Raw genomic sequence first — 57671 nt, 5'->3', positions numbered from 1 at the left:
CCACATTTCCGTTGATATTTGTAGGGTGTAGAATGTTTCTAAACCCTTGCCATGCTATAGCTCCAATAGCAAAAGCTAACAATATTGAATTGAGAAAAGAAGCCACAACAGAGCCTTTTTTTAGTCCGTACGTAAATACAGCATTGGGTTTAAATCGTAATAATCGAAAAGCTAAAAAAGCCAATAATAAGCCCGAAATATCACCAATATTATGAACAGCATCAGAAAGTAAAGCTGTAGAACCTATTTTATAACCATAACCTAATTCTATAATAACATACACCACATTTAAACCGATACCAATTAAAAAAGAACGGTTAATATCTTTAGAACTTAAGGAAGGTGGAGTATGATTGTGTGAATGAGCCATATTAATTCTTATAAAATCATATTAAATAAATAACCAGAAATGATGATGCAAAGCGTAACCACGCCAAAAAAGATTCCGATCAGTTTTAAAGTCATTACTTTCTTTAAAAGCATTGCTTCTGGTAGAGACAAGCCAACAACCCCCATCATAAAAGCAATTGCGGTTCCTAAAGGAATACCTTTTGCCACTAAAACTTGCGCTACTGGTAATATTCCGGATGCGTTAGAATACATGGGTACTGCTAAAATGGTAGCAATTGGTACTGCAAATAGATTGTCTTTTGCCATGTATTGTTCAAAAAAACCTTCGGGAATATAACCATGCATTAATCCGCCAATGGCGATACCCACAATTACATAAGGAATAACACCTTTTAAAATAGTTAGAACTTCATTCCAGATTATAGGTAACCGTTGTTTTAAAGATTTTTTCTCTGCAATAAAGATGTCTTGTTCTCTTTGTGCTTTTGCTAAAACTTCTTTTACCCATGGTGTTAAATAAGTTTCTAGTTTTAATTTTTGAAGAATTACTCCAGAAATAGTCCCTAATAAAATACCACTAACTACATAAATTAGGGTAGTTTTAACACCGAATAAACCGATAAAAAGTCCGATTGCAACTTCGTTAACTAGGGGAGAAGTAATTAAAAATGCAAACGTTACACCTAACGGAATTCCTCCTCGTACAAAACCAATAAATAAAGGAACTGATGAACAAGAACAAAAAGGAGTGACCACCCCAAAAAGACTTGCCATTAAGTATTCTAATCCATATAATTTATTTCTAGAAAGATAATTTTTAACTTTATCTATTGGAAAATAACTGTTTACAATTCCCATTAAAAAGATAATAACAAAGAGTAATATTAAAATTTTTATGGTGTCGAATATAAAGAAATTGAGCGCTTCTGCAATGTGTTGTTCTTTGCTCAAGTTCAAAACATAATAGACAAACCAATCTGCTAAATTTTGAACCCAATCAAACATTTTCAATTGTTTTTAGTGTACCAGAAATACTACAAGCCAATTTTATGGTATTGTAAATAGTTCCAAATTTTTCTATGTTTTTTTTAAGTAAATCTGTATTTAGTTTTTTGTCGTTGCTGTAGATGGTTAAATTATACATAATATTGTCCATCCTTGACGGATTTTCAAGTCGGGTGGCACTTACTTTAAGCGTAGCTTTAGAATACGTAAATTTCATCATTCTCGAAAAACGTTCTACCTTTTTTAACATGCAAGCAGCAAATGAACCTAAGAATAGTTCTGCTGGATTAGGTAAAGTTTCGGCAGTTTTAGAAGTTGTACCAAAATCAATATTCGATTCTTTTATATGAATAACAGCATCTGCATTTGAAAGGGAAGAGGCTTTAATTTGATAATTCATAATGTGAGATTTAATTAGTTTAAGAGTGCCAATACTTCTTCTTTAGAGGGGATTCTTCCTTTAATGGTAACTACATCATCAATTACCAAAGCAGGTGTACTCATTACATTAAACTCCATAATTTTCATGATACCTTCCACTTTTTCAATAGTGGCGTCTATGTTGTTTTCTGAAACTACTTCTTGTACAACCGCTGTCATAGATTTACATTTCAGACAACCTGTACCTAAAACTTTAATTATTGTACTCATACTATTTATACTTGTTTATCGCCAATAGGCGATGTGGTTATTAAAAAAATATCACTCAAAAAATTGTTGAAACAATGATTTTGCAATGCTCCAATTCTCTTTGTTGATACAATATTTTATTTTCGGTGGTTTTAATTCACCTTGAATTAAACCTGCATTTTTTAACTCTTTTAAATGTTGAGAAATTGTAGATTGAGCCAAAGGAAAAACTTCCACTAAATCCCCCGTAAAACAACAAGATTGATTTTCGAGATGTTTTATTATAGCTATGCGTGTTGGATGCGCCAAAGCTTTAGCAAACTTAGCTAAGGCTTCCGTGTTTTCTTTATAGTCGATGGGGTCTAAATTTTTTTTCATATTCTCTATCGTAAATTTACGATGAGTTTTTGAGTTAAAACGTGACATTTATCACGGTTTAATATTTCTTAGCAAGTTGTAGTAAACAAAAAAATCCCACTGATTTCTCAATGGGATTCTAAATTTATTTATAAATAAATAATTATTTTTTAATATAGTTTTCTGGTATTGCAAAGTCTTTTCTAAAACCTTCCACAAAGTGGATGTTGGTAATTTTTGCACTACCTATTTTATCAGATAAACCTGTTTCTATGTTCCAACCGTAGTATCCCCAGTTTGTAGCAAAAGGAATATTATCAACCATTTTATAATCTTCATATTTAATAGCATGAGGATCTGCTTCTGCAGCTTCTTTTGTTTTACCAGCAGTAACTATGTAGGCAACATCTTCTAAAAGGTGTGTCTTTTTATCGGTATATACAATGTACCAATCATCTGGAGCGTCACCAATATTTGCTTCAAAACTTAATTTTGCTACATCAAAATTGTTGGTAGTTTCTTTTGTTTTAAAGTTGTTATCCCATTTAGTTCCTTCATCATTTAATTTATAAGGAAACAAGAAAAAGTAACTCCAAGTATATGCATGAAAACGAACCCCAGGATTTTCGGATAAACTAGGTGAAACAAAAACATTTTCTTTGTTTACATAAATTTCATCACCATTTTTATAGGTAATTTTAGCAATGTCTGAAGTTGTTGAAACAGTAATTGTAGCGTTAAAAATTTCATTTCCTCCAAATTCAATGGTAGCATCAAACTGAACAGCTTCTTTTGTTAAAAAAGCCTCTTTTTTATGAGCTACTTCTATTTTCTGAGAAAAAGTTTTTTCTACAACAGGTTGTGGTTTTTCTTCTATTTGTTTTGTTGCTTCTGGTGCTTTTTTACAACTTACAATAAGTAGTAAACTTGCAAATAATGTAATAATTGTTTTTTTCATTTGATGTTTTAAATTGATTCAATTTAGTTTTTGATAATTAATAGTCTGTTAAAAATAGAAACCTTACATTTTTTTAAATAAAAATAAAATCTTTTTTTAAGCTCTAAAATATTATTCTTTCGCACCATTGCTCTTTGCTGTTTCTACCCAAAGTTCTGCAATTCCTTTGGTATCTGCGCCCAAACCTCTAGATAAATGTAAAGCAACACCCATAAGTAAAACAGCAGCTTTATGTACTTCGTTAAGTGTTTGTAAATTACCAAATTCTTCTTGTGCTTTTAATAGCAATAAATCACTATGTTTTTTAGCAAAATCAACAGGGTTATCAATAACATCCGTTATTTCTGGAATCATTAAAGAATCTATCCAATCTGCACCTATTCTTTCTGCCAATAATTCGGGAAGTTCATTGCCCATTTCTCTCCACAAAGTTAATGTTTTTGTATCGCCAGAGGCGGATAAACCACTATCTAATAACAATTCAAAAGCAATATCGGCAATGTTTTGCATTACATCTAAATATGCATCTTGTGCTTTTTCAAAAGGTGCTGCACCTTGTCCTTTTAGATAATTACCAACACTCATTTTTGGTAAATCTAAAACTTCTGCACAATCTGTTAAACACGGAAATTGTGGTCCTTCAAAAATATAATGTGCTTTTTCAAATTGAATTTGACGACCTAATGGATATAAACGACATGCCAACGGACGACCTTGGTGCACGCTACAACCATGATTATCTATATATTGACTACACGCGTTTTGTCCCTTTTTATCGGGTTTTCCGTTAAAAGTTAATCGAATACCTCCAAAATCTGTATATAAATCTCTAAAAACGCTCTGACTTACTTTTTTCTCTTTACTAAAACTATACAACTCCCAAGGGTTTAACATTACAGCTTTACCAAAACAGCAGGTTCCAGATCGTGAGCAGGTGAGTGGTAATATACTTTCTTTGCTTAGTTTTGTAGTTTGCATTATTTGGAAATCGTTTATAATAATTGAGTTATTTGCAGATGTAATTACGCTAAAAATATAAGCGTAATTGCGTTGTAAAGATATTGTATTTTTTTATCCTAAAGAAAAATTACAAGGTTTGACGGATGATTGTTTCTAAAGTTTTATTAACGTTTAATATTCCATTAAAGCATTAAACTTACTATTTAAACTGTAGATATTTAAATTATCATCAAAGGCAACCTGAACCGCCAAAAGTTTAGTTTCTAATTCAGCTATTTTATTGTTAATTTTATTTTTGTCTCCAATTACTTTACTTTTTTCTAAAACTTGCTTTAAAGCAGATTGATAGGTTGTAAAAATAGAGATATATTCTTTACTCAAAGACTCTACTTCATCTCGTATAAATTTTGCTTGGTTTAAAGCATAAGTAGGGTACATTAAGTTTCTGTTTGTTAAGTGATTGTTGTAATCTAATGGTTTTGAACTAATTATTTTATCGACACTTTGTTGTATAATACCCTTGGTGTAGTGTTTGTTAATTACCTTTGTTAAGGTTAATTTTTTATCTTGTTCAGAGATAGAATTAGGGTTTAGTGTATTAGAGCGTTCTGTTGTGTATTGTGTTAGCAATAAAACCAAACCTTCTTTTCTAATGTCTAAATTACCAAGGTTTTGTTCAAATTCTGTTTGTGATTTCGCCAAACCTTCATAATGTACCAAATATGAACTTAAAGATTTTTTTAAATCAATAACATCATCTATAGAAACATCATTTCCTCTAAGTGCATTTCCCATCACCAATTCTACTACAGATTTTATAGAACTAACCACAGGTATCGCACTTGAAATTTCTTGAGTTAATGGCGATTTAATAATATTATCTACAAAAAGTAAGAATTTAGATTTTTTAACTCCATTTATCTTTTTATTTCCTTTTATGATTTTATTTTCTAAAATTTCTGCAATTTCTTCGGATAATGAAAACCCTAAATCTGAATTATCTGGATTGTTAAGGCTAGAAATTTGGGTAAGATAATCACTAGTTGCATCTAATTGTTTTATAGCATTTAAACTAGCGTTTGAGGCAAAAACAAATTCTGTAGTATTTATTATTTTCTTTCTTCGTTGTTCTAATTGTTTCTTTAAACCAAAAAGTTCTGCATCAGAAAGTTCTTTAATAATTTGGTTATTAGACTTCATTAATTCTTCAAAGTTATTAACTTTAAGAACTATGGTATCTAATTTTTCTTTTGTTTTTAAAAGTTCAAAGTAGTTTTTATAAATTACGTTTAAAGAGTCTTTATTGTTTTGTCCGCTTACAATTGATGTTGAAATAAGGATAATAATTGTCAGTAATTTTCTCATAAGATAGTTTGTTCTTGGTTTCAAATTTCTTAAAATATTAATTCTGATACAAATCAATATTCATGCCTTTAATCTGAAGTATGCTAAATTAGCTTTTTTGAGTTAAAATTTCAAATTGAAAAAATACTGAGTTTAATTCCCTTTAATTCTTTCCCACAATTCAGAAATCAATTTTTTAGCATCATTTTTTTCTTTGGGTTCTTCAATAAAAAAGGGTACTCCATTGGCATCAACTTCAATTTTATATTTAAAAACGAAATTTTCAGCATTTGGTTTTATACTTAATGTGCCAAAACGTAAATCATTAAAATACAGGGTGTCATCTTTTTTATTAATGGTATACCAACCTTTAGAGATAGCAATCATACGTTGTACTTTTGGCTGCTGTATTAAATTGCCTAATAATTCATGATTTTTAGGATAGTGATAAAACTGAATCGGATTTTTATCAAAAAAAGAAGAATGCCCAATTAAATATTCATTCTCTTTCTCCACATTTGCAGTCCATAAAATGCTGTTTAAAGGTGAAGGTTTTGTTTCAATTTCTTTGTATTGAATGTTCTGAGTAGCCAATTCTTTGGTAAAAGTTTGATAAGAAATTCCTTTTAAAACCATGGTAAGTACTAAATAAGAACTACTAATAATAAGCCCTAAATTATTATAATAACGTCTTTTTTGGGTATCCTTTTTTTGAAGCATAGACAAAACTAAAAGCACCAAAAACGGAATTGTATATAAAGGATCAATTACAAAAACATTTTTAAAAGCTAAGCGAATATCTAAGGGCCAAAAAAGTTGCGTTCCCCAGGTAGTTTGCGCATCTAAAATAGGGTGTGTTATAAAAGCCCAAAAGAAAAGCCAAGACCAACTTTTAAGATTTTTAAATTTTTCATACCTGGTAACAATAAATGCAAAAATAGGAGCGAATACAACCGAAAATAAAATAGAATGTGTAAAACCTCTATGCATTTCTAAGGCAGTAACGGAATCTGTAAAGAATGCAGAAAGTACATCTAAATCTGGAATTGTACCTGCAATTGCACCGTACAACATGGCTTTGTTACCAATTTTTTTTCCTAAAACAGCTTCTCCAACGGCTGCACCTAAAATTATTTGTGTTAATGAATCCAATGTTTTAAAATGTTTTTAGTGTAAATTAATAACTCTTTCTAAACTTTTTTTCAACAGAAAAATTAATCAAGTTCATAAAATTTTCATGAACACCTAATGTGTTTTCTAATTTTAATTGCTGAATGAGTTTTAAAATTTGATCAGTTTTAAACTGTAAATCTGGGATAGAAATATAGTTTTCAAAAATATCGCCAATGGTTTTGTAATACAGCGTTTCAAAAGTATTTAAGTTCTCTGGCTTTTCGGTTACATATTCATAAGAATTAACATCAAAAGACTCTAAAACATCGCCTACATACTCTTTATGTAGAATCTGTGTTGGGTTTACAATATTTAATTCTTTAATCTGCGGATTTAAAAAAGCGTATAAAATAGCTTTAGAAACAAAATCTACAGGCACAATATTTAAACCACTTTTTGTGTCAATCCAAATTCTAAAAGCATCTTTAGATTTGGTGGCATACTTTGCTAAAAAGATGGCCCAAGAATAGAAAACATCATATTTTGGTGTTTCGTAAAAAGGTTTATCAATTAAACGACCACAAATAATACTAGGCCTTAAAATCTGAGAAGCTATGTTTTTTTGCTTACATGTTTCTTTTACAAATCGTTCACTTTCATATTTAGATTGCTCATACGGATTTCTAAAATTGCTAACCGTATAGTTTTCAATAGCATCATTTACTTTTTCATCTTGTATGCCAAAAGAATAGGCTGTACTAATGTATAAAAAACGAGTTACACGTTCTGGTAACTGCTCTAAAAGTTGTTTGGTTACCAAATAGTTTTGAGAGTGTACGGTTTTCTTAGAATCACTTGTGCTAGATAAGTTTGTAGAACCGGCACAATGGATTACGGTATCAAAATTATATTTTTCTAAAATTTCTTTGCTAATGCTTCCTAAATCATGCGAGATTATTGTAATTTTTTCTAGACAAGATTCAATAGTGAAATTATTTAAAAAACTTGGACGAGAGGCATCTTGTAAAACAGCTAATAATCTTTGTTCAGCAGATTTTTCATTCGCTCTTATCACCACAAAAAGATGATTTACAGTTTTTTCAACGATAGCTTTGTGCAACCATTCAAAAATAATATGACTTCCAACAATTCCGGTTCCTCCAGTTAATAAACAATTCATATTTTTTTGATGAAATTTCAAAAGGTGATTTAATAAAAAAATAGTTGTCTTATAAAAGACAACTATTTTTCTGCTTGAGTGCAATTGAATTTTTTATTGATTATAAAGTTATCAACGGCACTCAAACGGACATATTATTTTATGTTATCCTTTGTAAAAAGGCAATTTTACAATCGTTGCAGGAATCGCTTTTTTACGAACCTGAATATGAATTTGTGTACCTGCTTTCGATAAAATTCTTGGTACATACCCCATTCCAATTCCTTTTTGTAAACAAGGGCTCATTGTACCAGAAGTAACTTCTCCAATTACGTTTCCGCTACCATCTACAATGTCATACCCATGTCTTGGTATTCCTCTTTCGTCCAATTCAAAAGCAACCAATCTTCTCTCTGGTTTGTGTTCTTTTTCTTTTGCTAAAGCTTCTGCATTTACAAAATCTTTAGTAAATTTAGTAATCCAGCTTAATCCAGCTTCAATTGGCGATGTTGTGTCATTAATATCATTTCCGTATAAACAATATCCCATTTCTAAACGCAAAGTATCTCTTGCCGCTAAACCAATAGGTTTAATTCCAAAATCTGCTCCAGCTTCAAAAACTTTGTTCCAAATTTGAGTTGCCTCTTCATTTTTACAGTAAATTTCAAATCCGCCAGAACCAGTATACCCAGTTGCAGAAATAATTACATTGTCAATTCCCGCAAAATCACCAATTTTAAATTTATAAAAAGGAATGCTTGCTAAATCTACAGAAGTTATAGATTGCATTGCTTCAATAGCTTTAGGACCTTGTATCGCTAATAATGAATAACCTTCAGATAAATCTTTTAAATCAGCATTAAATTCTTCATTGTATTTAGAAATCCAGTTCCAATCTTTTTCAATATTAGAAGCATTTACTACTAATAAATACGTGTTTTCTTTAATTTTATAGCAAATTAAATCATCTACAATTCCGTTGTCTTCATTAGGGAAACAGCTGTATTGTGCATCTCCAATTTCTAGTTTAGAAGCGTCGTTAGACGTAACTTTCTGTATTAAAGACAATGCATTTTCTCCTTCAACCAAAAATTCTCCCATGTGGCTTACATCAAAAACACCAACAGCGTTTCTAACGGTTAAATGTTCTGCGGTAACTCCTTCATATTGTACAGGCATGTTGTAGCCCGCAAAAGGAACCATTTTAGCACCTAAAGCAACGTGAATATTATTTAATGCAATATTTTTCATGTATAGATTTCTTAAAATTTCAGCTAATTTATTGAAAAAAATGGAATTATCAATCACTAATAGTTTGTTAATATTTTTAACTAGAAAATAATAAATGTTACTTTTGAAATTCTCTATAAAAATCTACTTTTATGAAAGTTTTTAACTTTTTAGTTGTCACTTTTTTACTATTTACTTTAAATAGTATGGCACAAATTCCTACAGATTATTTACCAAAAGAATTTCATAAAGAAAGGCGTGCTATTTTGCGTTCTAAAATGCCAGAAAACTCTGTAACTGTTGTGTTTGCAAACCCTATAAGAAACAGAGCGAATGATGTAGATTATGTATTTCATCAAGATCCAAATTTTTATTATTTAACAGGTTATAGAGAACCAAATGCGGTTTTAGTATTGTTTTCAGAAAAACAAACAGATATAAAAGGAGCATCTTACAGCGAAATTTTATACGTTCAGAAAAAAGATCCTAAAGCAGAAATGTGGTACGGAAAACGTTTAGGTGCAGAAAAAGCAGCAACAGAATTAGGTTTTAATACCGTATTAAATGCAGAAGATTTTATAAAAACAGAAATCGATTTTAAGAAATTTAAGAAGGTTTACATAGAAGGCTTTAAGGATGATTACAGAAATTCAGCTAGAAATAAAGCAGAAATTTACGATTTAGTGGCTAGTTTTAAAGAAAAATCTGGTTTTAATGATATTCAATTTTCATCTAAAAATGTAGAGAATGCATATCATAAGATTGCAAATGTGCCTGATAAAAACATGATTGAACTTTCTAAAAAAATCAATCAAGATCTTACACAATTTCCAGAATTGCAAGAAGATAAATTAATAATGGATTTTGCAAGTGCAAAAAACAATAATGAGTTAAAAGATTTTAAACAAAAAATCAGTTTAAATCTAAAAGCAAAAAAGAAAAACAATTTCGATTTTTCTTTCTTACCAAATAATTTAGCGACGCTAAGAGAAGTTAAAACTGCCGAAGAAGTAAAACTATTAACCAAAGCAGTACGTATTTCTGCAATAGGTCAAATAGAAGTAATGAAGGCTATGAAACCGCACATGTCGGAAACAGAACTACAAGGAATTCATGAATTTGTGTACAAAAAATACGGAGCAGAATACGAAGGATATCCATCTATTGTAGGTGCCGGAAATAATGGTTGTATTTTACATTATATAGAAAACAATAAAACAAAAATTGGAAACGACTTGGTTTTAATGGATTTAGGTGCAGAATATAGAGGTTACACTGCAGATGTAACACGTACAATTCCTGCCAGCGGAAAATTCACCAAAGAACAAGAAGAAATTTACAATATCGTTTATAAAGCCCAAGAAGCAGGTATTGCTTTATATACCGTTGGCGGTAAAATGAGTGCGCCAAACAAAGCAGCAGTAAAAATAGTAAATGAAGGCTTGTTTAAATTAGGTATAATAAAATATGTAGATGAAAAACACTCTTATTTACCACACGGAACCATACATCATATTGGTTTAGACGTGCACGATCCAGGAAATTATAATAACTTTGAAGAAAATATGATTGCCACCATGGAACCCGGAATTTACATTCCAGAAGGTAGTAATTGCGATAAAAAATATTGGGGAATTGGTATACGTATAGAAGATGATATTTTAGTGACCAAAAGCGGTCCCGTAAACCTTTCTGAAGCAGCACCAAGAACCGTAAAAGAAATAGAAAAAATGATGGCAAAAAAATCTGTTTTAGACGATTTTGTTTTACCAAATTTAGATAATTAATGAGCAACGAACAACCAAATAATCCGTTACACGGTATAAAATTAGCCACCATGTTAGAACAATTGTTTAAAGAATATGGATGGGAAGAATTAGGAGATAGTTTAAATATTAACGCATTTAAAAACAACCCAACGTATAAATCTTCTTTAAAGTTTTTAAGAACAACACCTTGGGCAAGAGAAAAAGTAGAGCAGTTTTACTTAAAAAACATGATTGATTAATTTTTATTAGAAGCTATTTCCTGATTGGAATTTGTCTTGAGCGTAGTTGAAAGACACTCGCTTTTTTTATTCCGAAAAAGAATAAAAAAGAGCTCAAACAATTGATACAATCAGGGCTAACCTTGTTTGCAGACTATTTTTAATTAACATGTTCTATGTCATTACGAATGAGGTACGAAGAGGAATCTAGAAGTATTATGAGATTTCTCAATCGCAAAAAAGCTCATTTCGAAATGACAGTCGTTAGAAAATAAAGTATAGATATTTAATGGATAAACGTATCCTAAAAACTAAATTTAGTTATCATTTTTGACCTTTTGTGAGAAATCGCATAACGATGCTCCATTTTTTAGTTTCACTGTTATGAGATTTCTCATTAGTTTATCTTGAGCGAAGTCGAAAGGCAGAAAAGCTCATTTCGAAATGACAGGTGATAAAAAAGAATGAACGGGCTAATTTAACCTTTCAACAACTCCATCAGTTTTTCGGTTCCGGTAGTCGCAACTTCTTCAATAATTGTCAAATTATTAAAACGACCTTTAGAGACTGCAGGTTTAGGATCTATGAAATAAATTGGAGTATTCGGTTTTATATAATCGACTAAACCAGCCGCTGGATACACTTGCATTGAAGTACCAATAATGACCAAAATATCTGCATTTTTAGTAATTTCTATCGCTTTATCTAACATCGGTACCATTTCGCCAAACCAAACAATGTGAGGTCTTAATTGGCTTTTTTTAGTACATAAATCCCCTAAAATTATATCTTTTTTCCAATCGAGTACATTTTGTTCATCAACAGAACTTCTAACTTTTAAAAGTTCGCCATGTAAATGAGTAACGTTTTTACTACCTGCTCGTTCGTGTAAATCATCTACATTTTGGGTAATAATTTCTACATTATAATCCTTTTCTAACGCAACTAAATTAATATGACCTTTATTTGGCGAAACTTCTAGCAATTGTTTTCTGCGTTCGTTGTAAAAGTTTAAAACTAATGTAGGGTTTGCTGCAAAACCTTCTGGAGAAGCAACGTCCATAACATTATGTCCTTCCCACAATCCATCTGCATCTCTAAAGGTTTGTATCCCGCTTTCTGCGGAAATTCCTGCTCCAGTTAAAACAACTAATCTTTTCATTAGAAAATTGGTTTTTGTATTTTTATAAAATCTTTAATGAAGATAGAAATAATAATTCTAAGTTTGTAATTATGATTGATGAAAAACTATTAAACTACTTCGAAACCTATTTAACAGATAAAAGAAAGAATCTTTTTAAGAAAGTTTTAGAAGATAGAACCAGACATTTTGCGGTGGTTTTAGAAGATATTTTTCAACCTCATAATGCAAGTGCAGTTGTTAGAACTGCAGATATTTTTGGCGTACAAGACGTACATGCAATAGAAAACAAATACACCAATAAAGTTTCTAGACATGTGGCTAAAGGCTCTCAAAAATGGGTGACTTCTAAACGTTATAAAAAAGACGGAGACAATACCAAAGTTTGTTTAGATCATTTACGTGAGCAAGGGTATCAAATTATTGCAACGACGCCGCACAACGATTCTTGTTTATTACAAGATTTTGATGTTACTAAAAAATCTGCTTTTGTATTTGGAGTAGAAGCAGAGGGCGTTTCAGAAACTGTAAAAGAACAAGCAGACGGGTTTTTAAAAATACCTATGGTTGGGTTTACAGAGAGCTTAAACATATCTGTTGCTGCAGCTATTATTTTGCAAGACGTAACTACTAAGTTAAGAAACTCTTCTGTAGATTGGCAATTAACCAAAGAAGAAAAAGAGATTTTATATTTTGATTGGGTAAAGAAAACAATTAAAAATGTAGATAAGATTGAGAAATATTATCATGAAAATTTAAAAACTGAATAAAAAAAAAGTCCTTTCTATTTTAATAGAAAGGACTTTTTTTTAAGATATATATACTGTAATTGTCAATTTATAGATAATTACAAAACAATACTATTTTACAATAATTTTTTCGATAGTAGAAGTAGTTTCACAACGTTTAACTAACAAGCTAATTTTTTCTAATTCTTTAGTACCTGTAATATAATATTCAGGGCAAGGTTCTTGTCTAGGTTTGCTATTTCCAAAATCAACATCACCAGTATATAAAATAGTGTTAATTTTTAAAGAATCAATATCATATTTATGCATCGCATTTTTAGCGTCATCAGAAAATAAGCGTTCTTTAATTCTAATAGATTTTAGGGTTCTGGCATCCATTCCGTAATCGAAAGTAGCTTGTTTCTTTTGCCAGAAAAAATATACAGCAATAGAGCCTAATGATAAACCTACTAAATAATATCCTATTCGTTTAATGAGCATTGTATAATTTTGAACTGCAAATTTAAGTCTTTTAATCAGTTTTAAAGAATATTACTTATTTTCTTATTAAAGAAAAATGAGATCTAAAAATTGCAGGGTTTCCATCTTCGTCAGTATATTTTAATACATACCAATAATCTGTACTTGGCATTCTATTTCCGTTGCTACTTAAACCTTTCCAACCAGGACCACTCGGTTTTATAGTTTTTATAAATATACCAAATCTATCAAAAATATCTATGGTTGCTGTTGGATCATCTTTTAAGTCTGTAATATTCCATTCATCTTTATTAGGATCAAAATAAATTGGGTTATTTAATGCGGTAAACTCAAGTTTTATATCATTACAAATACTTGTAAGGTCTTCAACTAAAATTGTATAATTACCTGGTTTAATATTATCAAATATATTAGAAGTTTGAAAACTTTTACCATCTAAAGAATATCTATAGTTACCAATACCTTCCGTAATTGTAATAATTTCTATAGCATATAAGTTAGAAAAATTATCACTTAATACATTAATTTCAAATTCAGGATTAGAACTTACTATAACTACTTCTGTTGGATTGTAATCGCAATCATTATTATTAATAGGGTCTATTCTAGTAGCTTCTATTCTGTAAGTTCCTGCTTTTGTTGCGTTCCAATTAGCAACAGAGGTTATATTTATCTGATCACCGTCTAAATACCATTTTATATCATAAACACTGGCATCTAACTTTGATTCTATTAAAAAAGGATTAATAGTTTGGTTAGTTAGTGGATCAACGCAAATAGCCCCTCCTTGTACATTAAAATCTAATAAAGGATGTACTGTTATTGAAAACATATCATCTACAGAACAAGATGGGTTTTCTTCTTGATATGCGTGTACATAAATATCTTTCAATCCAGATTCTGTAATAGTATATTCAGTTGGGTCTATTAAATCGGTTTTAGCTTTATCTCTATAGTATTCTACTATAATGTTTGGTAATGTAATTGTAGGCAATGTGACAGAACCACATAGTTCTATGTTTTTTAATGTTCCTAAATTTGGTTCAGTAAAAATTCTTACATCAAAAGAGCTTATATTTTGACAATCAGTAAATCTTATATTATTACCAATAATATAGATTGTTTGATCTGTTGTAATTACATCACCCGCATTTAAAGGTCCTGTTTTATCAGTATTTTTATAATAGCCTCCTGGTTTTGTTAACTTTGGTAGTATAAATGATTCACAAGCTTTTATATCATCAAGAACGTCCACTTGTATTTCTAAAAGAGTTACTTTAAAAATAGCTTCATTATCACAAGTAGCCAATTCTGGGGCTTGATAATAGACGTATATGTCTTTAGTTTCTGTAATTAGGTCACCTGGTTTCAATTCTATACCTTTTCCATTGGTTTCTGTAAAATATTTTCCACCAGAACTTAAAGCAGGTAATTTATATGGTTCACACACAGGTTTATCAAAGAAAACCGGTATTGTAGGAACAGGTATAATTGTTACTAAAAAACTTGTTTCATTAGGACAATTGGTAATTAAATCTTTATTATAAATGTAAATTGTTTGTGAGGTACTTATTTCATCTCCTTCTAAGAGTTCATCACCTAATCCCTCAGGTTCTGTGTAATATTTTCCATTTGTTAATTTAGGTAGTTTTGGTAAGTCATTTTCACAATTTATAAAATCGCTTAGTGAGTCTACTTCTGGAAGTTGATTAATTTTAATTTCTATATCATAACCGGTACAATTAGGAGTAGTTGTTATTTCATCTGCATAATAAAAGACCGTTTGTGTTAAGGTTATTGTAGTCCCTGGAATTATTTCATTCAATTTGGTGCTGTCTGTGTAATATTTTCCAATTGTATCAGGTATTGTATAACTTTCACATTCTTCAATGTCTTCTTTTTTTATAATTGTTATATCTAACATACTTTCGTTTTCACACCCTGTAATTAAGTCTTTATTATAGATATAAACAAGTTGTGTTTCTGATATTATGTCACCTACATTTAATTGTTCACCAGTACCATCTGGACCAGTATAATAGTTTCCATTAGTTAAACTCTCTAAAGTTACAGAATCACAAGTTATTATTGGGTCTAAAACATCTACTGGAGGTGATGGAAGTATCGTTATATTGAATTCTATATCTTTACAAAATGCTCCATTTAACTCAGAATAAAGGTAAATAGTTGTGTCTTTTGTAATTTTCTGATTTGTTTTCAATGGATCTCCAACACCATTTTTTTTACTATAAAATCTTCCAAAAGGTGTACTCGGTATTGTGAAAAATTCACATTTTACTAATTCTGATTCTAATTTTCTTACATAATCATCAATAAAATAAACTCTAAAAAAAGTTTCTGAATAACATGAACTAGCACCACCAATATTAATATAAATTAAATCTTGTTCAGTAATTTTATCTCCAGGAGATAATTCTATTCCTCTACCTTTAAAATCAGTAAAATATTTGGCCCCATTAGTTAATGGAGGTAATGTAAATTCTGAACAGACATAAGCATCTGGCAATTTAATTATTGAAGCCTTGGTAGTAACTTCTACATTAAAATTAACAATATCGAAACAAGTTTTAGTATTGTTAGAAAGTCTAGCCCAAAGTTTAAATGTATTACTTGTTATTGGGTATTTTGTAGGATCTGTAATTGAATTTTGATTTTTTGTAGCATCTTCTTCATTTTCATAATAGATAATAGTATGATCTTTAGCTTCTAATCCATTTAGTATTTTATTATCTACTTCTTTTGAAATATTAGAAGTTGTAAGCTCTGTGCATATTTTAATAATTCCAGGATCTGTCGCTTTAATTGTTTCTATTTTTATTTCATCGGTTAATAGACAACTAGGGTCTGTTAAAGATGTAATTGTTAGTGCATATGTACCTATAGTATTTACTGTAATTTTAGTTCCATTATCTGTTAATGGAGTACCATTTTTAGTCCATTCAAAATTAAAGCCATCTGTTTTAGAAAAACCAGAATCTATAATAACATCATCTCCTCCGCAAAGTTCCTTATTTCCTCCTAAATTTAAAGTATTATTAAAACTTCCTGCTTCTATAAAAACAGCAGAATCATAATCTGAATTATCGTAATCTCCTATTACAAATTTTATGTTATATTTAGTATTAGGAACTACGGTTGCAGAGGCATTTAGAATTTTAGAAAAGCCCCTCATATTAATTATAGTATTAAGACTTTTAAGGTCATAATATGATCCAAAGGAATCTTCATTATTAGAATTACACTCACCATTATATAAGTTATTTTTTATATTTTTTACAGATATATTTGCATTGTCGGGTAAGGTTGCTATGTTTGTTGATTTTCCAGTACTTAAATCTGTTAATATTATGGCGAAAAGATCTCTTCCTACACATTGAAATGTACCATATTCATTAGAGGCAAATATGTAATTAAAACTAAATTCTTTATCTATTGGTGTAAAGTCAAATTCTAAGAAAGCTACATCAGTAATATTCTTTGTATTTCCGTCATTGTTACTAATTCTTTGTAAATCAGCATCTCCACTTGTAGAAATTTCACTACTTAATTTAGTATTGGTAAAAGGTCCTTCCGTATCTTTAGCATTACCTGTTCTTATAATAATTCCTTCTGAAATAGGAAAACTACTACTATTATTATTAAAAGTGGCAACAGATTTACTAGAAGAAATAGCTACATCAGTTAGATTTATACAAGAATTATCTATCAGTAGGTTTGTAAGTTGTTCTGTTGTTTTAGTATCGTCTACAGTTACCGTTTGAGAAAAGATAGAAGATGTAAGTAATAACGCAGCAACAAAAAATATAGATTTAAAAAATCTATTTAAGTTACTCGTTTTAGGTTTTAAATGTCTCATATTAATAAATGTTTATAATAGAAAAATATTGTTGTTATGAGGGAGGTTAAATAATTAATAAATTAATATCTCTGTAAGGCAAATCGAACCAATCTGCTACTGTTTTGTTTGTAAGAATTCCGTGGTAGAAATACATTCCGTTTCGTAAACTTTTATCAAAACGAGCCGCATTTTCAAAACCGCCTTCTTCTGCAATATTTAATAAATAAGGGGTAAAAATATTACTAATAGATAAAGAAGCTGTTCTTGCATAACGCGCAGGAATGTTAGGTACGCAATAATGTACAACACCATGTTTTATAAAAGTAGGTGTTTTATGTGTAGTTACATTAGAGGTTTCAAAACAACCACCTCTATCTATACTAACATCTATAATTACAGCTCCTTCTTTCATGGTTTCTACCATCTCTTCTGTAGCACAAATGGGCGATCTATTTTTACCTCTTATAGCTCCAATTGCTACATCTGCACGCATTAATGCCTTTGCAACCGACTTTGGCTGCAGTGTAGATGTGTAAATAGGGGCGCTTAAAGAATCTTGTAGTTTGCGTAATTTACTAATAGAATTGTCAAAAACTTTTACTCTTGCACCTAAGCCAATAGCGGTTTTTGCTGCATATTCACCAACAGTTCCGGCACCAAAAATAACAACGCTAGAAGGCGGAACGCCACCAATATTACCCAATAATAGTCCGTTTCCTTTATTAATTCCGCTCATTAATTCTGCTGCAATTAATACAGAAGCGGCACCTGCAATTTCACTTAAAGATTTTACAATAGGATACGTATTATGGTCGTCTTTAATATAATCGAAGGCAACAGCAGTAATTCTTTTTTTTGATAAACACTCAAAGTATTTTTTGTTTTGAGTTTTTAACTGCAAAGAAGAAATTAGAATCGTTTGCGGATTCATATAATCAATTTCACTTTCTGTGGGGGGTGCAACTTTTAAGACAATATTACATTTAAAAGCTTCTTCTACATCGTAAGAAATTTTAGCACCTGCTTCAGAATATTCTCTATCTGCATAATTTGCATTATCTCCTGCACCTGTTTCTATTACAACTCTATGTCCGTGAGCACATAATGCAGAAACGGCATCTGGCGTTAAACAAACTCGTTTTTCGCCTAAATGGGTTTCTTTAGGCAAACCAATAAATAGTTCTCCTTTTTGCCTTTTAATTTCCAACATTTCTTCTTGCGGAAGCAATTCTTCTTTACTGAAAGGAGAAAATGAACTCATAGTTAGGTTATTTAAGTTGAATGTTTCGTTGTTCGTTATTTAAAATAGTCAAATAAATTTGAACAGCCTCTAAAGGTAGTAAATTTTCTATATTTTCTGGCCATTCTATTAAACACCAATCATTATTATCTAAATATTCTTCAATTCCCATGTCTAAAGCCTCTTCTTGGTCTGTGATTCTGTAAAAATCGAAATGGAAAACTTTTTCATTATTTTTAGTCTGATATTCATTTACTAATGAAAAAGTAGGGGAGGATATGTTGTCTAAAACACCTAACTGTTTGCAGATCTCTTTAATAAGGGTTGTTTTGCCAACGCCCATTTGTCCGTAAAATAATAAAGTTTTATTTTCTACGGATGAAATAAGTTCTGCTGCAACTTCAGATAAATTGTCTAAAGAATAGTTTTTGTTCATAAAGACAAAAATATAAAAAGTATTCAGTATTTTGTTACTGTTTTCTGTCAATAATATATAAAGTTATTAAAGATTATTAATAACGATATGTTTTTACTACTCAATTTGTTAAATGTAAAAAGTCTGATAAGTATTTAAAACCTATCAGACTTTTCTATAATTAATTTTGTTAGCAAACAAATTTAGCCATGATTGAACCTTTTGCCAAACTAAAGACTAGCCTTTTTTTGAGCTCTTTTTTACTTCTTCATCAAAAAAAAATCGAGTATTGAAGGTAGGAAATAGCTTCTAATAATTGAAACTATAATTTTATAGAATCAATAGAAAATAAATGTAAACTCTTTACTTCGGACTATAAACTGCGCACGGAATAATGACTTCTTCTAATGAAATTCCGCCATGTTGATAGGTGTTTTTGTAGTATTTTACAAAGTGATTAAAGTTATTAGGATATGCAAAAAACAGGTCTTCTTTAGCAAAAATAAATGGACTATTCATTGCAATAGTTGGTAAAAAGATATCTTTTGGGTTTCTTACTGCATACACGTCTTTTTCTTCGTAAGAAAGACTTCTGCCAGTTTTGTAACGTAAATTAGCGCTAATGTTTTTATCGCCAATTACCTTGGTTGGGTTTTTGCAATTAATGGTTCCGTGGTCTGTAGTAATAATTAATTTCTGACCTAATTGTTGGGCTTTTTGAATAATCTCGAACAATGGCGAGTTTTTAAACCAGCTTAACGTAAGGCTTCTGTATGCTTTATCGTCTCCAGCCAATTCTTTTATTACTTCCATTTCTGTTTTAGAATGCGACAACATATCTACAAAGTTATACACAACAGCAGTTAAATCGTTTTGTTTAGTTCCGTTGTAATTATCGGCTAACTCTTTACCGTTTTTTAGCGTGGTAATTTTATAGTATTCGTGTTTAATATCTAACCCTAAACGTTTTATTTGTGCTGCTAAGAAATCGTTTTCAAACAAATTCATTCCGCCTTCGTCGGTATCATTTTTCCAAAAAGTTGGATGACGTTTTTCCATTTCAGAAGGCATCAAACCTGAAAAAATAGCATTTCTAGCGTACTGGGTTGCTGTTGGTAAAATAGAGAAATAAGAATATTCTTGGTCCTTTTTGTAATGGTTATTAATTAAAGGCTCTAAAATTCGGTATTGGTCGTAACGTAAATTATCAATTACAACCCACAAAACCCCTTGGTCTTTACTTAATTCTGGTACCACATAGTTTTTAAAAAGTGTGTGAGAAAAAGTTGGTTTGTCGTGTGCTGTTAAAAAATCTTCATAATTTTTTTTGATGAATTTAAAAAACTGACTATTGGCTTCTTGTTTCTGGCTTTCTAAAATACCTAACATTCCAGGGTCGCTAATATTCTCTAACTCTAACTCCCAGTGCACCAATTTTTTATAAAGATCTATCCATTCTTCATAAGAATTTACCATGGCTAAATCCATAGAAATTTTTCTAAATTCTTGCTGATAGTTAGAAGTGGTTTTTTCTGAAACTAAACGAGAATGATCTAAGTTCTTTTTTAAACTTAATAATATTTGATTTGGGTTTACTGGTTTTATTAAATAATCTGCAATTTTAGAACCAATTGCTTCTTCCATTATATACTCTTCTTCACTTTTTGTAATCATAACAACAGGCAAATTTGCATGTATTTGTTTAATTTCTGCAAGTGTATCTAAGCCTGTTAATCCAGGCATGTTTTCATCTAAAAAAACGATATCAAAATTTTGTTCACCTACTAAATCAATAGCATCTGCGCCATTAGTACAAGTAGTTACTTTATAATTTTTACGTTCCAAAAAAAGAATGTGCGGTTTTAATAACTCTATTTCATCATCTACCCATAAAATTTGTATACTGCTCATATTTTTGTTTATCATTTTATCATTTAATGATAAAAGTAATTAAAAGTTATACTTTTTTGACTTTAAAAATGATAAAATATTGCCAATTTTGGCATACTTACAAATAATTGAAACCTAGAATTTTTAGTATAAATAGCGCTATTTATTTTATTTTCTTAACAAATTTCTATTTTCTAAACATAATTGCTTTCAGAAAAAACTAAAACTTTAAATTTGCTGGTTCGTGGCATTAATTTGTACTTTGCCATAGATTGATAAAAACACTCATTTGAAGAATAAAAAACATAATAAATTAAAGATTTTGAATGATCCTATTTATGGGTTTATACAAATACCAAATACTTTAATTTTTGATTTAATAGAACATCGTTATTTTCAACGTTTAAGAAGAATTGCCCAAATGGGTTTTTCTAACTTGGTGTATCCAGGAGCTAATCACACCCGTTTTCATCATGCAATTGGTTGCATGCATTTAATGCAAAAAGCAGTAAGAGTTTTACGTTTTAAGCAGGTAAAAATTTCTGAAGAAGAAGAAAATGGTTTGTATATAGCAATTTTATTGCACGATATTGGTCATGGAGCTTTCTCGCATGCTTTAGAGCATAGTATTGTAAATGGCATTTCTCATGAAGAAATTTCATTAAAATTTATGAGAAAGCTAAATGATGAGTTTAATGGAAAGTTAGATATAGCAATCGAAATATTTGAAGGGAAATATCCTAGAAAGTTTTTGTGCAAGCTTATATCTAGTCAATTAGATATAGACAGATTAGATTATTTAAAACGCGATAGTTTTTACACAGGTGTTACAGAAGGTAATATTTCTTCCGATCGGTTAATTGCCATGATGAATGTAAAAGACGATGAATTAGTTATTGAAGGAAAAGGAATTTATTCTGTAGAAAACTTTTTAATTGCTAGACGTTTAATGTATTGGCAAGTATATTTACATAAAACTGGTTTAGTAGCAGAAAATATGCTAGTAAATGTTTTAAAAAGAGCAAAAGAACTGGCAGATAAAGGTGTAGAGCTATTTGCAAGTACTTCTTTACGTTATTTTCTATATAAAAAAATATCACAAGAGAACTTTACTGATGAAACGTTAGAAATGTTTTCTAAATTAGATGATTATGATGTAATGTCTGCCATAAAAGAATGGACAAATCATAGTGATAAAATTTTATCTTTATTATCTAAAATGATTGTTGATAGAAAATTGTTGCGTATAGAAATTCAACAAAAGGAGTTTGAAATGGCTGAATTAAATAAAAAAATAAATAAAGTTTCAAAAAAATTGGAGCTTTCAGAAAACGAAGTAAAATATTTTGTTTTCACCAAAAAAATAGAAAATCAAGCATATCAGCAAGAAAAACCTATTTTTATTCTGAATAAAAAGGGAAAACTAAGAGATATTGCCAAAGCATCAGATCAATTAAATTTACAAGCGCTTACAAATCCAGTAATAAAATACTTTATTTGTTATCCAAAATAGAATGAGATTAGCCAAATCACTATAAATTTTATATTTTTGCGATTAATGAAATTTACAGCACAACAAATAGCAGATATTTTAGAAGGTGACATCGTTGGTAATTCTGATGTAGAAGTTTCTAAATTATCTAAAATAGAAGAAGGAGAAAAAGGTTCTTTAACCTTTCTCTCTAACCTAAAATATAAATCTTTTTTATATACTACAAATGCATCTGTAGTTATTGTTAACAGTACTTTTGTTCCGGAAAAAGAAGTGAATGTAACACTAATAAAAGTAGAAAGTGCTTATGAAGCTTTTTCTAAAATATTAGCATTTTACAATGAAGTTAAAAATAACAAACAAGGTAGAGAAGTACCTCATTTTATTTCTGATTCGGCTAAAATAGGTGTTAATGAATATATTGGTGCGTTCTCGTATATTGGAGAAAATGTAGTTTTAGGAGACAATGTAAAGATTTATCCGCATGCTTATATTGGAGACAATACAGTTGTGGGAGATAATTGCGTTATATTCTCTGGAGTGAAAATTTATTCTGAAACAATAATAGGAAATAGTTGTAAAATTCATTCTGGATCTATTATAGGTGGAGATGGATTTGGTTTTGCTCCTGATAAAAATGGCGTATATACCGCCATACCTCAAATAGGTAATGTTATTATAAAAGACAATGTAGATATTGGCTCTGCGTGTACAATAGATAGAGCTACTATGGGATCTACAATTATACATGAAGGTGTAAAGTTAGACAATCAAATACAAGTTGCCCACAATGTAGAAATAGGTAAGAACACTGTAATTGCAGCTCAAACTGGTATTGCAGGTTCTACCAAAATTGGTGAAAATTGTATGATTGGAGGACAAGTAGGTTTTGCCGGTCATATAACTATAGGTAATAATGTAAAAATATTAGCCCAAGCAGGTATCTCTAAAAGTTTAAAAGATAATGAGATGGTAAATGGTTCACCTGCATTTAAGATACAAGATTTTAATAAAAGTTCGGTTTATTTTAGAAATTTACCTAAAATAGCATCGAAAATTAACAATATAGAAAAAGAGTTGAAGTCTCAAAAACTGATAATAAATGAGTAAGAAGCAAAAGACAATTCAGAAAGAGGTAAGTTTATCTGGTGTAGGTTTACACACTGGTAACACTGTTAATATGACTATAAAACCTGCCCCTGTTAATCATGGTTTTGCTTTTAGCAGAATAGATTTAGAAGGATCTCCAATTATTGAGGCAAATGCAGAATATGTAGTAAATACGCAAAGAGGTACAAACTTAGAGCGAAATGGTGTTCAAATCCAGACTACAGAGCATGTTTTGGCTGCCGCTGTTGGTTTAGATATAGACAACCTTTTAATAGAATTAGATTCTTCAGAACCACCAATTATGGATGGTTCTTCTAAATATTTTGTAGAAGCATTAGAAAGTGCTGGTATACAAGAGCAAGATGCAGATATAGAAGAATATGTAGTAAAAGAAATTATTTCTTTTAAGGATGAAGTTACAGGAAGTGAAATTATTTTAATGCCATCAGATGAATACCAAGTGACAACTATGGTAGATTTTGGTACTAAAATATTAGGTACTCAAAATGCTAACTTAGAAAAGATTTCTGATTTTAAAGAAGAAATTGCTGATGCTAGAACATTTAGTTTTTTACATGAAATAGAAATGCTTTTAGAGCACGATCTAATTAAAGGTGGTGACTTAAACAATGCTATTGTATATGTAGACAAAGAATTGTCTACAGCAACTATGGAAAAATTAAAAACAGCATTTAAAAAAGATAATATAACTGTTAAACCAAACGGTATTTTAGACAATCTTACTTTACATTGGGCTAATGAAGCTGCAAGACATAAGTTATTAGATGTAATTGGAGATTTAGCTTTAGTTGGTATTAGAATTAGAGGTAAAGTTATTGCAAACAAACCAGGACATTTAATTAATACTACTTTTGCAAAGAAATTAGCGAAAATTATTAAGCAAGAAAAAAGAAATAACGTTCCTCAATACGATTTGAATTTACCTCCTTTAATGGATATTCATCAAATTATGGAAGTCTTACCTCACAGACCTCCTTTTTTATTGATTGATAGGATTTTAGAGCTTTCTGACACCCACGTTGTTGGTATGAAAAATGTAACCATGAACGAAAACTTTTTCGTTGGTCATTTTCCAGGTTCACCTGTTATGCCAGGAGTATTACAAGTTGAGGCAATGGCACAATGTGGTGGCGTTTTAGTTTTACATACGGTACCAGATCCAGAAAATTACCTTACTTATTTTATGAAGATGGATAAAGTAAAGTTTAAACAAAAAGTTTTACCTGGAGATACCTTAACCTTTAAATGTGAGCTAATTACTCCAATAAGAAGAGGTATTTGCCACATGCAAGCGTATGCTTATGCGAACGGAAAAATAGTTGCAGAAGCAGAATTAATGGCTCAAATTGCTAGAAAAAAATAAACTATGAATCAACCTTTAGCGTATGTACATCCGCAAGCAAAAATAGCAAGAAACGTAGTAATAGAACCTTTTACTACCATTCATAATAACGTAACCATTGGTTCTGGAACTTGGATTGGATCTAACGTAACCATAATGGAAGGTGCTAAAATTGGTGAAAATTGTAGAATTTTTCCAGGAGCAGTAATTTCTGCAATTCCGCAAGATTTAAAATTTAATGATGAGGAAACTACTGTAGAAATTGGTAATAATGTTACTATTAGAGAATGTGTTACCATAAACAGAGGTACTTCAGATAGAATGAAAACCAAAATTGGAGACAATTGTTTAATTATGGCATATTGTCATATAGCACATGATACATTTGTTGGTGATAATTGTATTTTTTCTAACAATACAACCTTAGCAGGGCATGTTACTATTGGAGACAATGTTGTTTTAGCAGGTATGGTGGCAGTGCACCAGTTTGCATCTGTAGGAAATCACGCATTTGTAACAGGCGGTTCTTTGGTAAGAAAAGATGTTCCGCCATTTGTAAAAGCGGCAAGAGAGCCACTTTCTTATGTAGGGATTAATTCTGTAGGACTAAGAAGAAGAGGATTTACAACAGAAAAGATAAGAGAAGTTCAAGATATTTATAGAATTTTATTTCAAAAAAATTACAACACTACTCAGGCAATAAATATTATTGAAGCAGAAATGGAAGCAACTCCAGAACGCGATGAAATAGTACAATTTATTAAAGATTCGCATAGGGGAATTATGAAAGGGTATTTTAAAGCCAATTAATTTTCTATATTAAAAGTATCGTTTATAAAGCTTAAAACTAAAATTAACAAATATTGCCTACGGTAAATAGCTAAAGGCAAACAGCAAAATAAAATATGGCAACTACATCAGATATTAGAAACGGATTATGTATTAGATACAATAATGATATATACAAAATTATAGAATTCTTACATGTTAAACCTGGTAAAGGACCTGCATTTGTTAGAACAAAATTAAAAAGTGTTACCAACGGTAAAGTGGTTGATAATACTTTTCCTGCAGGAAGAAAAATTGATGACGTAAGAGTAGAAACCCATAAATTTCAGTTTTTATATCATGATGGTGAGTTTTACCATTTTATGAATGAAGCAGATTATACACAAATTCGTTTGTTAGAAGCAGCTTTAGATAACCCTGGTTTAATGAAAGAAGGAGAAATTGTAACAATTATCATCAATTCTGAAGATAATATGCCACTATCTGTAGATTTACCAGCAAGTGTAATTTTAGAAGTTACTCATGCAGAACCTGGTGTTAAAGGAAATACAGCTACAAATGCAACAAAACCTGCAACAGTAGAAACAGGAGCATCTGTAAATGTACCTTTATTTATTAACGAAGGAGATAAAATTAAGATAGAAACGACTAAAGGAACGTATCAAGAACGTATTAAAGAGTAATCACTATTGGCTTTTAGCTTTTGGCATTTCGCTAAGAGCTAAAAGCTAAAAGTTAAGAGCTAACAATGAAATTCAAAAATCCACAAACGCTTCAGCAAATAGCACAGCTAATAAATACAGAATTTATTGGTGATAAAAATTTTGAGATTTTAGGAATCAATGAAATTCATGTTGTAGAAAAAGGAGATATTGTTTTTGTTGATCATCCTAAGTACTATGACAAGGCGTTAAATTCTGCAGCAACTACAATTTTAATCAACAAAAAAGTAGAATGCCCAGAAGGAAAAGCTTTATTAATTTCAGACGATCCTTTTCGTGATTTTAATAAAATAACGAAGTATTTTAATCCATTTATAGCATCTAAAGTTGGTATTTCTGAAACTGCTATTATCGGAGAAAATACAATTATTCAACCAAATGTATTTATAGGAAACAATGTTACTGTTGGTAATAACTGTGTTATTCATCCAAATGTAACTATTTATGATAATGCTGTAATTGGTAATAATGTTACCATTCATGCAAATACAGTGTTAGGAGCAGATGCTTTTTATTATAAAAATAGACCAGAAGGATTTGATAAATTAATTTCTGGTGGTAGAGTCGTTTTAGAAGATAATGTAGATTTAGGTGCATCTTGTACTATAGATAAAGGTGTTACAGGAGATACTACTATTGGAAAAGGAACAAAAATTGACAATCAAGTTCATGTAGGTCATGATACTAAGATTGGGAAAAAATGTTTAATAGCTTCGCAAACAGGTATTGCTGGTTGTGTTATTATTGAAGATGAAGTAACAATTTGGGGACAAGTTGGTACAAATAGCGGAATTACCATAGGTAAAGGTGCTATAATTCTTGGTCAAACAGGAGTTACAAAATCTGTTGCAGGAGGAAAAAGTTATTTCGGAACTCCAGTTTCAGAATCAAGAGAAAAATTAAAAGAAATGGCAGAAATAAAACGTTTTTTAAAAGATAGAAAAAGTTCATAAATGTTTTTTACGAGAATTATAACTCGTAAAAACATTAAGATTGTCTTGTTCTAAAAAAATAGCGGTTAAAACATATAATTATTACTTTTTTATTAATAATAATTTGTTTGAATCCTTTTTTAGAAACTATCAATAAACTATTTTTGTGAAACAAAATAAAATATCAAACCAATGAGTGTTTTAGTAAATAAAAATTCAAAAATTATTGTTCAAGGTTTTACTGGTAGTGAAGGTACTTTTCACGCTGGTCAAATGATTGATTATGGAACGAATGTAGTTGGAGGGGTAACTCCAGGAAAAGGAGGTCAAGAGCATTTAGGAAAACCTGTTTTTAATACAGTAAAAGAATCTGTAGATGAAGTAGGAGCAGATACTTCTATTATTTTTGTACCACCAGCATTTGCTGCAGATGCAATTATGGAAGCTGCAGATGCAGGAATTAAAGTAATCATTTGTATTACAGAAGGAATTCCTACTGCAGATATGGTAAAAGTAAAAGCATACATCGATAATAGAGATTGTAGATTAATTGGCCCTAACTGTCCAGGTGTAATTACACCAGACGAAGCCAAAGTTGGTATTATGCCAGGTTTTATCTTTAAAAAAGGTAAAGTAGGTATTGTCTCTAAATCAGGAACTTTAACGTATGAAGCCGCAGATCAGGTTGTAAAACAAGGGTACGGAATTACTACTGCAATTGGTATTGGTGGAGATCCAATTATTGGAACTACAACAAAAGAAGCTGTTGAGTTATTAATGAATGATCCAGAAACAGAAGCAATTGTTATGATTGGTGAAATTGGTGGAAATCTTGAAGCTGAAGCTGCACAATGGATTAAAGCGGATGGAAATAGAAAACCAGTTGTTGGTTTTATAGCAGGTCAAACTGCACCAGCAGGAAGAACAATGGGACATGCAGGTGCAATTGTTGGTGGAGCTGATGATACAGCACAAGCAAAAATGAAAATTTTAGCAGAAAACGGAATTTATGTTGTGAGTTCTCCAGCTAAAATTGGTGAAATGATTGCAAAAGTTTTAAAATAAAAAACTAATTTTATCTGTAATATTCAGATATAATAAATATAAACTCGTAAAACATTTTTGTTTTACGAGTTTTTTTAATTTAGTATCTTTGCAGTCTTAAAAATAAAGACTTAATATGAAATTATTAGAAAATAAATCTGCTATCATTACAGGTGCAACAAGAGGTATTGGACGTGGAATTGCTATTGAATTTGCAAAACAAGGTGCAAATGTGGCTTTTACTTACAGTTCTTCTGTAGATGCAGCAAACGCTTTAGAAGAAGAATTAAAAGCATTTGGAGTTTCTGCAAAAGGATACCAATCTAATGCTGCAGATTTTGATGCTGCTCAAGAGTTAGCTAAAGAGGTTTTAAAAGAATTTGGTGCTATAGATATTTTAGTAAATAACGCAGGTATTACAAAAGACAACTTGTTAATGCGTATTTCTGAAGACGATTTTGACAAAGTAATTGAAGTAAATTTAAAATCGGTATTTAATTTAACCAAAGCAGTTATTCGCCCAATGATGAAACAAAGAGCGGGTTCTATTATTAATATGAGTTCTGTAGTTGGTATTAAAGGGAATGCTGGCCAAACTAATTATGCTGCTTCTAAAGCAGGTATTGTTGGTTTTTCTAAATCAGTTGCTTTAGAGTTAGGTTCTAGAAATATTAGAAGTAACGTAGTTGCTCCTGGTTTTATAGAAACAGAAATGACAGAAAAATTAGATGAAGCAACAGTGCAAAGTTGGAGAGATGGTATTCCTTTAAAAAGAGGAGGGCAGCCAATAGATATTGCAAATGCATGTGTGTTTTTAGCTTCTGATATGAGTGCTTATATTACAGGACAAACTTTATCTGTAGATGGAGGAATGAACTAAAGTAAACACTTTATAAATTATAAAAAAGCTTCAATATTTTATGTTGAAGCTTTTTTATGCTCTTATTTTAGGTAAGTCTATTTGGGGAATTGAAACTATTTTTATGGTGTTGGTTTGTTTTAATATTAAAATATTCTCTGTTGGGTTTAATAGTCACTAATTAATACCAATTTAATTTTATGATATCGCTAAAACAATTGAAAATTTAAACTTCTTCCTGAGCTTGTCGAAGGATATTCAGTAGCCAAACTAAAGTCTTCAACAAAGCTTATGTTGAGTAAAGGGCAAAGTGTTCAGACAGATATGTCATTTTTATTTATAAACAGTCAAAAACTTAAAGCGGCTTTAAATTGTTATAATGTCTGCTATGTAAGGTTTTTTAAATAATTAACAACATCTAGCATTGAAGTATAAATGTTATTGGCCAATGTAAACCTCGGGTCATCTTTGTCTTCAGGTATTACAATGGTGTTCATGCTTGCAGATTTTGCTGCAATTAAACCTGTTACACTATCTTCTAAAACCAAGCAACTTCCAGTAGGAACTTTTAATAATTTTGCTGCTTTCAGATAAATAGCCGGATGTGGTTTTCCGTATTCTTCATCGTCTGCACTACAAACTACTTTAAAATAAGAAGCAATATTCAATCTGTTAAAAACGGCATCGATAATAGGTTTGCTAGATGATGTTGCTAAGGCAATATTAAAGTTGTTTTTAGTTAAAAAATCTAACAACTCGAATAAACCTTTTTTTGCTTTTCCTTTTTCAGTAATTAATTGGACTACAGCCGCAATAATTTCTTTTTCTAATATTGGGGGATTTATAGATAATTGATGTAATTGACACCAAGTTAAGGCAACATCATCTATCCTTTTTCCCATCGTGTTTTTAATACAATCTTCTACAGTAATCGTAATATTGTAAGTAGATAAAATTTTTATTTGTGCTTGTCGCCAAAAAGGTTCAGAGTCTATAATAACTCCATCCATGTCAAAAATAAAAGTGTTTAATTTCATTAAATGTTGATTAAGTAATTTTTTTGAAACATTTTATTGTAGATATCCTTGCTAAACATATACAATTGTGCCGGTTTTTTAGAAACTCCAACTTGTTTTTCATCTAAAGGTACAAGATATTTCTTATTAATTAATTTTCTTCTAAAATTCCGATTATCTATTTCTATTGACAATATAGATTGATATAAATCTTGTACGTCATTTATGGTAAATTTATCTGGCAATAACTCAAAAATAATAGGTTCCTGCAAGCATTTGGTTTTTAAATCTTCATATGCTTCCAAAATGATTTGTTTATGATCAAAACCTAATTCTGGTAAATCGTTAATTGAAAACCATTGTGCCTTGTATTTATTATTTTCGATAGCAACATCTTCTGTTTTTAGTAAAAAATAATAAGCAATTGTAATGGTTCTTAAGTTAAATGCTTCATTTTTAATCCACAATAAATCTTTTTCATTCGTCAATCTATTTGGGTCACCAAAAGCTCTAAATTGTTTTTTATATAAATTGGTAAGTCCAGTTAATTCCTTTAATACTCTAGAAGCAGAGTCATCTAAGGTTTCATCTTCATAAACGTGATACCCTGTTAATACATAATCATCAACAAGTACTTTATTTTCAGACTTTGATTCTAAATATCGTTCTATTAATAAAACATTTAAAGATTTGGTATCTGTATCATATCCAAAAACAACACAATCTACTGATATATTTGATATTTTCTTGTTACTCATATTTGTATTTCTAATGTAAATTTAATCTTTTTTTTTAAATTATTTAAAATAAACGTATTTATAACGTATAATTTTTTTCTAATTAAGAAAATACTTTACTACTACCTTATAATGTGTTTTTACTGATAAAATTAGCTTTAGTAATATCAATTTAACATACATTCAAGCTAATATAGGATATTTTTTTGCTTTTTTATTAGTTTTTGTAATATTTTTTTATTTACATTTGCGTATCAAACGTCATTATGACGTTTTATTTTAAAGGTATCCTATTAAAATTTATAACTATTTAAAAGATAAGTAATGAGACAATTATCCAAAGAAAAGAAACCAGTAAGTTATTATCTTAAAAAGGGAAGTGTTTCTATCGTACTTTTAAATATATTTTTATTGATATCAGTACAACATACAATTGCTCAAAACGATTTAGTTAATGACGAATATCAATCTTTTAGTATTGGGGCACATGTTAAAAATATGCATTTATGGCATGGGAGTGTTGTGCATCCTGGAGCAATGATTGCTACGAGTTTAGAATACAATTCAAAAAACAAGAAATTTACTTTTGGTCTTTGGGGAGGCGCAAGTTTTTCTACGATAGATGTAGATAATTTTACAACAGGAAAAACAGAAAGTGCTTTTTATAAAGAAGTTTCTATTTATACCAAATATCGTTTTTCTGATCGTTTTTTTATAGAAGCAGTTTCTCATAACAATTACACAGGTGTAGAAGAAAGAGGAGATGAATTAAAATTTTGGAGTTATAATAAAACGCAAGGCTACAATTTTGTAGATATTAATTTTGGATACAATATAACATCAAATACATTATTATATTTAGCAACTATAATCAATGGTGGTTCAGGAGATTATGAAGTTCAAATAGATGGTAGCTTAAAGAATTCTTGGACACATTATTTTGAAGTGAATAGTAAAGTTTGGGAAAAAGGAGATGCTAGCTTAACTTTATTTACTGGTAGTGCTTGGTCTTTTGCTACAGATAAAACATTTTACACTGATAGTGCAGCTAATATTATAAATGTAGGAGCAACATTTAACAAAGATGTTAAAATAGGCAACTATAATTTACCAATTGGAGTTACTGCAATGTGGAATCCAGAACAAGCAAAAACAGTACTTCAATTAGATCTAACTTTATTTTAAGACATATATAATTACTTAATATTTACAACAGTATGTATAACATTATCACTAAAATTAAAAAGAACTAACTTTAAATAAACGTCATATGGAAACTCCCAATCAATATCAGCAGTTCGAAGACTTAGAAATAGAGCAATTACCAATTGCTAAAAATAAACTACATAATTGGACGCATTTTGCCGGTTTGTATGCTGCAGAACATGTTGCCGCCACAGAATTTGTAATTGGTGCAACGTTTGTTGCCTTAGGTGCAACTACTAAAGATATTATTTTAGGTTTATTGATAGGTAATATATTAGCGGTTTTAAGTTGGACGTTAATTACATCTCCAATTGCTGTAGATACTAGGTTGAGTTTGTACACGTATCTTAATAAAATAGCTGGAGACTCTATGACAAAGCTCTATAATTGGGCAAATGTTGTTATTTTTACAGTCATTTCTGCGGCAATGATAACCGTATCTTCTACAGCAGTTCGGTTTGCTTTTGATATTCCTGCACAACTAGATTGGTATCCAACTAATCTTTGGTTTGTTTTAATAGTTTTACTCGTTGGTATTGTTGTGGTTGCAATTGCTATATATGGTTTTACAGCGGTTTCTAAATTCTCGGCAATTTGTGCGCCTTGGTTATTTGTGATGTTTATTAGTGGTGCATTTATACTTTTACCAGCACTTTCTTTAGATGTTTTAGGTGAAACATTGCCAAATGGATGGACGGAACTTATAAATTTAGGAGATCAATCTATTTGGACGGGACTTAATAGTGACGGAGAACCTGGAATTGGTTTGTTAGAAGTTATCGGTTTTGCTTGGGCAGCGAATTCAATTACCCACTTTGGTCTTATTGATATGGCTTTATTTCGTTTTGCTAAAAAGAAATCTTACGGATTAACAACAAGTACAGGAATGATGTTTGGTCATTTTGTAGCGTGGATCTCTGCAGGAATAATGGGAGCTGGTGCAGCTGTTATTATTGGTAAATCTATCGTAGAATTAGATCCGGGAGATGTAGCTTATTATGCTTTAGGTTGGTCTGGTTTTGTAATTGTTATTGTTGCTGGTTGGACGACTGCTGTTGCCAATCTTTATAGAGCAGGTTTGGCTGCACAAGCTATTTTTACTAAAAATTCTAGAAAAAAGACAACTATAGTTGTTGGTTTGGTAACTATGGTGGTCGCTTGTTTTCCGTTTGTGTTTTCTCAAATGCTTCCGTTATTAACGTATGCAGGTTTATTAGTTGTACCAGTTGGTAGTATTGTTTTTGCAGAGCATCAAATTTTCCCTAAAATAGGGTATACGCGTTATTGGTCTCATTATCGTAATTTAACCTTTAGTACTCCTGCCATTGCTTCTTGGGCATTAGGATTGTTATTTGGTTTTGGTTTAAACATCTTAAACGTAATGTCTTTTTACTATTTATTTATACCAACTTGGATTTTTACAATACTTATTTATACTTTTTTAGCAGGACGTTATGGAGCTAAAGATAAATATCCAGAAGAAGAAGAAAAAGAGAGCGTAAGAAATACGCACATAGATGAATTTCAAGAAATAAAGGCACAAAAAGAAGTAGTACTTATAGTAGATACATCATTATTTACAAAGGTATTAAAAGGTATCTCATTACTTTCATTAGCAATAACCCTTGTGTTGGCCTGTATTGTGTTATTTGGTAGTGAAACAGAAAAAGTATATATAGCAAATAGAGAACTATTTTACACCTATGCATTTGTATGTACTGTAGTCTATTTTGTAACATCAATTTGGGCACTTAAAAGAGGTAATTCTTTAAATAAATAATAAAATCATGGAAAATATAATTAAATTAAATCAAAAGAATTTAGCAGAAATTAGTACTAAAATAACTTCTCCTACTTATAATAGAAGCGAAATTAAAACAGGTATTGTACATGTTGGTATTGGTGGTTTTCATAGATCACATGAAGCATTTTATACGGACTTATTATTAAAAGATGGTGCTCAGAAAGATTGGGGTATTTGTGGTGTTGCTTTGTTAGATTTTGATACCAAAATTTATAACATACTAAAAGAGCAAGACGGTTTATATACGTTGATTATAAAAGAATTAGATGGTTCGTTAACAAAACAAATTATCGGTTCTATGGTAGAAGTTTTATATGCACCAGAAAGTCCAATAAAAGTTATTGAAAAAATGGCGAGTGAAGATGTAAAAATCATCAGTTTAACCATTACAGAAGGAGGTTATAATTATAATGAAGCAACAGGAGAATTCAATTTTGAAAATCCTTTAATTCAGCACGATTTAGAAACTCCGAATGCGCCTAAAACTATTTTCGGATATTTAACACAAGCTTTAAAACTGCGTAAAGAGAATGGTTTAAAAGGTGTTACGATTCAATCTTGTGATAATATACAAGGAAACGGACACATGACAGAAAAAATGTTGTTAAGCTATGTAAAAGTAGCAGCACCAACTTTAGTATCTTGGATTGATGAAAATGTATCGTTTCCGAATGCAATGGTAGATAGAATTACACCAGCAACATCTGCATTAGATATCGAAAAATTAAAAGAAACTTCTGGTATTGATGATGGTTGGCCAGTAGTTTGTGAGCCTTTTAAGCAATGGGTTATTGAAGACGATTTTGCAGCTGGAAGACCTGCTTGGGAAAACGTTGGCGCTCAGTTTGTAAAAGATGTGGTACCGTATGAAAAAATGAAGTTAAGTTTACTAAATGCAGGTCATTCTGTATTAGGAATCTTAGGTGCATTATATGGTTATTCTACTATTGATGAAGCTGCAAATGATGCAGATATCAGTTCTTTTTTAAGAATATATATGGGGAATGAAGTTACACCAACTTTAGGAGATTTAGAAGGTGTGAATTTAAAAAATTATAAATTTTCATTAATCCAAAGATTCGGAAACACCTATATAAAAGATCAAATTGAAAGAATCTGTTCTGAGAGTTCTGCTAAAATTCCAATTTTTATTTTACCTACAGTTTATAATCAGTTAGAAAATAATAGAACTGTAAATCATGCTGCTTTTATCATTGCTGCTTTTGCTATTTATAGTGTTGGCGTAAATGAAAATGGGTCTCAATTAATGATTAAGGATGCTATGGAAGCAGTTTTAACTGAGAAAGCAATTTTATCAAGAAATAATCCAGCAGCCTTTTTAGAAATAGAGTCTATTTTTGGGCAACTTAAAGACTCTAAAACCTTTTTGGATGCTTATACAGATGCGTATCAGAATATTGTTAAAAACGGTATAGAGAAGTCTGTGAAAGATATTAATAGTACTATTTTAAATGAAATTTAGATGGCAAATATTACATGTTTTGGTGAAGTGCTTTGGGATGTGTTTCCAACGCATAAAAAAATAGGAGGAGCTCCTTTAAACGTTGCAGTAAGATTACAGTCTTTAGAAAATAATGTATATATAATCACTAAGGTTGGTGAAGATGATAATGGTCAAAAAATTAAGGATTTTATTAAAGAGAATAACGTTAATAAAGTAGCGTTACAAATAGATGAAGAACTAAAAACAGGAAAAGTAAAAGTTTTATTAGATGACAATGGTTGTGCTTCTTATGATATTATGTTTCCAAGAGCTTGGGATCAAATAGAATTAACAGAAAGTGCAAAGAAAATAGTAAAAGTTTCAGACGCTTTTGTTTATGGTAGTTTAGTGGCTAGAAATGAAGTGTCTAGAAATACATTATATGAACTTTTAAAAATAGCAAAATATAAAATTTTTGATGTAAATCTTAGGGCACCTTATTATAACATAGAGCGTTTAAGTTACTTGATGAATGAGGCTAGTTTTATCAAATTTAATGATGATGAAATTATTGAAATTTCAGAAGGATTAAATTTTAATTCAACTTCATTAGAAGAGAACATTCAATTTATAGCAGAAACTACAAATACAAAATCTATTTGTGTTACAAAAGGAGGTTCAGGAGCCATGCTTTATTATAATGATGTATTCTATTATAATGAAGGTTATAAAGTAAAAGTTATAGACACTGTTGGAGCAGGAGATTCTTTTTTAGCTTCTTTAATTAATAAACTATTAAAATATGTTGCGCCACAAGAAGCATTAGATTTTGCTTGTGCTGTAGGTGCAATAGTGGCAAGTAGTGAAGGTGCAAATCCTGAAATTAAAGAAAGTGATATTCTAGATTTTATGAAGCAAAAGACTTTGTAAAAATAAAATGCTTTATATATGAAAAGAAGTTGTCTAAAAAGAGTTAAATCTTGAGATACTGAACTTGTTTCAGTATCTCAACTTACTGAAATCCAAAACTCATAAGAATCTGAAATAAATTCAGATTGACAAAAAAACTACTTTTTAGACAACCTCTTTTTTTGTTTAAGAATACAAAATTAAGAATACACCCAACATAATTCCGAATAAAGGAACCAGTTTTTTACGCTTATTTTGTTCCTTAAAAATAAGTCCTCCAACTACAACGGCAATTATAATCTGACTCCTTTTTATAGCCGATAATAGCATAATTAAAGCATCAGGATCTTGTAGAGCTTTAAAATAAAAATAATCTGCTGTTTGTAATAAAACACCTACTGCTGGTATAGACCATCGCCATTTAAAGGCTTTTCTTTTATCAGCATAAGGAAACCAAGTGATCGATAAAATAATAAACAAAATTAGAATTGTGTAAAAGCAAAACCAAAATTGTAATGTTTGTGGGTTTAATGTTAAAGTCTGAATTAAAAACTTATCATACAAACCACTAGAAGCACCTAAAAAGGTTGCACCAATAATGGCAAAAATCCATTTATTTCTTTTAAAGTTGATACCCTCTTTTTTTCCTATTTTAGAATACAATAAGACCGATAGTATAATAAGGAAGAAACCAATCCATTGCAATGAGTTTGGTTTTTCATCATAAATTAAAATGGCACCTATAAAGGTAAAAAAAGGTCCTGCAGATCTTATGGGAGTAACAATTGTTATTGGTAAATGTTTTAATGCTTGGTAAGCCAAAACCCAAGAGGCAGCCATAATCATCGATTTTATAAAAATAAACCCATGTGTACTCCATGGAATACTATTGATATAAAAGCCTATTTTTTCCATGTATTCAGGGTTCCAAACAGAACCTAAATAGAAAGGAAGTATCAATAAAAAACCAGCAGAAATTGTTCCTAATAAAACAGGAAATACTTCATTGCCTTGTACGGCATGTTTTTTACATAAATTGTGTAATCCTAAAAATAAAGCCGCTAAAAGTCCTAAGTACATCCACATAATGCGCGCGAAGATACTAGAATGAAAAAAATACGAGACTTTTAATCGTTGTTATTTTATTTAAAAGACAGAAAATGTATTTAATTAGTTGATATATATTATTTTAATTAAGGTTATAAAAATGATGCCTTTTAATTTATTTTATTAATAATACCTTTTATTTCTCTTTTAGAATAAATAGTGTTACCTTTTGTAGGTGTTTAAAGGAAACATATAAAAAAGTAATTTATCTTTTTAATGTAGCTTTTAATCATTTTTATAATTCATTTAATTTTTTTGACTAAAAATAGGAGAGGAATTAAATTTTAAAAATTATTTAATTAAAAATATGATAATGAATTTTTACGATTACTGTAATTAATTAAACGAAATAAAATTATTATTACAATAACCACAACATATTTTAAAAATGATTGCTTTTTTCATAAAAGTAATTTATATTTACTAAAAAATTATAAGATTTGAAAGAAACTACAACATTACCGCTATTTTCAACTTACGAATTAGATTCCAGATTTTATGATGAGCTTTTTAAGAAAAATAATGAAATAAGAGAGGTTTATAAAACCTTATATAATTTGTTTGGTTCTTATTCTGTTACAGAGTTTGATCGTTTAAATAAGCAAGCAAAAGATTCTTTTTTTAATCTAGGAATTACATTTCAGGTATATGGAGATAAGGAGGTAAAAGAGAAAATTTTCCCTTTTGATTTATTTCCAAGAATTATTAATAATGAAGAATGGACTACCATAGAAAAAGGAGTTTTACAGAGAAGTAAAGCTTTAAATCTTTTCCTTTGGGATGTTTATCATGATCAAAAAATTATAAAACAAGGTATTGTACCGGAAGATTTAATAAAGTCATCTGCCAATTTTTTACCAGAAATGATAGGTTTAGATCCTCCTGGAGGCATTTATAATCATATTTCGGGTACAGATTTAATAAAACATTCAGATGGTAAATATTATGTATTAGAAGATAATATTAGATGCCCTTCTGGTGTTAGTTATGTTATTGGGAACAGAAATGCTGTAAAACATGCATTGTTTGGTGTTTTTAATCAATATAACGCACATACGGTTGTAGATTATGGTTCTAAGTTATTAGATACTATGGAATCTGTAAAACCAAACGGAGTAGATGCTCCTGTTTGTGTTATTATTACACCTGGCGTTTATAATTCTGCTTATTACGAGCATTCATTTCTTGCAAAACAAATGGGAGTTGTTTTAGTAGAAGGAAGAGATTTATTTGTAGAAAATGGTTTTGTGTATATGAGAACTATTTATGGACCAGAAAAAGTAGATGTTATTTACAGAAGAGTAGATGATTTATTTATAGATCCTTTAGTCTTTAAAAAAGATTCTATGTTGGGCGTTCCTGGTTTATTTTCTGTGTATCAAAAAGGAAATGTTACTTTGGTAAATGCTCCTGGTACAGGTGTTGCAGATGATAAAGCTGTGTATACCTATATGCCAGAAATTATTAAATATTATTTAGATGAAGAACCAATTCTAAATAACGTACATACCTACCATTGTAGTAGAAAAGATGAGTTAAAATATGTGTTAGAAAACATTGATAAATTGGTTGTAAAACCTGTAGATGAATCTGGTGGATATGGAATCTCTATTGGAAGTAAACTAACAAAAGAAGAAATAGAAACTGTTAAGAAAACAATTTTAGCAGCACCTAGAAAATACATTGCTCAGCCTATAATGTCATTATCTACACACCCAACGTATATAGATGAAAATGAGTCTTTCGAATCTAGACACGTAGATTTAAGAACGTTTACTTTATTAGGAAAAGATACCGATTTTGTCTTAAAAGGAGGCTTGTCTAGAGTTGCGCTTAAAAAAGGAAATTTAATAGTAAATTCATCTCAAGGTGGAGGCTCAAAAGACACTTGGGTTTTAAAAAAATAAAGAAATATGTTAGCAAGAGTAGCCAATAACCTTTTTTGGATGGGAAGATATATTGAACGTTCAGAGCACTTGGCAAGGTTTTTAAACGTCAATTACTTTTCTTCTTTAGATGCACCAGATGAATTATCTCAATCTAGACAATTTGTATTAAGATCTGTAATGTACATGTCTGCAAACGAAATTATAGATGCAGATATTACATTAGAAGAAGAAGCTGTTTTATTTAATGTTGGTCTAAATTTAGAGCAACCGTATTCTATTGTAAATACCTTTATTAATGCGCATGAAAATGCAAGAAGCTCTAGAGATTTAATTTCTACAGAATTATTTGAATGTATCAATAGAATTAATCATAGTTTTAAAGGATATCCAATTGAAAAATTTGTAAAAAGCGGTTTGTATGAGTTTACTTCTATGGTAACGCAATCTGCTTCAGAAGTAAGAAGTAAAATTAAAGGTACGCTTTTGCATGATGAAGTATACGCCATTATTATGTTAGGTGTATATTTAGAAAGAGCAATACAAGTATCAAGAATTATTAATTCTAAATTAAGTGATGTTGCGGCAGCTAAAGAAATTTATGGAGACGTTATAGATGGTAGTTACCAATGGTCAACGCTTTTAAAATGTGTATCTACACATGATATGATGCGTAGTTTCTATAAAAAAACACCTTCTAGAAAAACTACATTAGAGTTTATTATTTTAAACGGAAAATGCCCAAGATCTATAAAAAGTTGTTTGTATCAAATTTACAAATACATCTGTATTATTTCTAAAAACAGACAAATAAAAGATGATTCTGCGGCTTTTTTAATTGGTAAAATGAAGGCTGATTTTGAGTATAAACTTATTACTGATATTGAAGATAATATAGAAGAATTTATTGCAGATTTAATTGAACATTTAGTTTTAATTGCTGATAAACTAGAAGAGAATTACTTTAATATTTCAGATGCTATAATTAAACCAGATGTTAAAGTGGCTCCTGAAGTAAAAAAACAAACTCAAAAGCAATAAATCTCACAAAAGAAATAATTGTCTATTTAAGTGAATAATTTAAAACAATAAACCTCAAAGTTTTTAAATGCTTTGAGGTTTTATTTAGTTTTATTTTTTTTAAAGTTTAAGACTGACTCTGGCTTTGACTTTGATGATTTTTGGCAGGTCTTAAATCTACAGCTACATCCATTTTACTTTTACCAGTACTATAAATAACTCCTTTTAATGGCGGAACATCATAATAATCTCTACCGTGAGCAACAACTATATGTTGGTTTTTTGGTATTTGGTTGTTGGTTGGGTCAAAATCTATCCAACCTAAAGTTGGGATAAACACAGAAAACCAAGCATGAGAAGCATCTGTACCAATCAGTTTTTCTTTTCCTTCTGGTGGTAGTGTTTCTATATATCCACTAACATATCTGGCAGGTAATCCCATAGACCTAACACAAGCAATGGCTATTTGAGCAAAATCTTGACAAACACCTTTTTTCTCTTTCATGACTACTTTTAATGGCGTTGCAATGTTTGTAAAGCCAGAAACAAAATCGAAATCTGTAAAAATTCGTTGCATTAACTCGTAAGAAGCTTCATACAAAGATCTTTCTGGTTTAAAAGAAACCAATGCATATTCTTTAATTACAGCACTCATATCCGAAATTAAAGGAGATCCTAAAACAAATTGTCTCGCTTCAATAATGTCTGGTTGTGTTCCTTTTAATAATTTAAGCGCTTCTTCTATAGTAACTTTTTTTCCTTCAGTTAAATTTTGTCCTTCTATTTGTATATCATAATCTCTAGAAACTTTACTACGTGCAATAACAACTAGTTCTTCATGACTTTGCTGAATAGAAAAACGAGTAACCGTATTTCCAAAAAAATCGAGTCTTTCTGAAATATCAGTAGGTTCTGGACTAATTTCTAACGCATACTCTAAAACAGTTTGTCCTTTAAAACTTTTAGGCTTTAAAGTGGTTATATTATGACAAAAGGAAGCACCGTTTTCATAACTATATTTTGTTTTGTGCCAAAGATCAAAAATCATATTAATTAGAAATTTTTCTATCTACCAACTGTTTTTGTTGCTGAGAGTGGTTAAAGTAAGTGTCTGAAACAGATAAAGATGTTAAGTGTAATAAATCACTTAAATCAGACAGTAAGTTGTCTAACTTTTTACGCATATTAGATGCTTCATCAATTTCTAGAATTTCTTCTAGCGATAAACTTTCAATTTTTTGAATTACCGTATTAATGTTTTTTTGACAAATAGTCATTTCTACAGATGTACTTGTATTCGGTAACTTATCAATATCTTTCTTAATCCTTTTTACTTGATACATTAAAGATCTAGAATATTCTTTATCTAAAAGTAATAACTTTAAGACGTTTTCTATACTTAGATAAGACTTGTAACTGTATCTATAAATGTTTAAACTTTCGTGACTATTTAAAAGTGATTCTAAAACTTCATACTCTAATTCCTCATTATAATTTACAATAATTAAAGACCTAAATTTCTCTATAGTCATAGATGCTTGTTCTATTTGCAAACCAATAAAGTAGAGTAGAAGTCCTTGTCTTACTAATATACTTTCTTCTGACAAAGCCATAAAAGCAATCAATCTTGTAATTATTTTATCAAAGAACTTAGATAAAGTAGAAATAGTGTAAACCTTTTCTTCTTTAAGTTTTGTAAGTTGTTTCTGAATTCCATCAAAAACACGCCACATATCTTTAGACCATAGGTTTCTAAGAGAATAATAAGAGTTGTTAAAACTCTGCATAGATTGCGCAAAACCTCCAATTCTTTGGTTATCTAAAGTAAGCGACTTTAATTCTTTAAGAGGATTCTTTAATGCTTCTTCTTCATTTTCTCCTGTAAAACCAGGAAACGTAGAAGTAATGTTTGTAATAGATTGAAATAATATTTTTAAACTTTCAGATTCAGATTTTCTTTCATCATTATATTGTACATGCGTCATTTGGTTTAAAACCATACGTAAATACCTTGCTGTAAATAAAGTTCGACCCAAATATCTACCAGACCAATATAGGTTTTCGGCAGTATTACTAGGTACGTCATTAATACTTTCTGCCTGATTGGAAACACTTTTATTCCAAGAATAGTTTTGTAAGTAATTTTGTTTTTTATCACTAACAATCCAAAAATCTTTACTAGTTCCTCCTCGCTGATTAGATACAAAAAGCTCTTCACGTTCTGTGGCAACTCTAACTAAACCACCAGGCATAACGCTATAACTATCTTGTTTTGCTATAGAAAAAGTCCTACACACAATTTTACGAGGTTCTAATTTATCATCAATAAAATTAGGAGCTGTAGAAAAAGATATTTTTTCTTGTGCTACAAATCTATTTGGGTTTTCTAAAATTTCTTCTTTTAGTTCCTTTAATTCTTCTTTGCTTAAAAACTCACAAAAATAGATATGTTCTCTATGTGATCTGTCTATTCTTTTTACTACATAAGAAGGTAAATCTTCTAAAACATGTTTTCTTTCTTTTTCTTGTCCGCACCACCAAGAAGCAATTTGAGGTAGAATTAACTTTTCTTTTAAGAAAAATTTGCAAATATTCTCCATAAACGGAATTAAAGCAGGGTTTTCTAAAACACCACTTCCAATAGGGTTTACGATAGCAACGTTCTGTAAACGAACCACTTCTAATAAACCAGCAACTCCTAAATAAGAATCTTCTCTTAATTCTAGAGGATCCATAAAGCTATCGTCTACACGTCTTAAAATAACATCAACTTGTTTTAATCCTTTTAAAGATTTTAACCAAACCTTACCATGTCTTACTACTAAATCATTCCCTTTTACCAAAGGATGACCTAAAAATGAAGACAAATAAGAATGTTCGAAATAGGTTTCATTATGTGGACCAGGTGTTAAAATAACCACCATTGGGTTCTCTGTATTAGACGGAGCTACACTCAATAATAATTTGTTAAAATCATTAAAAAAAGTAGAAGGTTGTCTAACGTTTACATGCTTATATATTTCAGGAATAATTTTAGTTGTAGAAAATCTATTTTCTAAAGCATATCCCATTCCCGAAGGCGCCTGTGTTCTATCATTTACAACCCACATACGTCCATCCGGACCTCTAGCTAAATCTACAGCATGTACCAGTAATTGTTTTGCTGTTTTATATTCAATTTGATCACAAGAACGTAAAAAACCACGATGCGCGTAAATTACTTCGGGCGGAATAATTCCGTTTTTAAGCAATTCACGTTTCCCGTATAAATCTTTTAAAATAAGGTTTAATATTTCAGATCTTTGTTGAATTCCTTTTTCAATTTCGCTCCATTCTTTCTGATGAATTATAAACGGAACTACGTTTAAATTCCAAGGTCTATTTAATCCTTTAGGATCGTTATATACATTATAGGTAACACCATTTTCTGCCAATAACCAATCTATATCAACTTGTTTAGAAGCTAATTTTTTAGGTCCAATTTTTTGTAAATTGTCTAATAAAACTTTCCAATCTGATGTGTCTTCCATTTTAGAGATTAATAATTCATCATATTTACTTTTATTTAAAAAATAATCGTGTAAGATTGTTTTTTCTATCTGGTTTTCTTCTATCGTCATATTTCATGCTACCTATAATAAATTCCCCTACTTTTTTCTTAAATCTAGGGTGTAAGGAAATTCAAAATTAACAGGTAATTCTTTAAACTTAAATCGCTTAGAACTACTGTTGGTTTCTACACTTCTACTAGTGCTTTCTGTATTTGGGTTGATACTTTCCACAGGATCAATTTCACCTTGTGTATGTCCAAACTCCCAGAAACGATTAATTCGTCTCGATTCTGCTTCATAACTATTTACTGGATATTCATCATAAGATCTTCCTCCTGGATGCGCAACAAAATAAGTACAACCTCCAATAGAACGTTTATTCCAAGTATCTACAATATCAAAAACTAAAGGAGTATCTACCGGAATTGTTGGGTGTAAAGCAGAAAACGGATCCCAAGCTTTATAACGAACACCTGCTACATATTCTCCATGAACACCTGTTTTATTTAATTGTACCTTAACGCCGTTACAACTTAATGCAAAACGGTCTTCGTTAAAATTAGAAACTTTTACTTGTAATCTTTCCAATGAAGAATCTACATATCTTGCAGTTCCTCCACCAGTCATTTCTTCACCTAAAACATTCCAAGGTTCTATACCTGCTCTTAATTCTAAATGAATATTATTAATGTCTACCATCCCATGTAATGGGAATCTAAATTCGAAAAATGGATCGAACCAATCTTCTTTAAATTCGTAACCCGCTTTATTTAATTGGTCTACAATATCTTTAACATCTTCTCTTACGTAATGTTCTATTAAAAATTTATCGTGCAATTCTGTTCCCCAACGGACTAAATTATGTTCGTAAGGTTTTTTCCAGAACCAAGCAACCAAAGTTCTAACCAATAACATTTGTACCAAACTCATTTTAGGGTGTGGTGGCATATCAAATCCACGTAATTCTAAAATACCTAATCTTCCTGTAGAAGAATCTGGAGAGTATAATTTATCGATACAAAACTCTGCTCTGTGCGTGTTTCCTGTTAAATCGGTTAATAAATGTCTAAACAATCTATCTGTTAACCAAAAAGGAACTTCGCCATCTTTCGGAATTTGATTAAACGCAATTTCTAACTCGTATAAATTATCTAATCGTGCTTCATCTACTCTTGGTGCCTGACTTGTTGGACCAACAAATGATCCAGAAAATAAATAGGTTAAACCTGGGTGATGTTGCCAAAAAGTTAATAAACTACGCAATAAACTTGGTTTACGTAATAAAGGACTATCTGCTGGAGTAGTACCTCCTAAAGTAACATGGTTTCCTCCACCAGTTCCGGTGTGTTTACCATCTAACATAAACTTTTCTGTACCTAATCTTGCTTTTTTAGCTTCATCATAAAAAGTAAATGTGTTTTTACACAAATCTTGCCAGTTGGTAACCGGATGTACATTTACCTCAATAACAGCAGGATCTGGTGTTATTTTAAGAGATTCTAATCTGTTGTCTTTTGGCGGTTCATAACCTTCCATAATAACAGGTACATTTAATTCTCTTGCGGTAAGTTCTATGGCAGCAATTAAATCTAAAAACATTTCTGCCGTTTCTAAAGGCGGTAAAAATAAATATAATTTACCTTCTCTAATTTCTGCACAAAGTGCAGTACGTACAAAATAGTTAGGCTGATTTAATTCTAAACCATAATCTAAAAATTCTTGATACCTTTTCTTTACAATATTTTTAAAACTAGGTAAGCGTTTCTTTTTAGAAAACAAATCTGGTTCATAAATAGGAAAAACCTCATGTTCTGGTTTTTCCATTAATGAATCTAAAGGCAATCTTAATCCCATAGGAGAATTCCCTGGAGTTAAAAAGATATGTTGTCTTCTAAAAGTCCAAGCACTTGTAAACCATTTATCTTCTGTTTTATTTAAAGGCAGTAAATGACCAACAGGTGTTGATGCGCCTTTTTCATAAATTTCATGTAATTTTTTACGTGCTAAAGAACCGTCTTTATCCTTTGCAGGATCTATATCTATCGGTAAATTTCCTTGTTCCCATAAATGATAAAATGGGTCTTCGTAACTAGGAAGAATATGTTCTGTAGAAACACGTAAATACTTAGAAAGTGTTTCTAAAAATAATTTATCAGAATTTTCTGGAACAATAGGATTATCAGCATAGCTGGATAAAAACTTTTTATTGTACCAAATAGGTCTACCATCTTTACGCCAACAAATTTCTATTTGCCATCTTGGTAAAGGTTCTCCAGGATACCATTTTCCTTGTGCATGATGTAAAACAGCTCCGTTACCAAATTTATCATATAAACCTTTGGTTAAATCGCCTGCTAGTTTTCTTTTATTTGGTCCATCTGCAGCAGTATTCCACTCCGGAGACTCTAAATCATCAATAGAAATAAAGGTAGGTTCGCCACCCATTGTTAAACGAACATCTCCTTTTTCGAGTTGTTTTTCTACTTTATTACCAAGTTTGTAAACAGCGTCCCATTGTTCTTCTGTATACGGTTTTGTAACTCTTGGAGATTCTAAAATTCTAGTTACTTTGTTTTCAAAAAAGAATTCAGTTTCACATTTATCTGTCATTCCAGAAACGGGTGCGGCACTTTCAAAAGAAGGTGTACAGGCTAACGGAATATGACCTTCACTTGCTAAAAGACCAGAAGTGGCATCGAAACCAATCCAACCAGCACCTGGTAAATAAACTTCTGCCCAAGCATGTAAGTCTGTAAAATCTTCTTCAGGTCCAGAAGGACCGTCTAATGATTTTTCGTCTGATTTTAATTGTACTAAATAACCAGAAACAAAACGTGCTCCAAAACCTAAGTGACGTAAAGTCTGTACAAATAACCAGGCATAATCTCTACAAGAACCGTTTTTCTGCCCCAAAGTTTCTTCACAACTTTGAACACCCGGGTCCATTCTAATATTATAATTTAAAAACTCATAAATTTTCTGATTGATGTCAATTAGAAAATAAATGGTTTTTCTTGGTGTGTAATCTAATGTTTTTATAAACTCTTCTAAAAGCTTCCCCTTATCTGTAATTTCTAAATAAGGTTGTAATTCTTTTTTTACAGTTTCTGTATATACAAAAGGATATTCTTCTGCATACTCTTCAATAAAGAAATCAAAAGGATTGATCGTTTTTAAATCGGCTATAATCTCAACATCAATAGACATTTCATCTGTTTTCTCAGGAAAAACCAAACGCGCTACATAATTTCCAAAAGGATCTTGTTGCCAGTTAAAGAATTGCTCTTCTGGCGTAATTTTAATAGAATAAGATTCTATAGGTGTTCTGGAGTGAGGTGCTGGTCTTAGCCTAAAAATATGAGGAGATAATGATACTTTTCTATCATATTTATAAGTTGTCTTGTGTGATATTACGATTTTTAATGCCATGTATACATTTATGTTATGAGTGCAAATTACTTAGTTAACCTTACTTAACCTTTCAAACTAAAGCGAAAAAAAACGCCGGCAAATTTAGGTATTTATTATTCTAAATACCTTGAAATTTACAATAAAAAAGAGATTCAAAAAAGCATTATAGCTTCATAATAAATCTATTTTTAAGATCGTTTTAAAATACTTTTATTTTTTATAAATTTAGTAATAAAACAACAGAATATCCTTATTAATACATATATATTATTGCTTTTTATTAGCGTTGTAATAATTTTTGCATAAATAAAATATTAAAATGATAATTTGTTAATTTAAGGACAGTATCTGCCTACTTTCTTAAAAGATATAATTTAAAATTAGAAAATAAACAAAAACACTATTTTTTTCAATTCCTTAATTTAACTTAAAATAAGTTGTAATAATCTATGAATATGACAACTATCATATTATAAAATATAGATGTATGCTAAATTTGATGAAATTAAAACATCAAAATTATGAATATTTCACATATAGAGCATTTAGGTATTGCTGTTAATAATTTAGAGGAATCCATAAAATATTACGAAGAAGTTTTAGGTTTAAAATGTTATTCTATAGAAGAGGTTGTCGATCAGAAAGTGAAGACAGCCTTTTTTTTGGTAGGTAGCACAAAAATAGAACTACTAGAAAGCACGTCTCCAGACGGTCCAATTGGTAAATTTATAGAGAAAAAAGGACCAGGTATTCATCATATAGCCTTTGCGGTACCAAATGCAACAGAAGCATTAAAAACTGCAGAACAACGTGGCGTTAAACTTATTGATAAAGTCTCAAGAAAAGGAGCAGAAGGACTAAACATTGGCTTTCTTCATCCAAAATCTACCTTGGGCGTACTTACAGAACTTTGTTCTAAAGAATAATTTTAAAAGAAAATACTTATATAAAAATGGCAAATCAAGATAAAATTAACGAACTCATTGAAAAAAGAGCGGAAGCTAAAATGGGTGGTGGAGAAAAACGTATAGATTCTCAGCATGCTAAAGGTAAATTAACTGCACGTGAACGTATAGATATTCTTTTAGACGATGATAGTTTTGAAGAGTTTGATATGTTTGTAACACACAGAACAAAATCTTTTGGATTGGATAAACAAATTTATCTTTCTGATGGTGTTGTTACCGGACATGGTACAATAGACGGAAGAATTGTATATGTATTTGCACAAGATTTTACGGTATTCGGTGGTTCTTTATCTGAAACTTATGCTTTAAAAATATGCAAGGTAATGGATATGGCAATGAAAATTGGTGTGCCAGTAATTGGTTTAAATGATTCTGGTGGAGCGCGTATTCAAGAAGGAGTTAGATCTTTAGCGGGTTATGCAGAGATTTTTCAAAGAAATATTATGGCTTCTGGGGTAATTCCTCAAATTTCTTCAATTTTAGGTCCTTGTGCTGGTGGTGCTGTGTATTCACCGGCATTAACAGACTTTACAATTATGACCGAAAATACAAGTTATATGTTTGTTACAGGCCCTAAAGTGGTAAAAACCGTTACTGGAGAGGTTGTAACGGCAGAAGAATTAGGTGGCGCTAAAATTCATTCTACTAGATCTGGCGTTTCTCATTTTTTAGCTGCAAATGATGAAGAAAATTTATTATTAGTGCGTAAGTTATTAAGTTACTTGCCTTCAAATAATTTAGAAGAAGCACCTATTTTACCTTGTAACGATCCTATTGATCGTTTAGAAGATGCTTTAAATGAGATTATTCCAGAAAACCCAAATCAACCTTATGATATTGTAGATGTAATTTCAATCCTTACAGATAATGGAGAATTTACGGAAGTGCACAGAAATTATGCTAGAAATATCTGTGTCGGTTTTGCTAGATTTAATGGTCGTCCGGTTGGGATTGTTGCCAATCAACCTAAATATTATGCAGGTGTTTTAGACATTGATGCTTCAAGAAAAGCAGCACGATTTGTTCGTTTTTGCGATGCTTTTAATATTCCTATTGTAACCTTAGTTGATGTACCAGGTTTCTTACCAGGAACAGGTCAAGAATACGGCGGAATTATTTTACACGGGGCAAAATTACTATTCGCTTATGGAGAAGCAACTGTACCTAAAGTAACAATTACTTTACGTAAATCTTATGGTGGAGCGCATGATGTAATGAGTTGTAAGCAATTACGAGGTGATGTAAATTATGCGTGGCCAACCGCAGAAATTGCTGTAATGGGAGCCAAGGGAGCTGTAGAAGTTTTAGAAGGATCTAATATTCGAAAAATAGAAGATGCAGATGAAAAACAAGAGTACATTCAGAAAAAAGAGGATGAGTACACTGCCAAGTTTGCAAATCCATACATGGCAGCAAAATACGGATTTATAGACGATGTTATAGAGCCAAGAAACACGCGTTTCAGAATTATTAGAGCATTAGAATTACTTCAAAATAAAAAAGATGTAAATCCTCCAAAAAAACACTCAAACATTCCATTATAATGACAAACATATTTTTAAATACCAGCAATATCAATGAAGGCTACGTTATTTTATTTACAGGGTTATTCATTGTTTTTAGTGCGTTAGTAGTACTAGCACTTTTCTTTAACTATGGATTGCCTGTAATGCTTTATGTGTACAAAATAATTACCAAAGGAAAGGATAAGAAAATCAGTGAAATAAAAGTAAAAGGAGATCATAATTTTACTGGTGAAATTTCTGCGGTTATTGGTGCTGCAGTACATATGTATACAAGTGAACAACACGACCATGAAAGCGCAATTTTAACCATAAAACAAGTTAAAAAAACGTATTCACCATGGAGTTCTAAAATTTACGGAATTCAAAATAGATTATAACAAATGAAAAGCTATAAATTTAAAGTAAACGAAAACGGCTATACCGTTACTATAAAATCTCATGAAGATAATATTATTAACTTAGAAGTTAATGGTACGTCTTATGAAGTAAAAATGCAAGAAGAGGTGAAGAAAACAAAAACACCTACATTAATTAGATCTGCATCTAAACAACCTTCTGCACCATTACAAGTAAATCCAAAATCTGCAAAAACAAGAATTGTTGCACCTATACCAGGAGTTGTACTATCTATTGATGTAAAAGTTGGCGATACACTAAAAGTAGGGGATAGAATGCTTGTTTTAGAAGCTATGAAAATGGAAAATAGTATTGTCTGTGAAAAGGCAGGTACTATTACCGCCATAAAGATTAGTGTAGGGCAACAAGTACTGCATGATGAATTAATGATAGAACTAGAATAAACACGAAATATGAAAAAAGTAATTTTAATATTCTGCGTTTTATCTTTATTGATCTTTATTAGACCAGTTTTAGGATTAAGCTCAGATGCTAACCCAGACTCCATAGACAGCGCTACGGTTACTACAACGCAAGTTGATAAAGCACCACAAGAAGTGAGTGTTTTTGAAGGAGCATTTAAAGGAATAAAAACATTTTATAGTTATACCGGGTTTGCAAATTCAACCTCTGGAAACTTAATAATGATTGTAATAGGAATTACATTTATCTACTTAGGTATTAAATTCGATTATGAACCTCTACTACTAATTCCTATTGGTACCGGTGTTATTTTAGGAAATATCCCTTTTGTGGCCGGAAACCAAACAGGTATTTATGAAACCGGATCTGTATTAAACTATCTCTATTTTGGAGTAGTAAAAGGAATTTATCCGCCGCTAATTTTCTTAGGGATAGGAGCAATGACAGACTTTTCCTCTTTAATTGCAAACCCAAAATTAATGCTTTTAGGAGCAGCTGCACAAATTGGTGTATTTGCAACCTTTATGGGAGCTTTATATTTAGGTTTTAACCTTCCAGAAGCAGGTGCAATTGGTATTATTGGTGGAGCAGATGGTCCTACAGCAATTTTCCTTTCATCAAAATTAGCTAATGGTATTAATATATTGCCAGATGGTACCACGGTAAAAAATCTTATTGGCCCTATTGCTATTGCAGCCTATTCTTATATGGCTTTGGTTCCTGTAATTCAACCTCCTTTAATGAGAATGTTAATCTCTAAAGAGGATAGAAAAATTAAAATGAAACCACCAAGAGCTGTTACTCAAAAAGAAAAAATGATTTTTCCTGTAGTAGCTTTAATTTTAACAACGTTTATTTCTCCGAGTGCATTACCATTATTAGGGATGTTATTCTTTGGTAATTTATTAAAAGAATCTGGTAAAACAGAAAGATTAGCAGATACAGCAAGAACGAAGTTAATTGATATTGTAACTATTTTATTAGGTGTTACTGTTGGTGCCTCTACACAAGCAGATATCTTTATTACAAAAGATTCATTATTAATTTTTGGTTTAGGAGCCGTATCATTTGTAATTGCTACTTGTGGAGGTTTACTGTTTGCTAAATTTATGAATAGATTTTTAAAAGAAGGTAATAAAATAAACCCTTTAATTGGTGCAGCAGGAGTTTCAGCGGTTCCAGATAGTGCTCGTGTAGTGCATATTGAAGGCTTAAAATCTGACCCAAGTAATTACTTATTAATGCATGCTATGGCGCCAAATGTTGCTGGTGTAATAGGTTCTGCAATTGCTGCAGGTATTATTTTAAGTTTCTTAGGATAAATGATGAAATAGAAGGTTCATTTTAGTATGTAAATGGACAAACAACAATTTTTAAAATTTGATAATATGAAAATACCAAATAAAATGACAGCTGCACAAGCTGTTCAGTTAATCAAATCTAACGATAGAGTTTTAATCCAAGGAGGATCGGCTACACCACAGGCTTTAATAAATGCCATGGTAGCTAGAGCTCCCGAATTAAGAAATGTTGAGCTTGTTCATTTACATACCGAAGGAGCTTGTGGTTACACAGCTCCAGAATTAAGAGAAAGTTTTCATACCAATGCTTTTTTTATTGGAGGAAACATTCGTAAAATGGTTGGAGATACCGTAGATTATATTCCTGTTTTTTTAAGTGAAATACCAAGTTTATTCCGTGAAGGGTATATGAATCTAGATGTGGTAATGGTAAATGTATCACCTCCAGATAAACATGGTTTTTGTTCTTTAGGAGTTTCGGTAGATATTGTTATTGCTGGTATTGAGCAAGGTAAAAAAGTTATTGCTCAAATTAATCCTCGCATGCCAAGAACTTTTGGTGATGCACAAATACATTTGAAACATTTTGATGCGTGTGTTGAAATTTCTGAAGAAATACATGAAATGAAATTTGTAGAACCGTGTGATATTGAAAAATCTATAGGTAGAAATATTGCCGAAATTATAGATGATGGTGCCACACTTCAAATGGGGATTGGAGGAATTCCTAACGCTGTTCTAACATTTTTACATAACCATAAAAATTTAGGTATACATACAGAAATGTTTTCTGAAGGAATTGTCGATTTAGTTGAAAAAGGAATTGTAAATGGATCTAAAAAGAAAACGAATCCGTATAAAATTGTATCAGGTTTTGCAATGGGAACGCGTCGTTTATATGATTTTATGGATGATAATCCAGAAATAGAAATGAATGACATTGCCTATGTAAATGATACGTCTATAATTCGTAAAAATCCAAAAGTAACAGCAATAAATTCTGCCATTGAGGTAGATTTAACAGGTCAAATTTGTGCAGATTCTATCGGTCAAAGAATGTTTTCTGGTGTTGGTGGTCAAATGGATTTTATGCGAGGAGCGGCATTATCAAAAGGAGGAAAACCAATTTGTGCAATTACTTCAACTACAAATAAGGGAATTTCTAAAATTACACCAATGTTAAAAGTTGGAGCAGGTGTGGTAACAACCCGTGCACATGCAAGGTTTGTAGCTACAGAATATGGTATTGCAGAACTATTTGGTAAAAATTTAAAACAACGAGCACAAGCTCTAAGAGATATTGCGCACCCAGATCACAGAGAAGAATTAGACAAAGCTATTTTTGAAAGATTTGGAAGTAGTATTAGGGTTAAATAAATATATGGAAAATTCAGTTCTTTAAAGTCTATTTTTAAGGAACTGTAGTTTTTAAATAATTAATAAAATTGACACATAATGAGCGATAAAAAGAAAGCACTATTTTCAGATTTTTCTTCAGTTTCTACTGAACAGTGGATGGAAAGAGTGACCGCAGATTTAAAAGGTGCTGATTTTGATAAAAAACTAGTATGGAAAAACCTTACTGGTATCAATTTTCAGCCTTGTTATACTATTGAAAATTCAATTACACAGCTAAAAAATACAGGAGAGAATTCACAGTCGTTGGTAAACTATAGAAGTGTATCTGCTTGTTGTGGGAAATCTGGAAATGATTTAGCTATAAAAGCAATTGAAGAGGGTATAAACGGAATCATTTTTAAAATGGTAACAAATGTATCTGTTAAAGAGCTTTTAAACGGAATAGATTTAAATGAGATTTCTGTATCCTTTAAATTATTTAATAATGCAATCCCTTTTACAAAGGAGTTAGTTGCATTTGCTAAAGGTAAAAACTTAAAAGGTTATATAGATACAGACCTAATTTCTAGTTATGTAACAACTGGTGTTTTTAATGAAAACCTTGTTGATATTACTGCAGAATTAGTGAAATTAACGAGTGGTTTTCCAAATTTTAAAGCAATTTCTATTTCTGGAACGGAGTATTTAGATTCTGGATCAAATCAAGTTCAAGAAATAGCGTATACATTAAGTTCTCTAGTTTTCTTAACAGAAAAACTGAAAGAAAAAGAGATTGCAGTTCAAGATGTTTTTAATACTCTAAACTTCAATTTAGCCATTGGTTTAGAGTATTTTGTAGAGATCGGTAAATTTAGAGCGTTTAATAATTTATTAGCTGAGGTTGCTGCTAAATATCAAATTACAGATTTTTCGAACACAATTACTGCTAAAACATCTATTTGGAGTAAATCTGTAACAGATGCAGAAACAAATTTATTACGTTGTACTACAGAAGCAATGGCTGCAATATTAGGTAATGTAGATGGTGTTTTAATTGATGCGTATGATAAGGAGTTTAAAAGTGCTTCCGATTTTTCAAGTAGAATAGCTGGTAATATTACCACTATTTTAAGAGAAGAATCTTACTTTGGTAAAGTTTCAAACCCTGTAGATGGTTCTTATTATATTGAAGAAGTAAGCTCTAAGATAGCCGAAAAAGCATTAGAATTATTTAAAGCGATTGAAGCAGATGGTGGTTTTTATACCAATTTTGAAAACGAAACCATTCAACAGCAAATTGCTGAAATCCGACTTCAAAAATTAAAACTAATTAGTCAGCGTAGAACTCCAATGGTGGGTATAAACAAATACCCAAACTTAATGGAAAAAGTTCCTGTAAATATTCTTTCTTCAGGAATTACAGATAATTCTAAAGTGTTAACTCCAAGAAGAGCATCCTTAGAAATTGAAGCCATGCGCAGAGTTACAGAAGAATTAGTAGCAGAAACTAATGTGCGTCCAATTGTACAATTAGCCAGTTATGGAAACTTAACGATGCGTAAAGCAAGAGCTGCCTTTGCGTACGATTTTATTGGCGTAAGTGGTTTTTATGTACATCAAGAAGAAAGTTTCGCTGATGCTGTCGTTGCTGCTAAAGAAAGCGCAAAATCAGCTGCACATGTAGTTGTTATTTGTAGTTCAGATGAAGATTATAATGCAACTGCTGTCGATTTTGTAAAAACATTTAGAGCAATTGATACAGACAAAGTCTTACTATTAGCTGGTGCTCCAAAAAACATGGATGAATTAACAGCTGCGGGTTTAGATGGTGTTGTAAATATGAGAACAGATGTTCTTGTTGTGCTTTCTAATATTCAGAAAAAAGTTCAAAAAACCTTTAAATCTTTAGAAGTATGAAATCGTTTTTACGATTACATGTGACGATTGAAAAACAATAAAAAAGAAACACATGAAACCAGATTTTTCAGATATAAAAATAAATTCAGCTGTTAAGCAAACAGCTGCAAATGCAGAGAATCAAGATGTTTGGAATACTCCTGAAGGAATCCCTGTAAAAAAACAATTTACAAAAGAAGATATTAGCAAAGCAGAACATTTAGGTTTTGCTGCTGGTGTACCACCTTTTTTAAGAGGTCCTTATAGCGCCATGTATGCCATGCGTCCTTGGACGATTCGTCAATACGCAGGTTTTTCTACTGCGGAAGAGTCAAACGCTTTTTACAGAAGAAATTTAGCAGCAGGTCAAAAAGGACTTTCCGTTGCTTTTGATTTAGCGACACACCGTGGTTACGATTCCGATCATCCACGTGTAACGGGAGATGTTGGTAAAGCTGGTGTTGCCATAGATTCTATTTTAGATATGGAAATTTTATTCGACCAAATTCCGTTAGATAAAATGTCTGTTTCTATGACCATGAATGGAGCCGTTTTACCAATTATGGCTTTTTACATTGCAGCCGCAAAAAAACAAGGTGTTTCTTTAGATCAGCTTGCTGGTACGATTCAGAATGATATTTTAAAAGAATTTATGGTGCGTAACACGTATATTTATCCACCTGCACCTTCTATGAAAATTATAGGTGATATTTTTGATTACACCACTAAAAATATGCCGAAATTTAACTCAATTTCTATTAGTGGTTACCACATGCAAGAAGCAGGTGCAACAGCAGATATTGAATTAGCATATACCTTAGCAGACGGAATGGAATACATTAGAACCGGATTAAAATCTGGTTTAAAAATAGATGAATTTGCGCCACGTTTATCATTCTTTTGGGCAGTTGGTATGAATCATTTTATGGAAATTGCCAAGATGCGTGCAGCTCGTATGCTTTGGGCAAAAATTATAAAAACGTTCAACCCCACAAATCCAAAATCGATGGCGTTGCGTACACATAGTCAGACTTCTGGTTGGAGTTTAAGTGAGCAAGATCCTTTTAATAATGTAGCCAGAACTTGTATTGAGGCAATGGCCGCTACTTTAGGCGGAACGCAATCTTTACATACCAATGCATTGGATGAAGCCATTGCTTTACCTACAGATTTCTCTGCAAGAATTGCACGTAACACTCAGATATTTATTCAAGATGAAACTCAAATGACTAAGTCAGTTGATCCTTGGGCGGGTTCTTATTACGTGGAATATTTAACGCAAGAAATTGCGAAGAAAGCTTGGAAATTAATTGAAGAGGTAGAAGAACTAGGCGGAATGGCAAAAGCTATTGAAACCGGAGTTCCAAAATTACGTATAGAGGAAGCTTCGGCACGTAAGCAAGCGCGTTTAGATTCTGCTCAAGATATTTTGGTAGGTGTTAATAAATTTAAAACGACTGAAAAATCTAATATTGAAATTTTAGATATAGACAATACTGTCGTTAGAGATTCTCAAATAGCCCGTTTAAATAAAATGAAAGCCGAACGTAATTCTAATTTGGTTGCGGCTAATTTAAAAGCTTTAGAAGATTGTGCAGGAAATGGTAAAGGTAATTTATTAGCTTTGGCTGTGGAAGCTGCAGAAAATTTTGCTACATTAGGTGAAATATCAGATGCTTTAGAAGTTCATTTTGGAAGACATAAAGCAGATACTAAATTAATAAGCGGAGTGTACGGAAAAGAAGTAAAAAACGATGATACATTTGCAAGAGCGCAAAGGTTAACCGATAAATTTGCAGAAATAGAAGGTCGTAGACCAAGAGTTATGATTGCAAAAATGGGGCAAGATGGGCATGATAGAGGTGCAAAAGTTGTTGCTTCTAGTTTTGCCGATTTAGGTTTTGATGTAGATATGGGATCGTTATTCCAAACGCCAGAAGAAGTTGCTAAACAAGCAGTTGAAAACGATGTGCATTTTGTTGGAGCCTCTAGTTTAGCGGCTGGACACAAAACTTTAATTCCACAATTAATTACTGAATTAGAAAAATTAGGAAGACCAGATATTATGGTTTTTGCTGGAGGTGTAATTCCTGCACAAGATTATGATTATTTATTAGAAAGAAAAGTAGTAGCCATTTTTGGTCCTGGTACTGTAATTTCTGAATCTGCGATTACCATTATGGAAAAATATTTAGAGCAAGAATAAGTTTTAAATTATTAATATTTAAAAGCCCAAACATTTATTTGTTTGGGCTTTTTTGTTTTTTATAATATTAAGAAAAAAAAATGAAGTGAAGCATTCTTATCACTTCGATGTGAGGGGAAGTCACATAATAAGAAAACACTTATTTTGTATTTTCTTATCGTAAATCTTAATTTATTTAAGGATTTTTTTTAACTTAATTTAGGCTTCAGTAAAATTTTAGTGGAAATCATAATGTTAATTTAAAAAGGAAAGATCTTTCATGTTTTTATACATAAGTTCAGAATACTTTTTTCAAACTTATACCAAATGAATTTTAAAATGATTGATGATAAATTTAAGTTATTTTT

Annotated in this window: 48 protein-coding genes (1 of these 48 running past the window's edge); 25 read left to right on the top strand and 23 right to left on the bottom strand. The window is 30.8% G+C overall.

Annotation, left to right across the window (positions count from 1 at the left end; all coding sequences use genetic code 11):
- From GQS58_RS15280 to gcvT, 11 genes are all read right to left on the bottom strand, one after another.
- Positions 1 to 370 carry the 5' end (the start) of a cation diffusion facilitator family transporter gene (locus tag GQS58_RS15280; protein ID WP_166387472.1) on the bottom strand. The gene continues 533 nt to the left of window position 1, outside the view, so only the first 370 of its 903 coding nucleotides appear in the window; it begins with the start codon at positions 368 to 370; the stop codon falls past the left edge of the window.
- A gap of 8 nt (positions 371 to 378) precedes the next feature.
- Complete coding sequence (locus tag GQS58_RS15275) at positions 379 to 1356, bottom strand: permease (protein ID WP_166387470.1); 978 nt, start codon at positions 1354 to 1356, stop codon at positions 379 to 381.
- Entirely contained in the window at positions 1349 to 1756 is a 408-nt protein-coding gene (locus tag GQS58_RS15270; protein WP_166387468.1) for an OsmC family protein, read from the bottom strand. The genes GQS58_RS15275 and GQS58_RS15270 overlap by 8 nt, the downstream gene beginning before the upstream one ends.
- A gap of 14 nt (positions 1757 to 1770) precedes the next feature.
- A complete protein-coding gene (locus GQS58_RS15265) occupies positions 1771 to 2007 on the bottom strand; it encodes a thioredoxin family protein (protein ID WP_166387467.1) in 237 nt (78 codons plus the stop codon).
- 51 nt (positions 2008 to 2058) lie between these two features.
- A complete protein-coding gene (locus GQS58_RS15260) occupies positions 2059 to 2364 on the bottom strand; it encodes an ArsR/SmtB family transcription factor (protein ID WP_166387531.1) in 306 nt (101 codons plus the stop codon).
- A 142-nt stretch (positions 2365 to 2506) separates the two neighbouring features.
- Complete coding sequence (locus GQS58_RS15255) at positions 2507 to 3301, bottom strand: hypothetical protein (protein WP_166387465.1); 795 nt, start codon at positions 3299 to 3301, stop codon at positions 2507 to 2509.
- Between the two features lie 111 nt (positions 3302 to 3412).
- Positions 3413 to 4279, bottom strand: coding sequence for a YkgJ family cysteine cluster protein (locus GQS58_RS15250; protein ID WP_166387463.1), 867 nt, complete (start codon positions 4277 to 4279; stop codon positions 3413 to 3415).
- Between the two features lie 153 nt (positions 4280 to 4432).
- Entirely contained in the window at positions 4433 to 5626 is a 1194-nt protein-coding gene (locus GQS58_RS15245; RefSeq protein WP_166387461.1) for a hypothetical protein, read from the bottom strand.
- Positions 5627 to 5758: 132 nt separating this feature from the next.
- Positions 5759 to 6757: a metal-dependent hydrolase gene (locus GQS58_RS15240; protein ID WP_166387459.1), complete on the bottom strand. Its 999-nt coding sequence runs from the start codon at positions 6755 to 6757 to the stop codon at positions 5759 to 5761.
- Between the two features lie 25 nt (positions 6758 to 6782).
- The gene (locus tag GQS58_RS15235) at positions 6783 to 7898 is read right to left on the bottom strand and encodes an SDR family oxidoreductase (protein WP_166387457.1); all 1116 of its coding nucleotides are present in this window, start codon (positions 7896 to 7898) and stop codon (positions 6783 to 6785) included.
- Between the two features lie 144 nt (positions 7899 to 8042).
- Complete coding sequence (gene gcvT, locus GQS58_RS15230) at positions 8043 to 9128, bottom strand: glycine cleavage system aminomethyltransferase GcvT (protein ID WP_166387455.1); 1086 nt, start codon at positions 9126 to 9128, stop codon at positions 8043 to 8045.
- 131 nt (positions 9129 to 9259) lie between these two features.
- Between gcvT and GQS58_RS15225 the strand changes: the two genes are divergently transcribed.
- Both GQS58_RS15225 and GQS58_RS15220 read left to right on the top strand, forming a co-directional pair.
- A complete protein-coding gene (locus GQS58_RS15225) occupies positions 9260 to 10894 on the top strand; it encodes an aminopeptidase P N-terminal domain-containing protein (protein WP_166387453.1) in 1635 nt (544 codons plus the stop codon).
- A complete protein-coding gene (locus GQS58_RS15220; protein ID WP_166387451.1) occupies positions 10894 to 11115 on the top strand; it encodes a VF530 family DNA-binding protein in 222 nt (73 codons plus the stop codon). Before GQS58_RS15225 ends, GQS58_RS15220 begins: the two co-directional genes overlap by 1 nt.
- Before the next feature lie 457 nt (positions 11116 to 11572).
- Here the strand turns inward: GQS58_RS15220 and GQS58_RS15215 are convergent, their stop codons facing one another.
- Entirely contained in the window at positions 11573 to 12256 is a 684-nt protein-coding gene (locus GQS58_RS15215) for an SIR2 family NAD-dependent protein deacylase (protein ID WP_166387449.1), read from the bottom strand.
- A 71-nt stretch (positions 12257 to 12327) separates the two neighbouring features.
- On the opposite strand from GQS58_RS15215, the gene GQS58_RS15210 reads away from it, so the two are divergent.
- The gene (locus GQS58_RS15210) at positions 12328 to 13005 is read left to right on the top strand and encodes a TrmH family RNA methyltransferase (protein ID WP_166387529.1); all 678 of its coding nucleotides are present in this window, start codon (positions 12328 to 12330) and stop codon (positions 13003 to 13005) included.
- Between the two features lie 90 nt (positions 13006 to 13095).
- Here the strand turns inward: GQS58_RS15210 and GQS58_RS15205 are convergent, their stop codons facing one another.
- From GQS58_RS15205 to GQS58_RS15185, 5 genes are all read right to left on the bottom strand, one after another.
- Positions 13096 to 13464, bottom strand: a complete 369-nt coding sequence (locus tag GQS58_RS15205; protein ID WP_166387447.1) for a DUF4258 domain-containing protein — start codon at positions 13462 to 13464, stop codon at positions 13096 to 13098.
- Between the two features lie 55 nt (positions 13465 to 13519).
- Positions 13520 to 17341: a choice-of-anchor L domain-containing protein gene (locus GQS58_RS15200; protein ID WP_166387445.1), complete on the bottom strand. Its 3822-nt coding sequence runs from the start codon at positions 17339 to 17341 to the stop codon at positions 13520 to 13522.
- Between the two features lie 46 nt (positions 17342 to 17387).
- Positions 17388 to 18584 carry an alanine dehydrogenase gene (locus GQS58_RS15195; protein ID WP_166387443.1) on the bottom strand — a complete coding sequence of 399 codons (1197 nt, stop codon included), beginning with the start codon at positions 18582 to 18584 and terminating at the stop codon, positions 17388 to 17390.
- A gap of 7 nt (positions 18585 to 18591) precedes the next feature.
- Positions 18592 to 18999, bottom strand: a complete 408-nt coding sequence (gene tsaE / locus GQS58_RS15190; protein WP_166387441.1) for a tRNA (adenosine(37)-N6)-threonylcarbamoyltransferase complex ATPase subunit type 1 TsaE — start codon at positions 18997 to 18999, stop codon at positions 18592 to 18594.
- A gap of 342 nt (positions 19000 to 19341) precedes the next feature.
- Positions 19342 to 20889: a bifunctional response regulator/alkaline phosphatase family protein gene (locus GQS58_RS15185; RefSeq protein ID WP_166387439.1), complete on the bottom strand. Its 1548-nt coding sequence runs from the start codon at positions 20887 to 20889 to the stop codon at positions 19342 to 19344.
- Positions 20890 to 21157: 268 nt separating this feature from the next.
- Between GQS58_RS15185 and GQS58_RS15180 the strand changes: the two genes are divergently transcribed.
- From GQS58_RS15180 to fabG, 8 genes are all read left to right on the top strand, one after another.
- Positions 21158 to 22381, top strand: a complete 1224-nt coding sequence (locus GQS58_RS15180; RefSeq protein ID WP_166387437.1) for an HD domain-containing protein — start codon at positions 21158 to 21160, stop codon at positions 22379 to 22381.
- A 45-nt stretch (positions 22382 to 22426) separates the two neighbouring features.
- Positions 22427 to 23470 (top strand): UDP-3-O-(3-hydroxymyristoyl)glucosamine N-acyltransferase, encoded by a 1044-nt coding sequence (gene lpxD / locus GQS58_RS15175; RefSeq protein ID WP_166387435.1) that lies wholly within the window; start codon positions 22427 to 22429, stop codon positions 23468 to 23470.
- Positions 23463 to 24854: a bifunctional UDP-3-O-[3-hydroxymyristoyl] N-acetylglucosamine deacetylase/3-hydroxyacyl-ACP dehydratase gene (locus tag GQS58_RS15170; protein WP_166387433.1), complete on the top strand. Its 1392-nt coding sequence runs from the start codon at positions 23463 to 23465 to the stop codon at positions 24852 to 24854. Before lpxD ends, GQS58_RS15170 begins: the two co-directional genes overlap by 8 nt.
- Before the next feature lie 3 nt (positions 24855 to 24857).
- Positions 24858 to 25643, top strand: coding sequence for an acyl-ACP--UDP-N-acetylglucosamine O-acyltransferase (gene lpxA / locus GQS58_RS15165; protein ID WP_166387431.1), 786 nt, complete (start codon positions 24858 to 24860; stop codon positions 25641 to 25643).
- 95 nt (positions 25644 to 25738) lie between these two features.
- Positions 25739 to 26305: an elongation factor P gene (gene efp, locus GQS58_RS15160; protein ID WP_166387429.1), complete on the top strand. Its 567-nt coding sequence runs from the start codon at positions 25739 to 25741 to the stop codon at positions 26303 to 26305.
- A gap of 65 nt (positions 26306 to 26370) precedes the next feature.
- Entirely contained in the window at positions 26371 to 27297 is a 927-nt protein-coding gene (locus GQS58_RS15155) for a UDP-3-O-(3-hydroxymyristoyl)glucosamine N-acyltransferase (RefSeq protein WP_166387427.1), read from the top strand.
- 171 nt (positions 27298 to 27468) lie between these two features.
- Positions 27469 to 28341 carry a succinate--CoA ligase subunit alpha gene (gene sucD / locus GQS58_RS15150; protein ID WP_166387424.1) on the top strand — a complete coding sequence of 291 codons (873 nt, stop codon included), beginning with the start codon at positions 27469 to 27471 and terminating at the stop codon, positions 28339 to 28341.
- Positions 28342 to 28456: 115 nt separating this feature from the next.
- Positions 28457 to 29200 carry a 3-oxoacyl-[acyl-carrier-protein] reductase gene (fabG, locus tag GQS58_RS15145; protein WP_165731136.1) on the top strand — a complete coding sequence of 248 codons (744 nt, stop codon included), beginning with the start codon at positions 28457 to 28459 and terminating at the stop codon, positions 29198 to 29200.
- Between the two features lie 365 nt (positions 29201 to 29565).
- Here the strand turns inward: fabG and hxpB are convergent, their stop codons facing one another.
- Positions 29566 to 30216 carry a hexitol phosphatase HxpB gene (gene hxpB, locus GQS58_RS15140; RefSeq protein ID WP_166387422.1) on the bottom strand — a complete coding sequence of 217 codons (651 nt, stop codon included), beginning with the start codon at positions 30214 to 30216 and terminating at the stop codon, positions 29566 to 29568.
- Positions 30216 to 30953: an NUDIX hydrolase gene (locus GQS58_RS15135; RefSeq protein WP_166387420.1), complete on the bottom strand. Its 738-nt coding sequence runs from the start codon at positions 30951 to 30953 to the stop codon at positions 30216 to 30218. Before GQS58_RS15135 ends, hxpB begins: the two co-directional genes overlap by 1 nt.
- A 303-nt stretch (positions 30954 to 31256) precedes the next feature.
- Between GQS58_RS15135 and GQS58_RS15130 the strand changes: the two genes are divergently transcribed.
- The 4 genes from GQS58_RS15130 (at position 31257) to GQS58_RS15115 (ending at position 36316) form a co-directional block, all read left to right on the top strand.
- On the top strand, positions 31257 to 32117 hold the full coding sequence (locus GQS58_RS15130) for a hypothetical protein (RefSeq protein ID WP_240914639.1): 861 nt from the start codon (positions 31257 to 31259) through the stop codon (positions 32115 to 32117).
- Between the two features lie 85 nt (positions 32118 to 32202).
- Positions 32203 to 33918 carry a purine-cytosine permease family protein gene (locus GQS58_RS15125; RefSeq protein WP_166387418.1) on the top strand — a complete coding sequence of 572 codons (1716 nt, stop codon included), beginning with the start codon at positions 32203 to 32205 and terminating at the stop codon, positions 33916 to 33918.
- Between the two features lie 7 nt (positions 33919 to 33925).
- Positions 33926 to 35425: a mannitol dehydrogenase family protein gene (locus GQS58_RS15120; protein ID WP_166387416.1), complete on the top strand. Its 1500-nt coding sequence runs from the start codon at positions 33926 to 33928 to the stop codon at positions 35423 to 35425.
- Positions 35426 to 36316 (top strand): carbohydrate kinase family protein, encoded by an 891-nt coding sequence (locus tag GQS58_RS15115; RefSeq protein ID WP_166387414.1) that lies wholly within the window; start codon positions 35426 to 35428, stop codon positions 36314 to 36316. It abuts the gene before it with no gap.
- A gap of 165 nt (positions 36317 to 36481) precedes the next feature.
- On the opposite strand, the gene GQS58_RS15110 is transcribed toward GQS58_RS15115, so the two are convergent.
- A complete protein-coding gene (locus tag GQS58_RS15110; RefSeq protein ID WP_166387412.1) occupies positions 36482 to 37381 on the bottom strand; it encodes an EamA family transporter in 900 nt (299 codons plus the stop codon).
- Between the two features lie 461 nt (positions 37382 to 37842).
- Here GQS58_RS15110 and GQS58_RS15105 point away from each other — a divergent pair, with 461 nt between their 5' ends.
- Both GQS58_RS15105 and GQS58_RS15100 read left to right on the top strand, forming a co-directional pair.
- Positions 37843 to 39309 (top strand): circularly permuted type 2 ATP-grasp protein, encoded by a 1467-nt coding sequence (locus GQS58_RS15105; RefSeq protein WP_166387410.1) that lies wholly within the window; start codon positions 37843 to 37845, stop codon positions 39307 to 39309.
- Between the two features lie 6 nt (positions 39310 to 39315).
- Positions 39316 to 40329, top strand: coding sequence for an alpha-E domain-containing protein (locus GQS58_RS15100; RefSeq protein ID WP_166387408.1), 1014 nt, complete (start codon positions 39316 to 39318; stop codon positions 40327 to 40329).
- A gap of 106 nt (positions 40330 to 40435) precedes the next feature.
- On the opposite strand, the gene GQS58_RS15095 is transcribed toward GQS58_RS15100, so the two are convergent.
- Genes GQS58_RS15095 through GQS58_RS15085 form a run of 3 tightly spaced genes read right to left on the bottom strand, consistent with a single transcriptional unit; the run spans position 40436 to position 47288 of the window.
- Positions 40436 to 41356 (bottom strand): transglutaminase N-terminal domain-containing protein, encoded by a 921-nt coding sequence (locus GQS58_RS15095; RefSeq protein ID WP_166387406.1) that lies wholly within the window; start codon positions 41354 to 41356, stop codon positions 40436 to 40438.
- Position 41357: 1 nt separating this feature from the next.
- Positions 41358 to 43928, bottom strand: coding sequence for a circularly permuted type 2 ATP-grasp protein (locus GQS58_RS15090; protein ID WP_166387404.1), 2571 nt, complete (start codon positions 43926 to 43928; stop codon positions 41358 to 41360).
- Positions 43929 to 43955: 27 nt separating this feature from the next.
- Positions 43956 to 47288, bottom strand: a complete 3333-nt coding sequence (locus tag GQS58_RS15085) for a DUF2126 domain-containing protein (RefSeq protein WP_166387402.1) — start codon at positions 47286 to 47288, stop codon at positions 43956 to 43958.
- Between the two features lie 503 nt (positions 47289 to 47791).
- Here GQS58_RS15085 and mce point away from each other — a divergent pair.
- From mce to scpA, 8 genes are all read left to right on the top strand, one after another.
- The gene (gene mce, locus GQS58_RS15080; RefSeq protein WP_166387400.1) at positions 47792 to 48196 is read left to right on the top strand and encodes a methylmalonyl-CoA epimerase; all 405 of its coding nucleotides are present in this window, start codon (positions 47792 to 47794) and stop codon (positions 48194 to 48196) included.
- 26 nt (positions 48197 to 48222) lie between these two features.
- Positions 48223 to 49782, top strand: coding sequence for an acyl-CoA carboxylase subunit beta (locus GQS58_RS15075; protein WP_166387398.1), 1560 nt, complete (start codon positions 48223 to 48225; stop codon positions 49780 to 49782).
- On the top strand, positions 49782 to 50141 hold the full coding sequence (locus GQS58_RS15070) for an OadG family protein (protein WP_166387396.1): 360 nt from the start codon (positions 49782 to 49784) through the stop codon (positions 50139 to 50141). The genes GQS58_RS15075 and GQS58_RS15070 overlap by 1 nt, the downstream gene beginning before the upstream one ends.
- Before the next feature lie 3 nt (positions 50142 to 50144).
- A complete protein-coding gene (locus GQS58_RS15065; protein ID WP_166387394.1) occupies positions 50145 to 50564 on the top strand; it encodes a biotin/lipoyl-containing protein in 420 nt (139 codons plus the stop codon).
- 9 nt (positions 50565 to 50573) lie between these two features.
- A complete protein-coding gene (locus GQS58_RS15060) occupies positions 50574 to 51905 on the top strand; it encodes a sodium ion-translocating decarboxylase subunit beta (protein ID WP_166387392.1) in 1332 nt (443 codons plus the stop codon).
- Positions 51906 to 51971: 66 nt separating this feature from the next.
- Positions 51972 to 53261 carry an acetyl-CoA hydrolase/transferase family protein gene (locus GQS58_RS15055; protein WP_166387390.1) on the top strand — a complete coding sequence of 430 codons (1290 nt, stop codon included), beginning with the start codon at positions 51972 to 51974 and terminating at the stop codon, positions 53259 to 53261.
- Between the two features lie 78 nt (positions 53262 to 53339).
- Positions 53340 to 55139 carry a methylmalonyl-CoA mutase family protein gene (locus GQS58_RS15050; RefSeq protein ID WP_166387388.1) on the top strand — a complete coding sequence of 600 codons (1800 nt, stop codon included), beginning with the start codon at positions 53340 to 53342 and terminating at the stop codon, positions 55137 to 55139.
- Positions 55140 to 55191: 52 nt separating this feature from the next.
- A complete protein-coding gene (gene scpA / locus GQS58_RS15045; RefSeq protein WP_166387386.1) occupies positions 55192 to 57324 on the top strand; it encodes a methylmalonyl-CoA mutase in 2133 nt (710 codons plus the stop codon).
- Positions 57325 to 57671 lie beyond the last annotated feature (347 nt).

It is taken from the genome of Polaribacter sp. 11A2H (assembly GCF_011379025.1).
Taxonomy (GTDB): Bacteria; Bacteroidota; Bacteroidia; order Flavobacteriales; family Flavobacteriaceae; genus Polaribacter.
Note: the sequence above shows the minus strand (reverse complement) of the source record. Positions and strands in the feature narration are given on the sequence as shown.

Excerpts from the sequence above, each read along its gene's own strand:
- GQS58_RS15125 (WP_166387418.1), top strand. The coding sequence starts at position 32,203 with ATGGAAACTCCCAATCAATATCAGCAGTTCGAAGACTTAGAAATAGAG.
- GQS58_RS15135 (WP_166387420.1), bottom strand. The coding sequence starts at position 30,953 with ATGAGTAACAAGAAAATATCAAATATATCAGTAGATTGTGTTGTTTTT.
- GQS58_RS15070 (WP_166387396.1), top strand. The coding sequence starts at position 49,782 with ATGACAAACATATTTTTAAATACCAGCAATATCAATGAAGGCTACGTT.
- GQS58_RS15090 (WP_166387404.1), bottom strand. The coding sequence starts at position 43,928 with ATGACGATAGAAGAAAACCAGATAGAAAAAACAATCTTACACGATTAT.
- scpA (WP_166387386.1), top strand. The coding sequence starts at position 55,192 with ATGAAACCAGATTTTTCAGATATAAAAATAAATTCAGCTGTTAAGCAA.
- sucD (WP_166387424.1), top strand. The coding sequence starts at position 27,469 with ATGAGTGTTTTAGTAAATAAAAATTCAAAAATTATTGTTCAAGGTTTT.
- lpxA (WP_166387431.1), top strand. The coding sequence starts at position 24,858 with ATGAATCAACCTTTAGCGTATGTACATCCGCAAGCAAAAATAGCAAGA.
- GQS58_RS15055 (WP_166387390.1), top strand. The coding sequence starts at position 51,972 with ATGAAAATACCAAATAAAATGACAGCTGCACAAGCTGTTCAGTTAATC.
- GQS58_RS15265 (WP_166387467.1), bottom strand. The coding sequence starts at position 2,007 with ATGAGTACAATAATTAAAGTTTTAGGTACAGGTTGTCTGAAATGTAAA.
- GQS58_RS15085 (WP_166387402.1), bottom strand. The coding sequence starts at position 47,288 with ATGGCATTAAAAATCGTAATATCACACAAGACAACTTATAAATATGAT.
- GQS58_RS15095 (WP_166387406.1), bottom strand. The coding sequence starts at position 41,356 with ATGATTTTTGATCTTTGGCACAAAACAAAATATAGTTATGAAAACGGT.
- GQS58_RS15275 (WP_166387470.1), bottom strand. The coding sequence starts at position 1,356 with ATGTTTGATTGGGTTCAAAATTTAGCAGATTGGTTTGTCTATTATGTT.
- hxpB (WP_166387422.1), bottom strand. The coding sequence starts at position 30,216 with ATGAAATTAAACACTTTTATTTTTGACATGGATGGAGTTATTATAGAC.
- GQS58_RS15225 (WP_166387453.1), top strand. The coding sequence starts at position 9,260 with ATGAAAGTTTTTAACTTTTTAGTTGTCACTTTTTTACTATTTACTTTA.
- GQS58_RS15170 (WP_166387433.1), top strand. The coding sequence starts at position 23,463 with ATGAGTAAGAAGCAAAAGACAATTCAGAAAGAGGTAAGTTTATCTGGT.
- GQS58_RS15155 (WP_166387427.1), top strand. The coding sequence starts at position 26,371 with ATGAAATTCAAAAATCCACAAACGCTTCAGCAAATAGCACAGCTAATA.
- GQS58_RS15115 (WP_166387414.1), top strand. The coding sequence starts at position 35,426 with ATGGCAAATATTACATGTTTTGGTGAAGTGCTTTGGGATGTGTTTCCA.
- lpxD (WP_166387435.1), top strand. The coding sequence starts at position 22,427 with ATGAAATTTACAGCACAACAAATAGCAGATATTTTAGAAGGTGACATC.
- GQS58_RS15235 (WP_166387457.1), bottom strand. The coding sequence starts at position 7,898 with ATGAATTGTTTATTAACTGGAGGAACCGGAATTGTTGGAAGTCATATT.
- GQS58_RS15185 (WP_166387439.1), bottom strand. The coding sequence starts at position 20,889 with ATGAGCAGTATACAAATTTTATGGGTAGATGATGAAATAGAGTTATTA.
- fabG (WP_165731136.1), top strand. The coding sequence starts at position 28,457 with ATGAAATTATTAGAAAATAAATCTGCTATCATTACAGGTGCAACAAGA.
- efp (WP_166387429.1), top strand. The coding sequence starts at position 25,739 with ATGGCAACTACATCAGATATTAGAAACGGATTATGTATTAGATACAAT.
- GQS58_RS15065 (WP_166387394.1), top strand. The coding sequence starts at position 50,145 with ATGAAAAGCTATAAATTTAAAGTAAACGAAAACGGCTATACCGTTACT.
- GQS58_RS15245 (WP_166387461.1), bottom strand. The coding sequence starts at position 5,626 with ATGAGAAAATTACTGACAATTATTATCCTTATTTCAACATCAATTGTA.
- GQS58_RS15250 (WP_166387463.1), bottom strand. The coding sequence starts at position 4,279 with ATGCAAACTACAAAACTAAGCAAAGAAAGTATATTACCACTCACCTGC.
- GQS58_RS15195 (WP_166387443.1), bottom strand. The coding sequence starts at position 18,584 with ATGAGTTCATTTTCTCCTTTCAGTAAAGAAGAATTGCTTCCGCAAGAA.
- GQS58_RS15270 (WP_166387468.1), bottom strand. The coding sequence starts at position 1,756 with ATGAATTATCAAATTAAAGCCTCTTCCCTTTCAAATGCAGATGCTGTT.
- GQS58_RS15050 (WP_166387388.1), top strand. The coding sequence starts at position 53,340 with ATGAGCGATAAAAAGAAAGCACTATTTTCAGATTTTTCTTCAGTTTCT.
- GQS58_RS15120 (WP_166387416.1), top strand. The coding sequence starts at position 33,926 with ATGGAAAATATAATTAAATTAAATCAAAAGAATTTAGCAGAAATTAGT.
- gcvT (WP_166387455.1), bottom strand. The coding sequence starts at position 9,128 with ATGAAAAATATTGCATTAAATAATATTCACGTTGCTTTAGGTGCTAAA.
- mce (WP_166387400.1), top strand. The coding sequence starts at position 47,792 with ATGAATATTTCACATATAGAGCATTTAGGTATTGCTGTTAATAATTTA.
- GQS58_RS15200 (WP_166387445.1), bottom strand. The coding sequence starts at position 17,341 with ATGAGACATTTAAAACCTAAAACGAGTAACTTAAATAGATTTTTTAAA.
- tsaE (WP_166387441.1), bottom strand. The coding sequence starts at position 18,999 with ATGAACAAAAACTATTCTTTAGACAATTTATCTGAAGTTGCAGCAGAA.
- GQS58_RS15260 (WP_166387531.1), bottom strand. The coding sequence starts at position 2,364 with ATGAAAAAAAATTTAGACCCCATCGACTATAAAGAAAACACGGAAGCC.
- GQS58_RS15210 (WP_166387529.1), top strand. The coding sequence starts at position 12,328 with ATGATTGATGAAAAACTATTAAACTACTTCGAAACCTATTTAACAGAT.
- GQS58_RS15215 (WP_166387449.1), bottom strand. The coding sequence starts at position 12,256 with ATGAAAAGATTAGTTGTTTTAACTGGAGCAGGAATTTCCGCAGAAAGC.
- GQS58_RS15255 (WP_166387465.1), bottom strand. The coding sequence starts at position 3,301 with ATGAAAAAAACAATTATTACATTATTTGCAAGTTTACTACTTATTGTA.
- GQS58_RS15110 (WP_166387412.1), bottom strand. The coding sequence starts at position 37,381 with ATGTGGATGTACTTAGGACTTTTAGCGGCTTTATTTTTAGGATTACAC.
- GQS58_RS15100 (WP_166387408.1), top strand. The coding sequence starts at position 39,316 with ATGTTAGCAAGAGTAGCCAATAACCTTTTTTGGATGGGAAGATATATT.
- GQS58_RS15205 (WP_166387447.1), bottom strand. The coding sequence starts at position 13,464 with ATGCTCATTAAACGAATAGGATATTATTTAGTAGGTTTATCATTAGGC.
- GQS58_RS15220 (WP_166387451.1), top strand. The coding sequence starts at position 10,894 with ATGAGCAACGAACAACCAAATAATCCGTTACACGGTATAAAATTAGCC.
- GQS58_RS15130 (WP_240914639.1), top strand. The coding sequence starts at position 31,257 with ATGAGACAATTATCCAAAGAAAAGAAACCAGTAAGTTATTATCTTAAA.
- GQS58_RS15060 (WP_166387392.1), top strand. The coding sequence starts at position 50,574 with ATGAAAAAAGTAATTTTAATATTCTGCGTTTTATCTTTATTGATCTTT.
- GQS58_RS15075 (WP_166387398.1), top strand. The coding sequence starts at position 48,223 with ATGGCAAATCAAGATAAAATTAACGAACTCATTGAAAAAAGAGCGGAA.